This window comes from Pseudomonas sp. 10(2024), from assembly GCF_045164175.1.
GTDB classification, from domain to species: Bacteria; Pseudomonadota; Gammaproteobacteria; order Pseudomonadales; family Pseudomonadaceae; genus Aquipseudomonas; species Aquipseudomonas alloputida.
Window position 1 is genome coordinate 5,116,654 of sequence record NZ_CP174006.1, and the last position, 56,383, is coordinate 5,173,036.

General features: G+C 61.5%; 54 protein-coding genes (2 of these 54 running past the window's edge). 11 read left to right on the forward strand and 43 right to left on the reverse strand.

Translation table 11 applies throughout. From position 1 onward, the window contains the following. A protein-coding gene (locus ACI7M0_RS23170; protein WP_019438941.1) for a hypothetical protein crosses the window boundary here: on the reverse strand, window positions 1-324 show its 5' portion. It extends 288 nt beyond the left edge of the window; 324 of the gene's 612 nt are visible here — the first part of the coding sequence; its start codon is at window positions 322-324; its stop codon lies beyond the left edge, outside the window. A gap of 115 nt (window positions 325-439) precedes the next feature. Between ACI7M0_RS23170 and ACI7M0_RS23175 the strand changes: the two genes are divergently transcribed. Beyond that, the gene (locus ACI7M0_RS23175) at window positions 440-787 is read left to right on the forward strand and encodes a hypothetical protein (RefSeq protein WP_014592445.1); all 348 of its coding nucleotides are present in this window, start codon (window positions 440-442) and stop codon (window positions 785-787) included. Between the two features lie 18 nt (window positions 788-805). On the opposite strand, the gene ACI7M0_RS23180 is transcribed toward ACI7M0_RS23175, so the two are convergent. After that, the gene (locus tag ACI7M0_RS23180; RefSeq protein ID WP_014592446.1) at window positions 806-1,459 is read right to left on the reverse strand and encodes an OmpA family protein; all 654 of its coding nucleotides are present in this window, start codon (window positions 1,457-1,459) and stop codon (window positions 806-808) included. Then, window positions 1,456-1,947, reverse strand: coding sequence for a hypothetical protein (locus ACI7M0_RS23185; protein WP_129932627.1), 492 nt, complete (start codon window positions 1,945-1,947; stop codon window positions 1,456-1,458). Before ACI7M0_RS23185 ends, ACI7M0_RS23180 begins: the two co-directional genes overlap by 4 nt. A gap of 291 nt (window positions 1,948-2,238) precedes the next feature. Here ACI7M0_RS23185 and ACI7M0_RS23190 point away from each other — a divergent pair, with 291 nt between their 5' ends. After that, window positions 2,239-2,772: a hypothetical protein gene (locus ACI7M0_RS23190; protein ID WP_014592448.1), complete on the forward strand. Its 534-nt coding sequence runs from the start codon at window positions 2,239-2,241 to the stop codon at window positions 2,770-2,772. A gap of 38 nt (window positions 2,773-2,810) precedes the next feature. Further along, on the forward strand, window positions 2,811-4,064 hold the full coding sequence (locus tag ACI7M0_RS23195) for a DUF6685 family protein (protein WP_129932628.1): 1,254 nt from the start codon (window positions 2,811-2,813) through the stop codon (window positions 4,062-4,064). A gap of 108 nt (window positions 4,065-4,172) precedes the next feature. On the opposite strand, the gene ACI7M0_RS23200 is transcribed toward ACI7M0_RS23195, so the two are convergent. The 5 genes from ACI7M0_RS23200 to ACI7M0_RS23220 form a co-directional block, all read right to left on the reverse strand. Then, window positions 4,173-4,604 carry a hypothetical protein gene (locus tag ACI7M0_RS23200; RefSeq protein ID WP_129932629.1) on the reverse strand — a complete coding sequence of 144 codons (432 nt, stop codon included), beginning with the start codon at window positions 4,602-4,604 and terminating at the stop codon, window positions 4,173-4,175. A 125-nt stretch (window positions 4,605-4,729) separates the two neighbouring features. Next, entirely contained in the window at window positions 4,730-6,550 is a 1,821-nt protein-coding gene (locus tag ACI7M0_RS23205; RefSeq protein ID WP_256658217.1) for a phospholipase effector Tle1 domain-containing protein, read from the reverse strand. Window positions 6,551-6,579: 29 nt separating this feature from the next. Continuing rightward, a complete protein-coding gene (locus ACI7M0_RS23210; RefSeq protein WP_129932630.1) occupies window positions 6,580-7,032 on the reverse strand; it encodes a hypothetical protein in 453 nt (150 codons plus the stop codon). Between the two features lie 133 nt (window positions 7,033-7,165). After that, window positions 7,166-7,543, reverse strand: coding sequence for a hypothetical protein (locus ACI7M0_RS23215; protein ID WP_064490855.1), 378 nt, complete (start codon window positions 7,541-7,543; stop codon window positions 7,166-7,168). A 169-nt stretch (window positions 7,544-7,712) separates the two neighbouring features. Continuing rightward, window positions 7,713-10,697, reverse strand: a complete 2,985-nt coding sequence (locus ACI7M0_RS23220) for a DotA/TraY family protein (protein WP_119713266.1) — start codon at window positions 10,695-10,697, stop codon at window positions 7,713-7,715. Window positions 10,698-11,658: 961 nt separating this feature from the next. Between ACI7M0_RS23220 and ACI7M0_RS23225 the strand changes: the two genes are divergently transcribed. Further along, window positions 11,659-12,204 (forward strand): hypothetical protein, encoded by a 546-nt coding sequence (locus ACI7M0_RS23225; RefSeq protein ID WP_231114228.1) that lies wholly within the window; start codon window positions 11,659-11,661, stop codon window positions 12,202-12,204. 10 nt (window positions 12,205-12,214) lie between these two features. Beyond that, a complete protein-coding gene (locus tag ACI7M0_RS23230) occupies window positions 12,215-12,568 on the forward strand; it encodes a hypothetical protein (protein WP_014592456.1) in 354 nt (117 codons plus the stop codon). Window positions 12,569-12,665: 97 nt separating this feature from the next. Here the strand turns inward: ACI7M0_RS23230 and ACI7M0_RS23235 are convergent, their stop codons facing one another. The 25 genes from ACI7M0_RS23235 to ACI7M0_RS23355 form a co-directional block, all read right to left on the reverse strand. Beyond that, the gene (locus tag ACI7M0_RS23235; protein WP_129933039.1) at window positions 12,666-13,514 is read right to left on the reverse strand and encodes a hypothetical protein; all 849 of its coding nucleotides are present in this window, start codon (window positions 13,512-13,514) and stop codon (window positions 12,666-12,668) included. A 36-nt stretch (window positions 13,515-13,550) separates the two neighbouring features. Next, window positions 13,551-14,123, reverse strand: a complete 573-nt coding sequence (locus tag ACI7M0_RS23240; RefSeq protein ID WP_231114229.1) for a hypothetical protein — start codon at window positions 14,121-14,123, stop codon at window positions 13,551-13,553. 5 nt (window positions 14,124-14,128) lie between these two features. Beyond that, window positions 14,129-14,932, reverse strand: a complete 804-nt coding sequence (locus tag ACI7M0_RS23245; protein WP_019438933.1) for a hypothetical protein — start codon at window positions 14,930-14,932, stop codon at window positions 14,129-14,131. A 288-nt stretch (window positions 14,933-15,220) separates the two neighbouring features. Then, complete coding sequence (locus ACI7M0_RS23250) at window positions 15,221-16,015, reverse strand: hypothetical protein (protein ID WP_129933038.1); 795 nt, start codon at window positions 16,013-16,015, stop codon at window positions 15,221-15,223. Window positions 16,016-16,027: 12 nt separating this feature from the next. Then, a complete protein-coding gene (locus ACI7M0_RS23255; RefSeq protein ID WP_076402287.1) occupies window positions 16,028-16,996 on the reverse strand; it encodes a hypothetical protein in 969 nt (322 codons plus the stop codon). 133 nt (window positions 16,997-17,129) lie between these two features. Beyond that, a complete protein-coding gene (locus ACI7M0_RS23260) occupies window positions 17,130-18,440 on the reverse strand; it encodes a type IV secretion protein (protein ID WP_076402288.1) in 1,311 nt (436 codons plus the stop codon). A gap of 55 nt (window positions 18,441-18,495) precedes the next feature. Next, the gene (locus ACI7M0_RS23265) at window positions 18,496-18,714 is read right to left on the reverse strand and encodes a hypothetical protein (protein WP_019438931.1); all 219 of its coding nucleotides are present in this window, start codon (window positions 18,712-18,714) and stop codon (window positions 18,496-18,498) included. Window positions 18,715-18,817: 103 nt separating this feature from the next. Further along, window positions 18,818-20,017, reverse strand: coding sequence for an ATPase, T2SS/T4P/T4SS family (locus tag ACI7M0_RS23270; protein WP_014592463.1), 1,200 nt, complete (start codon window positions 20,015-20,017; stop codon window positions 18,818-18,820). Beyond that, window positions 20,014-20,907, reverse strand: a complete 894-nt coding sequence (locus tag ACI7M0_RS23275; protein ID WP_230855413.1) for a type IV secretory system conjugative DNA transfer family protein — start codon at window positions 20,905-20,907, stop codon at window positions 20,014-20,016. Before ACI7M0_RS23275 ends, ACI7M0_RS23270 begins: the two co-directional genes overlap by 4 nt. Window positions 20,908-20,921: 14 nt before the next feature. After that, complete coding sequence (locus tag ACI7M0_RS23280) at window positions 20,922-21,422, reverse strand: DotD/TraH family lipoprotein (RefSeq protein ID WP_223279199.1); 501 nt, start codon at window positions 21,420-21,422, stop codon at window positions 20,922-20,924. An 81-nt stretch (window positions 21,423-21,503) separates the two neighbouring features. Further along, window positions 21,504-22,028: a transglycosylase SLT domain-containing protein gene (locus ACI7M0_RS23285; RefSeq protein WP_064491229.1), complete on the reverse strand. Its 525-nt coding sequence runs from the start codon at window positions 22,026-22,028 to the stop codon at window positions 21,504-21,506. 2 nt (window positions 22,029-22,030) lie between these two features. After that, the gene (locus ACI7M0_RS23290) at window positions 22,031-22,648 is read right to left on the reverse strand and encodes a hypothetical protein (RefSeq protein WP_014592467.1); all 618 of its coding nucleotides are present in this window, start codon (window positions 22,646-22,648) and stop codon (window positions 22,031-22,033) included. 116 nt (window positions 22,649-22,764) lie between these two features. Beyond that, window positions 22,765-25,716: a type IV secretion protein DotL gene (locus tag ACI7M0_RS23295; protein ID WP_129933037.1), complete on the reverse strand. Its 2,952-nt coding sequence runs from the start codon at window positions 25,714-25,716 to the stop codon at window positions 22,765-22,767. Between the two features lie 11 nt (window positions 25,717-25,727). Beyond that, window positions 25,728-28,790 (reverse strand): type IV secretion system protein IcmB/DotO, encoded by a 3,063-nt coding sequence (locus ACI7M0_RS23300; RefSeq protein WP_019438927.1) that lies wholly within the window; start codon window positions 28,788-28,790, stop codon window positions 25,728-25,730. Window positions 28,791-28,853: 63 nt separating this feature from the next. Then, window positions 28,854-29,600: an HNH endonuclease gene (locus ACI7M0_RS23305; RefSeq protein WP_014592470.1), complete on the reverse strand. Its 747-nt coding sequence runs from the start codon at window positions 29,598-29,600 to the stop codon at window positions 28,854-28,856. A gap of 73 nt (window positions 29,601-29,673) precedes the next feature. Further along, on the reverse strand, window positions 29,674-30,054 hold the full coding sequence (locus ACI7M0_RS23310) for a hypothetical protein (protein ID WP_129933036.1): 381 nt from the start codon (window positions 30,052-30,054) through the stop codon (window positions 29,674-29,676). A 37-nt stretch (window positions 30,055-30,091) separates the two neighbouring features. Next, entirely contained in the window at window positions 30,092-30,676 is a 585-nt protein-coding gene (locus ACI7M0_RS23315; RefSeq protein ID WP_129933035.1) for a type IV secretion protein DotIE, read from the reverse strand. Between the two features lie 15 nt (window positions 30,677-30,691). After that, window positions 30,692-31,315, reverse strand: coding sequence for a hypothetical protein (locus tag ACI7M0_RS23320; RefSeq protein ID WP_019438924.1), 624 nt, complete (start codon window positions 31,313-31,315; stop codon window positions 30,692-30,694). Between the two features lie 10 nt (window positions 31,316-31,325). Then, entirely contained in the window at window positions 31,326-32,753 is a 1,428-nt protein-coding gene (locus ACI7M0_RS23325) for a DotG/IcmE/VirB10 family protein (RefSeq protein ID WP_019438923.1), read from the reverse strand. Next, window positions 32,750-33,763 carry a DotH/IcmK family type IV secretion protein gene (locus ACI7M0_RS23330; RefSeq protein ID WP_014592475.1) on the reverse strand — a complete coding sequence of 338 codons (1,014 nt, stop codon included), beginning with the start codon at window positions 33,761-33,763 and terminating at the stop codon, window positions 32,750-32,752. Before ACI7M0_RS23330 ends, ACI7M0_RS23325 begins: the two co-directional genes overlap by 4 nt. 2 nt (window positions 33,764-33,765) lie before the next feature. Then, window positions 33,766-34,530: a DotI/IcmL family type IV secretion protein gene (locus ACI7M0_RS23335; protein ID WP_014592476.1), complete on the reverse strand. Its 765-nt coding sequence runs from the start codon at window positions 34,528-34,530 to the stop codon at window positions 33,766-33,768. Continuing rightward, the gene (locus ACI7M0_RS23340) at window positions 34,520-34,786 is read right to left on the reverse strand and encodes a hypothetical protein (RefSeq protein WP_119713265.1); all 267 of its coding nucleotides are present in this window, start codon (window positions 34,784-34,786) and stop codon (window positions 34,520-34,522) included. The genes ACI7M0_RS23335 and ACI7M0_RS23340 overlap by 11 nt, the downstream gene beginning before the upstream one ends. A 919-nt stretch (window positions 34,787-35,705) precedes the next feature. Beyond that, window positions 35,706-37,097 (reverse strand): amino acid permease, encoded by a 1,392-nt coding sequence (locus tag ACI7M0_RS23345; RefSeq protein ID WP_003249863.1) that lies wholly within the window; start codon window positions 37,095-37,097, stop codon window positions 35,706-35,708. 414 nt (window positions 37,098-37,511) lie between these two features. Continuing rightward, window positions 37,512-38,858: a glucarate dehydratase gene (gene gudD, locus ACI7M0_RS23350; RefSeq protein ID WP_129933034.1), complete on the reverse strand. Its 1,347-nt coding sequence runs from the start codon at window positions 38,856-38,858 to the stop codon at window positions 37,512-37,514. Window positions 38,859-38,877: 19 nt separating this feature from the next. Then, a complete protein-coding gene (locus ACI7M0_RS23355) occupies window positions 38,878-40,230 on the reverse strand; it encodes an MFS transporter (protein ID WP_129933033.1) in 1,353 nt (450 codons plus the stop codon). A 259-nt stretch (window positions 40,231-40,489) separates the two neighbouring features. Between ACI7M0_RS23355 and ACI7M0_RS23360 the strand changes: the two genes are divergently transcribed. Continuing rightward, window positions 40,490-41,191 carry a FadR/GntR family transcriptional regulator gene (locus ACI7M0_RS23360; RefSeq protein ID WP_047603370.1) on the forward strand — a complete coding sequence of 234 codons (702 nt, stop codon included), beginning with the start codon at window positions 40,490-40,492 and terminating at the stop codon, window positions 41,189-41,191. Between the two features lie 71 nt (window positions 41,192-41,262). Here the strand turns inward: ACI7M0_RS23360 and ACI7M0_RS23365 are convergent, their stop codons facing one another. From ACI7M0_RS23365 to ACI7M0_RS23380, 4 genes are all read right to left on the reverse strand, one after another. Continuing rightward, on the reverse strand, window positions 41,263-42,273 hold the full coding sequence (locus ACI7M0_RS23365; RefSeq protein ID WP_129933032.1) for an NAD(P)-dependent alcohol dehydrogenase: 1,011 nt from the start codon (window positions 42,271-42,273) through the stop codon (window positions 41,263-41,265). A gap of 310 nt (window positions 42,274-42,583) precedes the next feature. Beyond that, complete coding sequence (locus tag ACI7M0_RS23370) at window positions 42,584-43,174, reverse strand: HAD family hydrolase (protein ID WP_129933031.1); 591 nt, start codon at window positions 43,172-43,174, stop codon at window positions 42,584-42,586. After that, a complete protein-coding gene (tesB, locus tag ACI7M0_RS23375) occupies window positions 43,171-44,040 on the reverse strand; it encodes an acyl-CoA thioesterase II (RefSeq protein WP_014859384.1) in 870 nt (289 codons plus the stop codon). The genes ACI7M0_RS23370 and tesB overlap by 4 nt, the downstream gene beginning before the upstream one ends. 149 nt (window positions 44,041-44,189) lie before the next feature. Continuing rightward, the gene (locus ACI7M0_RS23380; protein ID WP_003249850.1) at window positions 44,190-44,759 is read right to left on the reverse strand and encodes a GNAT family N-acetyltransferase; all 570 of its coding nucleotides are present in this window, start codon (window positions 44,757-44,759) and stop codon (window positions 44,190-44,192) included. A gap of 179 nt (window positions 44,760-44,938) precedes the next feature. Here ACI7M0_RS23380 and ACI7M0_RS23385 point away from each other — a divergent pair, with 179 nt between their 5' ends. The 3 genes from ACI7M0_RS23385 to ACI7M0_RS23395 all read left to right on the forward strand — a co-directional run bounded on the left by ACI7M0_RS23385 (window position 44,939) and on the right by ACI7M0_RS23395 (window position 48,020). Beyond that, window positions 44,939-45,625: a histidine phosphatase family protein gene (locus tag ACI7M0_RS23385; RefSeq protein WP_129933030.1), complete on the forward strand. Its 687-nt coding sequence runs from the start codon at window positions 44,939-44,941 to the stop codon at window positions 45,623-45,625. 93 nt (window positions 45,626-45,718) lie between these two features. Beyond that, window positions 45,719-46,633 (forward strand): histone deacetylase, encoded by a 915-nt coding sequence (locus ACI7M0_RS23390; RefSeq protein WP_129933029.1) that lies wholly within the window; start codon window positions 45,719-45,721, stop codon window positions 46,631-46,633. Window positions 46,634-46,781: 148 nt separating this feature from the next. Continuing rightward, window positions 46,782-48,020 (forward strand): TIGR03862 family flavoprotein, encoded by a 1,239-nt coding sequence (locus ACI7M0_RS23395; RefSeq protein WP_104962604.1) that lies wholly within the window; start codon window positions 46,782-46,784, stop codon window positions 48,018-48,020. 105 nt (window positions 48,021-48,125) lie between these two features. Here the strand turns inward: ACI7M0_RS23395 and ACI7M0_RS23400 are convergent, their stop codons facing one another. The 5 genes from ACI7M0_RS23400 to ACI7M0_RS23420 form a co-directional block, all read right to left on the reverse strand. Continuing rightward, complete coding sequence (locus ACI7M0_RS23400; protein ID WP_003249817.1) at window positions 48,126-49,457, reverse strand: DEAD/DEAH box helicase; 1,332 nt, start codon at window positions 49,455-49,457, stop codon at window positions 48,126-48,128. Window positions 49,458-49,512: 55 nt separating this feature from the next. Then, window positions 49,513-50,433 (reverse strand): drug/metabolite exporter YedA, encoded by a 921-nt coding sequence (gene yedA, locus ACI7M0_RS23405; protein ID WP_129933948.1) that lies wholly within the window; start codon window positions 50,431-50,433, stop codon window positions 49,513-49,515. Between the two features lie 139 nt (window positions 50,434-50,572). Next, window positions 50,573-51,184, reverse strand: a complete 612-nt coding sequence (locus ACI7M0_RS23410; RefSeq protein WP_020192908.1) for a PolC-type DNA polymerase III — start codon at window positions 51,182-51,184, stop codon at window positions 50,573-50,575. Window positions 51,185-51,193: 9 nt separating this feature from the next. After that, a complete protein-coding gene (locus ACI7M0_RS23415) occupies window positions 51,194-51,673 on the reverse strand; it encodes an NYN domain-containing protein (RefSeq protein WP_004576858.1) in 480 nt (159 codons plus the stop codon). A gap of 160 nt (window positions 51,674-51,833) precedes the next feature. Next, window positions 51,834-52,592 carry a DUF2076 domain-containing protein gene (locus ACI7M0_RS23420; protein ID WP_129933947.1) on the reverse strand — a complete coding sequence of 253 codons (759 nt, stop codon included), beginning with the start codon at window positions 52,590-52,592 and terminating at the stop codon, window positions 51,834-51,836. Between the two features lie 167 nt (window positions 52,593-52,759). On the opposite strand from ACI7M0_RS23420, the gene ACI7M0_RS23425 reads away from it, so the two are divergent. Together ACI7M0_RS23425 and ACI7M0_RS23430 are read left to right on the forward strand one after the other, a co-directional pair. After that, the gene (locus ACI7M0_RS23425) at window positions 52,760-53,416 is read left to right on the forward strand and encodes a YciC family protein (RefSeq protein WP_019438909.1); all 657 of its coding nucleotides are present in this window, start codon (window positions 52,760-52,762) and stop codon (window positions 53,414-53,416) included. Between the two features lie 85 nt (window positions 53,417-53,501). Beyond that, entirely contained in the window at window positions 53,502-54,020 is a 519-nt protein-coding gene (locus ACI7M0_RS23430) for a hypothetical protein (RefSeq protein WP_129933946.1), read from the forward strand. Between the two features lie 69 nt (window positions 54,021-54,089). On the opposite strand, the gene hrpB is transcribed toward ACI7M0_RS23430, so the two are convergent. Next, window positions 54,090-56,383: the 3' portion of an ATP-dependent helicase HrpB gene (hrpB, locus tag ACI7M0_RS23435; protein ID WP_129933945.1), read on the reverse strand. Its footprint extends 235 nt past the window's final position; only the last 2,294 of its 2,529 coding nucleotides appear in the window; its start codon lies beyond the right edge, outside the window — the gene reads right to left on this strand; the stop codon is at window positions 54,090-54,092.

Genomic DNA, 56,383 nt, shown 5'->3' on the forward strand with positions numbered 1-56,383 from the left:
GTCCGCCAGCCAGAAGGCCACTTCGCCAAGCTGGCCGGCCTGGATCGGCAACAGGGCAACGACCTTGTTCCCGTCATGATCAACGACAATACCCGGCTCAAGATCGAGCGTTTCCGCGTCAAAGCCGAGCGCTGCCTGGCGAATGGGCAGCGACTTGAGGAAATGCTCCAGCAGCGTGTACATCTCGAAAGCTGCCGGAATGTCCTTCTGGATGGCCGGCGCACTCTTGGCCATCACACTGACGAAGCCGCCACCCGCCTGGGCGAGAACATCGCCACTGATGGCCTGCGCCACGAAAGCCTCGAGTTCACACAACGAATACATGGTCCCACTCCCGCACAACGGCTCGACTAGACTGAACTTAAACCTGCTGACAGGTCCTAAAACCTCAGTCGTTCGTGTTTTGTATGTTTGCAGCCCAAACTTCAAGGATGTACCAATGACCCATCAGTTTCACTGTGCATTTCATCCCGCGCCGGGCAATGACGGTGGCGTGCTGAACATCGGCCCTGCCTCGGTCAGCATCGACCTGGAAAACCTCTGCCTGTTCGCCAATGTGGTCGGGCAGATCGAAAAGCGCCGGGCGGCCGGCGTAGCCAGGTCAGAGATTCTTGGTGAGTGGGTGGGCAGTGAAGATATCGACTGGGCGCATATCGGCTTTCACCCCTGCCGCGAAAGCTACAGCCTGCGTTACAACGGGGTAGCCTGGGAGGCGCCTGCCGACGCCACCATCGCCGCCGCCGCCGAGGCGCGCTTGTTCCTTGACAACATGCGCCTGCAGGCCTGACCTGACAGCCCTTGCTACCTAGCGAGCGAGGGCCGTGCTCGCGTGGTACTGACCGAAGAACTCGAATTCAACCCGGCGGTTGGCTGCACGGCCAGCGGGGGTGTCATTCGCAGCGATGTAGTCGCCCTCCTGGCCCTCGGCGCTGATTTTCGCCGCTGGTACGCCACGCCGAACCAGGTACATCTTCGCCGCCTGCGCCCTGAGCAAGGCAACCCGGCGATTTGCCTCCACCGTGCCCACACTGTCGGTAAAGCCCACGATCTTCACCTGCAGCGCGTCCTGCGCCGAGCGCACCAGCACGTCGCCATCCTCGGCGCTGGGGCTGAAGCGTGAGTGGCCGAACGCAAAATTGAGCGTCATGTGGTTGATCGAAGTCTGGATCTGGTCCTGTCGCGCCCTGATTGCCAAAAGCTCCTGACGACTGCCATTGGCGTCGGCTTCAGCCGCAGCCAACCGCACCCGCAAGCTCTGGATCTCGATGTTCAGGGCATTGATGGTCTGTTGCATTTGCGCGGTGTTCTGCCCTTGCGCCGAGGGTGCTACATAGGGCACCGGGGCGGCGGGGCTCTCCACCAGCTCGAACCCTGCGAAAGCCTTCGGGGCAAGTGCCACCGAGAGGGCGGCAAGTACCAGCGGCAGCAACCTGCGAGGGGTGGAAACGAAGGTGCTCATACATCTCTCCAATATCGCAGGATCACGAAAACGATGCTCGACCAGGCATACCCCAGCAGCATTACCAGGATGCCTGCCAGCAAGTAGGTACGCAGCGGGTCCAAGGCATCCTGGCCCAGCGGCTGAAGCCCAGGAACCAGCGTGGCCGGGAACCAGGCGAACAGCAGCGCCACCAGCGGTGCGAGCCATAGGCCAAGGCGCAACTGGCGATGGTCGCCCCCGCGCGTCCACCATGCGTACCAACCCAGGCTGAGCAGGTAGGCAGGCAGCAACATGACGCTCAGCAACAGGGCTGAAAAGGACAATGCCGCGGCGTAGAAGCGCGGCGACCCTTGGGCCATTTCACCCATCAGGGTCGCAACCACCGCGATGGTAAAAGCGACCAGCGCCACCAGCAGAGGCACCGACAGCAGCCACAGGGCTGCGCGACGATCGCCCACGGCCCTGAAGCCTGGCTTCACGGCAGGTGGAGGTAATGCGTAGGACATGCCTGGAAACTCCTTGTAAGGGTCAGCCGGGCGGCCAGATTCAGAAGAACTGCCGCTGCGTGCCAGCCAACGTTCGACATCCTGTCATCTATCAAAATGACCTGTTAGAAAAATGTAGAAATTGATGGCGAGTATGAATTTGGGGCCTTTTGCCGTCAAGGTTTGAATCTTCGTCACTGGCAGGCACTCACTTGACCAAGCGCAGGGCGTAGCGCACACTCCAGGCATATAAAAAACGTTTTTCTAACAACACGAATTAATAGCAATTTGTCATCCAGAAGGATCTGACGCATGAAAGCCCTGCACCTCGCCCTGCCGCTGCTGGTTTCGCTCGCCTGCACATCGGCATACGCCGCAAACATCGATCAGGCCGAAGCCAATGCCCGCATCACTCAGGCCCTGACCTGCAAGCGCAAGGTTTCCCCTGAACAATTCGAGGCGCTGGTCAAGGCCGCCAACGGCAAGGCCATCGTGCAGGCCTCGGACCTGTCCGACGGCGAGTACACCGTGCCTAACCCACTGGACGTTTACGGCCGCGCCGTGACCAAGCTTGCAATGCACCCAGGCTCCAATGGTGAAGGTGACTTCGATACCTACTCCGGCGTATTCACCGGCGAGAGCATCCAGGCAGTGGCCAAGCTCGCCGACATTCCCAAAGACGAATTCGGCCAGTACAAGAAAGAAGTCGGTAACCACGACCTGTGGCTGTATGAAGATGGCAACAGCACGTACATCAGCTGCTCGTACGACATGCGCACAGTGGTGAAGACCATCAAGAGCACAGCTCGCAAGGCAGCGGATGCGGTACAGCGCGCCACCCAGTAACGCCTTGCGAACCTGTATGCGCTGAAAGGAGTCACGCCATGAGCTTCAGGACACTGGCTGCGAAGTTTCTGGAAGCGGTCAAGGACGACCTGGGCATCCCTGCCCGTTTACGCCGGGTCATCGCCGACATTCCCAAGTTGCGCATGAGGGTGGATGACACCGCCGCCGTCATTGCCTCATCGAGCGTGGTGCGCTGGCATGAGTGGTCGCAGCGTATCGGTTTCGGCCAGGGCAGCGAACAGAACGGTCAGGTCAGGGGCTGGCGCGCCAGCGACGGCCATTACCACAGCGAGCATCGGCAGATCGCCGCACTGGCGCGGCTGGGCAAAACCGAAACCGTGCATGAGTTTGCCTGTGACATCGGTGAGATAACTGGCCTGTCCGCCTCCAAATCCGAGCTGTACAGGTTTTTCTCCCTGCAGCAGATGGCCGAGCAAGCCTGCCAGGCTTTCACTCGCGACATGAGCCAGGAGGGGCTTGCGCAGAACCTGGGCTGGCCGGAGATCGGCATCGTGCATGGCGGCAGCGACTTCATGGTGCGCTACGACTGGGATGTTGGCCTGTACCTGGCCAACAACGGCGGCTCGCACCACTTCGTCGCCGCCCGGCATATCGCCACGCAGTTGCAGCAACCGGTTACGCTGCAGGGTCGCCTGGTCCGCAACGGCCTCGATGCCGAGGCCGCCGCTCAGTTGAACGATGAATACGCCATCTATGCCGTGAACAAGGATGCGTTCTTCAATGATGCACTCGATGCCCTGCGCGACTTCAAGGCCACTCACTATTGGGGCGACCTGCCGCAGCCGTATAACAACGGCATGGCGATCTTCCTGCCCAGAGAAGAAGCGCGCTCACGCAAGGTTGCGCAAATCTTCGCCAGCGAAGGCTTCACCGATGTAGGTGAAATGCTGGTGGAACTGGCGTCGCCGAATGCGGCTGTGGAGCGCCGGGCGCGCCAGGAAAAACTGCGCGCGCGCATTGAAGCCCTGCCAGGCCTGGAAGCAAAAGCCGGCGTGGCACACCTCTTCGGCAAACACGCGGCAGCCGCCCTGCGCGATCAGTTGCCGACACAAGTGGACTGGCAAACCGTGGAGCAGGCCACCCTGGATGAAGCCTTCGGCATTCACCAGCTCGACGCCCAAAGTGTTTACGAAGCGCTCGCCCAATATAGCCCAGGCGCCGTTTCGAGGCATTCACTGCGAACACTGCGCGCCACAGTCGATGGCTACGCGGCGCTGCATGAGCGCCAATTGGCCAACCTGCCTGCACCCGAGGCACCAAGCCCCGACTGAACGCTTGCCCGGTGGCAGGTCAGCTGACAGTCGAGAGCAGGAAATGCGGCCCTGTTGAAACGCCGAAAATCAATTTTTCAACATGCAAAGTTGCCATAAAAAATCAGCTCAACCAGAGCAGTACTGCGCAGCCAGCTGATGAATGCGCGCAGCCGTTTGCTCCTGAGCGCGAGCCTGCTCGCAAGCCCATGACAGCGTCGCCGAATCAGGAAAATCCTCGGTGATCGCCTTTTTTGCGATAAACCACAGGGCGCGCATGACAAACAGCGGGTCTTCCGTCAGTCGCGTATCTCCCGATGACTGCAGGTGAGCAACCAGCGCCTGGGCCGCGCTGGCCAAGCCCTTGTCCTGACTGAACTGGACCAAGGTACCCAATGCTTGCGGCTTCATGGAAGGATGAATCGTCAGCGGCGTGCAGCGCTCGGAATCGAGCAAATCCCAAAACGTCACGCCGTCCTTGCAGACCATGCCCACACGGCGACCACCCGCCATGTCATCGACCTCGATGAAGCTGCCTGGCTGGTATTTGTGGATTTTCATCTTCTAACCCTTACCGATTGACTGGCCGACCATCGCCGGCAACAGGTGCATTCTAAGCAAGCAGGTTGCAAAAAGCGTCACTGCAGTGTTTGCCATCGCCCAGACGTGTAACAGCATTGGCTCACTCAGGGCTCTGGCGCCTCCCAGGCAACGGTTCGCTGCTGCTCGGGCACAACAGGGCAGTCAATCATGGCACGAACCAGTGCCCTGCCGTCCGCCCCGGCAATTTCGTATTCGTCCTTCACGCCGCCTTCCGGCCGGTCTACGATCCATTGCGCAACCTGAGTGAGCCCCTCGCGAATGACCCCCGCCTGCGCACCTGGCGCCACGTGCTGCATGTCTATCGCGATCAGGACACCGCGCTCACCCGTGAATGCCGGCGCCTCATGCACAGCCTCCAGGCGCCCCACCACATTGCCATTGGTATCGTGGAGCGCGATCGGTTCATCGATACTCAGCGATCCTCGATTGCGGGTCAAATCACCGGCCTCTGCAACAATGCGTGCGGCCTCGTAGCCAAAGCCCAGGTCAGCAAAGGCAGAAGAACCTTCGGGGTCGACCCGAAGCACTGCATACTTCGCCGATACGCTCGCGACAGGTAGAGGCACTTCCTTCAGGGCCAGACGCTGGATATGTTCGACCTCAGGCTTTGAGCCCGCAAGCAATGACGTGAGCTCTGCCACTTGCTTGCGCGACTGGACGGCAGCGGCATCGAACTCGTCACCAATCAGCCCCATGGTGCTAGCCATGCTTTCTGAAGGGTTATCCAGCTCGGACGAAGGGTCGCTGATCTTGCTGTTCCACCCCGCCAGCGTCTGCCCCACATGCCTGCCTATTTGCTGGATGAGCGGGGCAGCGAGCGAGCGATCATTTTCGAAAATGACTTTACGACCGCTCACCGGATGGTCGAATGGTTTTTGTTGCCATGCCAGAAAACCGGACGTGCTTTCCCACCCGATAAAATTCAATGTGCCGCTTTCAGCAGGAAACGGCCGGTTATTGATGCGGGTGTACGACCCATCCGCTTCCCGCTTGAACGCCTCATTACCCTTGAGCAACCGGGAGTCGATCAAAGCCTCTTGCAGCCGCGCGGGGTCTTTGATCAACGCATTATATTGCTCGATACGTTCAAGCTCCTTGGGCGGAAAATTCACCAGTTCCACGCCTGCCGACTTCAAGCGGTCATACATGAATGCCAGCGGGCCAGCTGCCAGCAAGTCATTACGATAGCCACCCCCAACCTGCGAATGGGCCCCGGCAAACTTGACCTCTTCGATGCGCGAGTTGTCGTCATTGCGCAGCGCGCTGGTCAAGGGGAATGTCGCACGGTACTCATGCATGGCCACCAGGTGCGTGGTGGACTTGACGTTGTTACTGATCTCCAGATTTTTACTGACGTGACTTTCAGTAGTGGGAATACCGTAAGAGGCAACCGTGTCGAAAATGGCAAGCTTGTTGATTTCAGCCTGACCAGGCGGGATCAGGTAATCGTCCGTGGCTTTCCACTGGCTGTCGAGTCGGGGCACGCCACGGTCAATCACCTCGTTGGTAAAAGCACGGGCCTGCGCCGCCCCGCGGCTGAAGCCGATTACATTCAATTCAATATTCAGATCTGGGTTCTTGTTGCAGAACGTGACGAAGGCATCGTAAGCCTGCTCGATGCGGTTCTGGCTGCCGCGCCCTGTGCCTCGCTCGATCAAGGCGATGGGCCCATTACCCTTCTGGCTCCCCACCCCATCAAGGTAAATTTTCTCCGACTGGCCGGCAAGACCGCCAGGGCCATACTTGCGGGGCGCAGCGCCGGAGTTCAGGGAAAGGTTGGTGCCGTGTGCGGTGTCGTATTCATAAAGCCTAGCCACATTGGTATGGGTACCGAGAGGCGTGTCCCTGTCCTTGTTGTTATCGGTGCCATCCATGTAGACACTAAAATAAACTGTTTTATTCACTTCATATCCCTATGAAAAAACTGCCGCCATCAGCCCTGATTCAATTGCAGAATATGCCTCTTTATGGCCTGCCCGGCGGCCTCGACAAGGCTCAGATAAAACGCCTTGCCCAGGCCGAGCAACGGTGATCCCTTCAATGACTCAGCCGTTGCCTTCAGCGTGATGACGCCGAATTGCTCGGCGATTGTCTCGATACTGCGCTGGCGCTTTCCAGGCTGGTCATAGGGTTTTTGATACCACGTGGCAATCTGGTACTGGGCGTCCTCTCTTTCGAAGGCCGCGTACAAGTGCTGGGCCAGCGCAGTAACCGTTTCACGAATCAGCCCAGGGTCGATATCGTGATCTTCCAGCAATGCTTCGAAAGGGGCATTGGCTACCGCCAGAAGATCTCCGATGGTGTAGCCCGCCATCGGCGGAAACACACCAGGCGGCAACTCGACGGCTGGGCCATTCCCTTCATTTGAACTGTCTTTGTCGTGCATAAAAACATCCTTGCGCTAAATGTGGAAAATCGCACGCTGCCTGTTGGTATTGACCACTACCTGGCCAAATACGGAAAAAAAGGATCGAATCCCTGTCCCCCACTCGGCCAGCCTTGCTTCACGTAACGGATACTTACTGCAATCGCAGCACAGCAGCATGGTAGAGCAGGGTCAGGTCCTGCCTGGCATCCATCACTTCACTGTGAAAAACCGCAGAAACAAAAGGCGCCACCCTGAAGAAATCCGGCAGCACCTGCGGAGCGCTGGCATGGATCGGAAAGACCGGATTGGCCGGCGCAGCCAGCTGAAACTGATAACCAAACCCGCCCAACCCCGCGCGTTCGGACAGCGCCTGGGCGATGCACAGCACCGCCACCAGCCCGATTTCCGCCACATCGTCAGCATACAGTTCACCACCATCGTAGATAAACTGCTCACCACGCACGATGGCCTGGTCCGCCAGGCCGGTCAGAAGCCGTCGAAGCTGGTCTTCCAGTTGATTGTCATCCATGCCAAGCCTCCGCCAAGCGATCCGAGTCAGGTATCAAGATACGCACACGATTGCGCGTCACCGTCCAAGACAACCTGGCGCGGGTAAAATTCCGCCCACACTGGCAAATTGCCAGACCATTGTTGCACCTGACAGCGCCAAGCCATGTGCGGCAGGACAGCGCCGTGGTTCAGCGGCTTTCATCATCGCCGTCTTTGTCACTTGCCGAGCCGCTTCCGGCTGGAAGCGCAGCGTCGTTGAACGCGTGATTCTGGCTCGCTGAATGTTCTGCACCCGCATCAGGCGAGGCAGGCGGCTCCTGGGCCTTGTCGCTGCCGGCAGGTGGCGCCCCACCGGTCAGCGAAGCCTTGTACGCGTCGATCCGGGCGTCTGCACCTTCATGGTAGGCCGCTTTGCCTTCAGACATCGCTGTCGAAAAGGCTTGCTTGTACTCGGCCCCAGCGGCACTTGCAGTAGCGGCTAAACCCGCACCTGCAGTCAGCGCGCCAGCCGATACTGCGTCACGCACCCGGCCACCCAGGGACGCAGAACCCGAGTTGCGCAAAGATTCCACGCCAGAACGCCCCGCAGACAATGCAGCACTGCCCGCGCCACGCATGGCCCTGCCTGTTGCAGCAGCCCCCCCGGCGACCGCCCGCCCGAGGGCGACGCCAGCCGCTTCGCTGCGCTTCTCGCCGAGCGTACGATTGTCAGTCGACGCAGTCTCACCCTTGTTATCGCTGCCTTGGCTTGCACCGCCCGCGCCTTGACCGTTCGCGCTGAGCAGTGGCGTCTTGCCCCCGCGACCACCGCGCGGCCCACCACCCCTCGGCCCACCACCCTCTGGGCCACCACCCTCAGGGCCACCATCAGGAGAACCGCCGCCCTGGGATGTCAGTCGCTTCTGTCCCCCACCCAGGCGCATACCCGAGCCACTCCCGTGCAGCCTCGAACCCACAGAGGCGACGCCGCCGCGCATTTCCGCTGTTGCGCTGGTTTCACCCATGCTGCCAAGGCCGCCGCCGATCCACCTCAGCACCTCGTCAGGCAAGGTCTGAGGCAGACCGAAGATCATGTACAGCACCGGCAGAAGTGTCAGGCCGAACACCATGAACCACCAGGCAAAGGTCAGGAACTCGGCAATGACCCCAACGCCCCCGCTCGAGGAAACGACCGCCCCCCGCATGGCGAAGAAGCCCTGCGCTATGTAGTCGATCACAGGGTCGGATACCAATATCGCGGCAAACAGCCCCAGAACGGCCAGTGCCGGGCGAGCGAACAGGGACAGCAGCAACAGGTAGCCCTGCGTCTGCGAACCCACGAACGTCCGATCGGGTGTCATGTGCATCACGGCCCAGAGCGGGGCAGCAATGATGGATTGCAACACGGCGAGCACCCAGCCGACGAACACGATCATGAACAGCGTGTAGGGCAAGCTGGGAAGGAATACGCCAAAGTAGAAGGCCAGAGGTTCAATATAGGTCGCCAGCAGCGCGAGCTGCTTGATCGGCACCTCCATGACCCAGTCCCACAGCGGGATGACAATCTTGTCGAGATCCAGCCCGTTACCCAGCGCCTTGACCGATGAAACAGTACCGGCCAGCACCCGTACTGCCGTCGCAGCACTTTTGATGGCAACATCGGCGAGCAGTATGCCGCCACGGGCAACGCTCAGGTAATCGCCCACGCACTTCATGCGGTTGAGCGAGCCCCCCATCTGCCCCGCCGTGCCACACAGTGGCGTCTGCCCGTTACTGCCCGCCCCCGTGGCAATCTCGACCACGTTCTGCATCATGCCGTTGACGAACGAGGACATCTTGCTGTCCATGTCCGCCCTCAATGACCCTACGTTGATATCGCTTTGCGGATCTTTGGGGATGAGGCTCGCCAGATCATCGGCCTTGGCGGGCTTTGCACCGTTGTACGCGTCTTTCTCTTCAGCCTTCTTGTCGATTGCCTCGGTCACAGTGGTGAGGCTGTTGCTCAGCAACGAGAAGCGCGCATCCGAGGGCAGCCCCGCAAGGGATGGCGCACCCACCGAGCCCACCGGTTCGGCAAGCACGTTGGCGATCTGCCCTCGCACCATGCCGACTCGCTGGAACCAGCCCCCAGCCGCAGCCCAGCCATCTTTCGTGAGCGTATCCAGAAAACCCTTCAAGCCACTATCGACGTCGCTCTGGCCGTCAGTGACCTCTTTGACGAGGTTCGTCGCAATCTGGTCTTCCTGCGTCCTGACAATCGTATTGAAGCGGTTTGAATCGACCTTGTCCCAACCGGGATCGTTGATGGTCGCTGGCCATGAGTTGACCCACTTGTCCAGCTCGCCCATCAACTTGCCAGCCGCTTTCACCTTCGCTAACTGAGTTTGTTCATGCACCTTCTCCAACGCCTGGGGAATGGGGTCGGTCTTGGTCTGTGCCGCGTAGGTAGACAGCTTCACGGTGCCGCAGAATGGCTCGCCACCGGCCAGGTTGGTTACCGCATTGCGATCCTTGAGGAAAAACGTGTATTCGGTACGCCCATCGACAAACGTCTGCTTGTCATAGACCTGCTCGACCTGTCCATTGCCCAGGCTCGTGCTCTTGGACTGGACAGCGGGCTGGCTACCAGACCCACTGTTGGCGTAGATGGCGTTTGCTGCCCTGGCACAGTAGGAAACAGCAACGTATTGCCGCGCAAAGTCACGCAAGCCGTAGAAGTTACCCGCCTGGTTGACACCCTGAACGATCCCGTCCGACGACAGCACGCCAATCGCCATGCCGGCCTTGTAGGTGCCATTGGCAAAGCCGATACCCCAGAGGGCGAACATCAGGACGATCAACTGGATGAACGAGTAGCCGCTGGTCGTCGGCAGCAATACGGCACCGCCTGCCACGATCCGCACCGGCGTCCACAAGGACGACCAACTCTTGCCCATTGCCTCCCCGTCGTTGGCCGTGTTTGTTACCCCCATCACTGCCACATACGAGACGATCAGCGACCCGATGATCAGGATGCCGCTATTGAAGAAGCTGAACATGGTGGCAAGGATGTTCGCGCCGGCTTCCACAGCGTTAGGGTCAGTACCTGCAACCAGGCTATCGATCACTGGCCCGAAAATTCTGCCAAGCATCTTGACCGATTGATCGGAGCAGTCGCTTGGGTCGCTGCACGGTGAAAACGGCATTTGAGCCATTGTGAATACCTACCTGAATCGAGTTGCGGACGGTTGATCTGAATCGTTCGCGACGAATTCCCTTGGAATGCTCCGTCGTCCTTGAATTGGGCTGTCATCCAACCCGGCAAGCCACAGGGCCCAGGCATGCGTCGAGCCCAAGCCATGGCGCTACCCGTGCAACGTTGACTGCCAGGATAGCGAAAGCGCGCTAATCTTAAACCAGAAATCACCTAATTATCAAAATATTGTTATGTAAGAAAACTAACAAGAACTGACATCAGGATGCTAGCTACCTGAAATTTTTGATAGCGACGCTAGACCGAAGCAAAATGTAAAGTCGTGTAAATATTGGCATTTAGCCATCAAACGATGGATAAATAACCGAATTAGCGTGATAACCTTCGCATTCCGCGGAAAACCCCTCGCGCGCAATGGATCATTCTTCAGATGGTGCTTTCACAGGTTTTGAAGTCGGTTTTCAGGCGCCAAAAGCACGACATCGCGCGCTTTCCCCTGAAGCAAGAATGAATGGCGCGCTTGCACAGCGCCTGCAGAAGAAGGGTGACGGCGTAGCCAGACCCTGACGAAAAGGCTGTTTTACGGGCAGTTGAGCTAATTCGGCAGCAGTGGCAATTTGGCATTAGCGATCTTGGCTTAGTACGCCCCGACTCGCTCGGCGGGGATACTTAAAGTAACCAAAAAAACGATGATTTCGGGGCAGGCCCAAGAAATGCGAAAGCAAAAATGCTAAGGTCAAGCGAATCGATGAACCCATAGGGTTCGCAAGGGTTTATCCAGCACGTCAGCGGAGATCAGTGGATATCCGCATCAGGCCTACGCGACGCGGCGAGCCGCGCAGGGAAGCAGACGATGCTGAATGCCGACTGGTTGGGCGCGTTCAAGCCCTGTGAATAAATGATGGACATAGATGCAGCTATCAATACGTGATGCCAGCCGATTCGTGATCGGTGCTGGGTTAATGCGCGAGAGAGCCATAGAGGCCTCAGGCAATCCGGCAATCAGCTTTGAGAACGTAGCGCAAGCGGCGCTGCGCGAGGGCCCTGACGGCCAGAAAGTCCGGCAGACCATCGACACCCTTGCCGAACATGAGTCGGCATGGCTGCGCAGCACGCCGCCGCACACCCTGCGCACCGACCGGATCATGCAAAGCAGGACAGCCGAAGCCAACGCTTTCACGGCCATTCATTGCGCCGTGATCAGTGCCATTGCCTTTGAGGTTGCCACCCCCACCGAAAAGCCCCATGCAGAATCCGGCCTGCGCCAGTCACTGACCCGTGCTATCGATGCGATCGACCATACCCCAGGTTCGCGAGCGGATCGTGAAGGGCTGCTGGGCAGCCTGCGAGACCAGGTGGTGTCCGCAGCCTCTGACGGCGACTTCATGAAACAAGCGCTGCGCCAGAGCGAACAGGCCTACCTGGCTGCCGAGCTGGACAAGACATTCGCCCGCTACACCAAGCCATCGCTGTCGCGCAGCGAGGACCTCAACGACAACAGCATGTAAGGACGAGACCATGCCGACTGCCCAGGACTTCCAGAGCTTCACAGCCTCCGTATTCCCATCACAAGCGGCGGAAATCGTTATTGCCAAGCAGCCGGTGCTGGCCGAGTACGGTCAGGAGTTGCGCGGTGCAGTCAATCAGCTTGCGCCGGAGGCGTCGCGAGCACTGCTCGCAGAATATGGCGCTGCCTCGCCCACGCTGCTCAGCAGCATCGAAGCGTCCATCCTGCAACGCGAGTTCGCCCATGAACATGCGGCTCAGCAGGCGAACCTTAATCAGAACTGGCTGAACGCGGCCGACGCGCATGCGGCCGGTATCGACGAGTCGGTGGCAGCGGCTGACGATATATGGAATGCGGCTCAGTGATACCCCCAGCCTGCATCGCCTCCCAGCCTGAAAGAAGGGCCGGGTGCCACGGCGACTCGGCGCTTATTCACCACGCCGGCGCAGGGCACCCCACTGCTTAGCGCGAAGCGCTCTTGTACCCGTGCAAGGCATCCTTGCACGAGAGCGACGATACAGTGAAGCGCACCACGTACTGCATATAGTCACCAGGCGCGATATTGGCCGGACGCGCGCCTCTGTCAGCCACCGAATTGTAGGCAAGTACGGCATCACACGTTGTCCAGTCGCCAACCTCGGTATTCTGCTTGGCCGACTGCGTGCGCATCTGCGCAGCAAACCCTGCATCTTCCATGACAACCGGGATACGCTGAGGCGTGGTCGTCAAAGCCACATGCTGCCCACTGCCCACCCCCATGAAGCCTACGCTGATAGTGATGTTACCGTTGCGATCGACACGCGGGAGACCACCAAAACGCGTGGCGAACTGCTGCGTGGCCGCCAACCGAGCAAGGGTCTGCCCTTTCAACCTGGCCCAGTATGCATCGGGCGGATTGTCTGCATCATAGGCAGGTGCCGCCCTGTCGTACGGCTTGCCCGCAAGTTTCAGCGCCAGTTGCCGCTGGAAGTAACGGTCACGGCACCCTTCGTTGACATCGCGATCCAGTTCTTTGCCAGATTTGGCGCTGTACAGCAACGCGGACGCGCAGGTGTAGTCATACTGGCCGTTGAAATACAGGTACTGCCCATTACCAACAGGGCTCTTGGTCGGTATCAGGTCGAGCCCGCCGCTACCTGCTCCACCAGCAACAACGGTCACAAGGCCATTGGGCATCATTGAAGTCAGCGAGCTGACCGTTTCGTCCGAGAAACGAATCTTGGTTGTCCCGTCCGGCATCTGCTCGGTCGTGACACAGCCCGCCATTGCCACGGCGGCCAGCACGGGCAGGATGAATTTACACTTGGTCATGCACGTATCCTTACTTGTAAAGTCTGCTTGAGCGCATCAGAAGAACCGCCCCATGTCTTGCTGCTGCACCTTCGCTTGACGGGTCTCGCGGAGCTGGCGCACCACGTCACCCAGGCGCATCTCGACAGGATCGCCACACGGCTCGCCCACCTCGACCACGTAGCCGTCACACACCGACACCTGGATGAGCTGGACGAAACGAGCAGCGGCCATTCGCGCACGCTTTTCACCCTCGTCGACGAATATGCCCAGCGCCAGCGGTGGCATGCGCGAATCCATGAAGTTCACGCCCTCGACAGACAGGTACAGCCGGTCAGAGACGTAGGCAGCCTCGAAAGGCATGCACGAAGCCCAGGCAGCCTCGAATGGCTGGACGCCCACATACAAGGTGTCGCCTTCCAGGGCAAAGCTGAAACGCCCACTTTGCATGGGCGAGAGCAGTATCACGCGGTCGTGTTCAGGATGGCGCAGCACTTCGTCCCGCTTGAAGTTCGCCGTCCAGCGCAGAAAGTTGGCATACGCCACCACCTGCCTGGCCGCCCGCGCTACACGGGCCCGCTCCTCTGCACTTATTGCCGGCCCGACGTCCTTATGGCCCTGGATCCCCATGTAAATCAGTCCTCGTGCTTTTTGCGTTTTTCCAGCATTGCGAAGAAGTCATCCAGAATCTTGTTCAACATCTTCTGCGGCGTGTGGCCAAAATTCTTGGCGTGCTCCGACACCCGCTCATGGTTGTCATTGCGCAAGGTGTAGGAGTTGGACGGGTCCTTTTTGCGGTTGCGGAACGAAATCAGCCCGGAACGCCGCGCCATCGACATCATGCGCTCGTAGTCCGTGTGCGAAATGTTGAATTTCTTGCGGATGTCGACCTTGGTCAGTCGCTCGTCCGCCTTCATCAGCCGCACAGACTCCACCATCAGGTTATGCAACTGGTTCAGCCGCACCAGGTGGTTGAACCCGCTGTCGATCTGCCCCCGCTCTACAGCCCCGCGATCGGTGTCCGGGCGCGCCAGGCCACTGGAGAGGTTCTTCAGTACGACCTCATCGGACAAGTCGAGCGGGTTTCGGTTCTTCTTGGTTTCCTTGAAATCGGGTGATTCGCCGCTCAGGTAGTACACCGAGCCTTGCTTGGCGATTTCCACTTCCAGGAACGAACAGGCAACCATGAAGATGTCTTCGGTACAGAGCTTGCGCGACACACCCTGCTGAATAGCCTCGCGACTAAGCGGCTCGTCGGCAGCGCGCATCGCGGCCTGGGTATGCTTGGCCCGCTGGATGTCCTGAACCATGTTGAAATACGACTTCAAAGGCAGCACCTTGTCGGACAGGTTGACCAACGGGTGCAACTCCTTGACGGTGTCGGCCAGTACATCTGGCGAGGGGACCAGCAGCGACCTCAGGCCCTGGGCAAGGGACAATAACTTGGCCCCGTCTTTAACTTCATTCGCTGGTCGCATATACGTACCTAAGATTTCCAATCCAAAATAGTCTTAAAGTGCCTGCGCAGGCTTACACACTCCGCTCAAGCAGAACAGCAGCACCAAGCTTCGTAGGCCGGGCCCGCTCTCATTCTCCAATCCTGGAAAAGATCCTCCTTCGGCACCACAAGGCAGCATTCGGGCGACGCGAGAGGGCTCCCCGCCATTCTAAGCGCCCGCAAACCAGCGAAAGGCATACCCCATCCATGGAGCAGGAAGCAATGGCAATCATTGCGGCGCCAGGCATCCAATGTCACCACCCTGACCTGGATCAAGCCCCATTGACTGCAGGGTCTGCTTGGTCAATTCCACCTGCGCCTTGATCGACTCCGGGTCGTTCGCCATCTGCTGCGCGACAGCATTTTCAATCGGCGACTGGGAGGAAGCAAGATGAGACATGGTCGCCATCACCGCAATTACCACCAAAGGCGGCACCAGCCAGGCCATTGCGGTCTTGCGCCGGCGCGACCTGGCCTGGCGCTCGGCATCGCTTGCGGCCTGCTCGCGCAGGGCCTTGCGCGAAGGCTGTGGTGCTGCGCCCTGGTACTGCGGGGCAGTCACAGGAGCCGGGCGCAGGGCCTCTGCAGGCACTGCCGTCCTTTGCGCTTCTTCGCGCTGGAAGTAGTCGTTCAGGGCCTCGTTCAGGCATTCCGAAAGGGCCTGGCGCACCTTGTAGGCAACCAGCGCAGGCTCGATATGGGTAAGCGCACCCTTGCGGTCTGCCTCGGCATGAAACACCAGTTGCAGGGCCGCCAGTTCGTGACTGACCAGCAGCCCGCCATCGCCCTCGATCGCCAGGCTGACGCTACCTTTGAGCACCCGCTGATGGCCATCATCTTCAGCCGCATCGAAGCCGGCCACTACCAGCGACAGCTGCTGGAACGCCCTAGCGATACGCACGGTACGGGTAGCCCGCTGTGCGTCATGGGGACTTTGGCTGTCGAACACCACCAGCAAGTGCTCGCCCGAACCGAAGATTCGGATACTGGGGTCGAACTCAAAGTTCGGCGCTTTGGCTTTCATGTACTTTGCTCCTTAAAGTTTTCCAAAGATGTCTTCAAGCACGACCGCCTGCGAAAGGCCGGTCATCATCCTTGGCTTCCCTGTACGGTGATCGATGAAGAATGCAGCCGGCACACCCGCCTGTTCCTTGCCGTTGTGTTCGAATGCGGCGAACAGAAACGCCAGGTTGGTGCTTAGCTGCTCGACGGTTTCCGGCGATGGCTCGGAGCGGACCTGTTCGTGGTTGCCCAGTACCCGCGCCAGCATCTTCTGGTCCTTGGTCTGCAGGATGGTGGCGGCCAACGGCACGCCATCCGCCGGGTTACCCAGTGCTGCAGACGGGATCCACTTGATCGAATGGCCCTTTGCTGCGTAGGCCCTTGTCAGGTTGTAGGCTTCGCGGCAGTACGGGCAACGCGGGTCGATGATGATGTAGACGGTATCGCCGATGCCGCCCTTGCCTTCCTTGATGCCTGCCAGGGAGTCGACGGTTTTCATCGACTCCGGGATCGCGCCTTTGAAGGTGCCGTCCATGGCTGCAGCTTCGCGCACATTCGGCGCCTCAACGGGTGACATCTGCGGCGCAGCTGGCGCGGCCGCGACCGGGGCAGCTGCAGGCGGCGCAACGACGGCCTGGGCGACGCCAGGCAGGAAGGCATCGGAGATATTGCTGCCCGTTTCGGCATTCCAAGCCACGCCGGTGAACAGCACCGCAGAGTCCGGCGTACTGAAAAGCACCACTTGATGGCCGTTCTTTTCAACGGTCCAGGCGGTCAACCCGCCGAGGCCGACCGGTCGGGCGCTGACGATACGCCCATAGCGCGACACCCGTTGCGCGGTCAGGTCATCAAGCTCCTGCTGGGCAGGGTTAACCTGTGCGGCACCTTGAGCGGTGATGAAGGCAGAGAGGTCCGCCGGTTGTGCCGGGGCGGCATGGGCGACGGAAATACCCGCCGCAAGCGCCGCCAGCACGGCGACAGGTCTTGCAATCACACCCTTCATGGCTCGATGTCCCTATTAAGAATCCAATACGACCATATTCTAACAAAAAAGCAAAAAAAGGCACCAAAAAAACAAAAAAAGGCCATCTACATAGATGGCCATTTGCTTTTATCCAAACCTTCAAGACTGCGCTTCAGGCAACCCCTTCATCGAGCGCTGCCCCTTGTGCCGCGGCATACCTCTCCTGCTGCAGGGCCTCATAGCGCTTCTTGTCGGCTTCGGAATACTTGTACGCCGACATCGCCAGCTCAAGACCGTTGACCGCCTTGTCCAGCTGGGGCTCCGCCAGTGACACCCCCGCTTTGCACTCATACAGGAAATGCGACAGGATCCCCGGCGCTTCCGGGAACCCGGCTTGGCGCCCGATCGTCTGCAGGGCATACCACATGTCACGGTCGAAGAAACGCATCCAGCGCATTTCTGCGGGTGGCAGCACACCCAGGCGGCGCGCCTGGAAGAACATGGCAAAGATGATGGTGCGCACGAATGCGTGCGCGTGCAGGATCGCACTGGCATTGGGGTGCTTGATGTACTTCTGGATGATCGCCCGAGGCTCTTCCAGCGGCACTTCGGGCTTTAGCCAGGCATAAGGGTCGCCCTGCTGCTCGGCCTTGCCGGCAGGTGCCTTGAACTGATCCCAGCACCAGGCAACCATGTAGTCGCTGTCGGCCATTGCCGCCTTGAAGGCATTGTCATCCAGCGCCGTATCGGTGGCGACCACCCGCGGCAACGCTATCGCCACCAGCAGTGTTTCTGCCGGCGTCAGATTGGCAACCCGGGTCCAGTGCTGGCCCAACTGGCGACGCATCACCTCGGTGGTTTTCTCGCGATCCAGGGTTGGTGCCCAGCTGCGATCCGATTGCTCCTGCCAACCACTGATCAGCAAGTGCCGGTAGGCAAACTGGCGGGAGGTCTGCGACATGCCGAACACTGGGTGGTCCAGCGGCTGGGCGATCAGGTCGAGCTCGGCGAACATGCGCAGGTGCGGGTACTGCGCCTTGTTCTCTTGCACAAAGCTCTTGATATTGTGCGTCTTGGTGAACCTGAGCTTGGGGTGGGTCTTGTTGATACGCAGGAACATGCGTACCGACAGGATCACCATCAACAGCAGGAAAAAACCATTCATGAGCAGCGACGACGAAGTGATTTCACCCCACGCCACGCTGGAAAAATCTCGCTGACAGGCACCGATGATGCCTTCCGGCGCACACATGCGCCCGACCCACTGGTTGATCGAGGCAATACCTGGCAGCGCGGCAAAGTCACCCAGCACACTTGGCAACCACAGCTCGACGTAGCGAATGTAGGTGTACACCTTGGCAATCTTGTCGTGAGCGAAGTACCAGGCACCCCACCCCCCGAGGTAAAGCACCGCCATGATCCCGAGCAAAATGGCGGGGTCATCCCAGGTAAAGCTCTTCTGCCCACCTCCCTGTTGCTTCATTCAACGCCTCCTCTGGCCGCCACAAAGACTCTGCCGGTCATGTCTGTCTTGCCAACTACCTGGCCAGTTCCTTGAGCAAATTGTGCGTGGTACGCACTCGCCCCACCATGAACACTGCGGCTCGGCGGCAAACCGCCCGCACAGTCATTTTCTTCACCACCTCGATGTAGACCAGGGCAATCGTCATGCACAGCGCCAGTGGCAGCAGAAACTTCCACAGCGCCGGCACCAGCAGCAACATCAACCACGGTAAGGCGGCACTTGCGTTGATCACGAAAAAACGTGCGGGGGGAGCGCATCTGCTCCAGTGATACCGTCCTGTTGCCATAACTTCTCCGTAAACTCGTTGCAGTCAGCATTAATGGGCAGCCCGCACCTCAGCCGTGGCGCAGGTCGCGGGCAGTCGCCTCGCTGATCAGGCCTGCGGCCAGCAGGCGATCCGCCTCGGCAGCAAAGGTATGCCCTTCTTCACGCACGAACTCGGCAACCCGCTGGGTTACCCGGCCCATGTCGGTCAGGTCCATCAAGGTGTCGCGCACCTGCTCGGTAAATCTCAGCCACGATCGCGCAGCGGTGCGTTTGCCATCCACCGTCGGCACAAGCTTCTGCGCCATCATGAAGCGGCTGGTATCGACGAGGTCGTAGATGGCGGTGGCACGCTCCTGCTCCGGAAAGCGGGAAATCATCCGGCGCATGATCGCCGCCACATCCTTGGCGTGCACCGTGCCAAACACCGGGTGCCCCGTCAGCGACAGCTCCACCGCCGCGCGAATGGTCTCCTGGTCGCGCAACTCGCCGATCACGCACAGGCCAGGCGCACGTCGCATGGCCTCGCGGTTTGCCCGGTAAAAGTCTTTGAAGTGCGTGGGGATCTGCGACTGCACGAAGATCGAATGCTTGCTCTGGACCTTGTCGTAGGTGAATTCGATCGGTTCTTCATGGCTGATCAGGTTGCCCTTGATCGGCGTGTCGTTTTCCAGGATGAAGCGGTTGATGGCGGCAAAGGTGGTGGTCTTGCCATGGCCGGTGGCACCGGCCACATAGACGATGCCATCACGCGGCGTGGCCATTCTGACGATTTCCTCGCTCAGGCCCACGTCCTGGATGCGTGGCGGGTCATCGGGGATGGCCCGGATGACAATCTGGCACGAGGTGTCGCCATGGCAGGCGATGGGCGAGGCGTTTACCCGGTAGGCATAACGCAGGCGCGCACCGCGGGCATCCTTGCGCTCCGGGTCGAACAACTCGTAACGCTCGTTGACCGCCGTGCCGGAGACGATATCGGTGGTGGCGGTGTCCCGATTGGCCGCCATCTTCAGCAGTTCGTTGACTTCCCCGACATCCAGCGCACGCCGGGTGACCGCATACATCCGCCCATATTTCTTCACCACCACCGGCAATGCGGGCTGGATGAAAATGTCGCTGACGCCATGGGTCAGGGTTTCCAGCATCATGGCCTTGAACTGGTCGGCGCGATCGAAACGAAACGGGTCTTCGTAACTGGTCAGGCGCTCCAGGCGCTCGATCATCGCACCCGGTTCCAGCATCATCACGTCGTCGTGGAAGTCCTGCTTCATTGCCGCCCGCCTTCAACACCCGCGGGCTGTCGGGCTGCAGCAGGCGATGACGCCGGGCTGCCAGCGCCGGTTACCGGCGCACGGCGTGGAGGGTTGGCAATGGTCGAAGTAGCGATCGAACTGCGCCACACGTTCATGTTTTCGTTGAACTCGGGCAAGGCGGTGATGCGCAGCAGGGTTTCATCCACCGCCATCGACCGCCCTTCCCGGGTAACCGGGATCTCCGCACCGGAGATGATCGGCATGGTGACCTGGCCATGACGGGCAAACTCATTGAAACGGCGCATACCATCGATATCGCGGTTCATCCGGTCGAAGCCGTAGGTCAGCATCAGGTTGGCCTGCTCGACACCTTGTTGCCAGCCCTCGCGCACGGCCAGTTTCCACACCCGCTCTTCCTCGTCGGAACGCGGCACCAGTGCCGAAACCAACGAGGTGCGGTCGAAGGTGGGCGGCGGGAAGTTCAGGTATTCGCGCCAGCTGGGCGGCACGGAGGAAAAGCGTGCCTGCGACTCGATCTTGTAGGCCGCCCCCGACAGGCGCAGCGTGTAGTCGCCGTCCTGGTTGTACAGGTGGCGCGCTTCGGTGATGACCGGCGGCACGACGCGATCCTGGATCATCAGGCTACTGAAGTCATAGACGGTGTCGAACTCACGCTCGCGCAGCTTCAGGGCTTTGTTGATGTTGGTCAGCTGCCACGCCAGGCCAGCCTTCACCCCCACCTGCAATGCCGCATCGAGAATGGCTTCGCCGCGCGCGGCCGATGCCTGGTTCTTCTCGTCACGCATGGCCTCGATAGCCGACCTGGCATCGCCGGCGTCACTCTGCTGCTGCACGTAGGCGGGTTTGTCATAGAGGCGCTCGGCGTCCTCGAGGGTCATCGGAGGCATGTCCATCGCCATGTTCAGCCCCTCCCCAGCGCCAGCGGTACCGGCTTGTAGATCAAGCGCAGCGTGTTGGTGCTCTTGTCCAGCACCACATCGGCACCGGTATCGATCTGTGCACCCACATCCTTCAGCACATTGATCGGCGTTGCCTTGCGCACCCACACGTTGATGGGCTTGAGATCGACGCGCTTGCCGCTCTCGACATAGGCGTAGCCATAACGGCTGGCGAAGGTCTGCAGAAGCTCCTGAGGCTTGCCAATGAAGTCGATGTCGACCTGGTCGGTGTCTACTGCAGCCTGCCGCGAAGCAGCTTGCACACGGTCGGCGTTCAGCCGCGAAACGTAGGTGTGCTGAGAATTGACCGCTACCGACACCTTGTCGGCGATGATCCGGCTGGCAAACGCCTCGGTGTCTTCGGTAGTAGGCTTGGCAGAGCTGGCACAACCACCCAGCGCAACCAGTGCCACCAGCACACCGCCAGCCTTGCAGGCGCGTGCACCCATGCGTATTCCTTTCATGTAAAAACTCCTGAAGTTGTCTTGTTCATCGACCCGGGGTAACCCTTGCCCAGAAGCCTTGGCATTCTGCGGCGACCTGCGTTACTGGTAGCTGACCACCAGCCTGGCGTGGCGCTGCCGCTCGAGGTACTTGCCCCATTTCACCGCCAGCGGGATCAGGTCTTTCTTGTAGATGTCGTTGAATTTGCGGGTACGCGAGTGGTAATTGGCGGCGCGGGTCCAGAAGTCCTGGCCGTTGTTCTCGTCCAGCTTCTGGCGCAGCAGCCATGCCGCCAACTCCGCGTTGTAACAACCGCGCCAGGCAACATCGGACTTGGTGATCGCCGGGTATGCGGCAAACACGCCTTTCGGGCCCCAGTGGGTGGTATTGATCTGGAAGTGGCCAAGGTCGAAGGTGCCATTGCGGTTCGACACGCTTTGGCCGTTCTTGCCGCTTTCCTTGCTGGAGATGGCCAACAGCACGTTGGCCGGCACACCCTGGCGCTGGGCGGCCTGCACGACGCAGTCGATATCCGCAGGCCGCACGGCATAGAAGTCATCGGCCAGTGCCTGCATGGCGCAGCACATCAGGGCGATGAACAGCCACTGGGGCCGTTTGCGCATCATGGTCAGATGATCCATTTCTGGTGCTGGAACCAGAACCAGAACGCGCCCTCGACGAACAGCTGCCCGGTCGAGACCTGCCAGCTACGATAGGACTTCTTCATGCCGAATACCCACAGCGCGAAGCCGATCGACAGCCAGTTGAGGGCGATCAGAATGCCCGCGCCGGTCGCGAGCATGTAGATGAACCCGGCAATCGCAGCAGCGCTGGCAATGAAGAACGCCCTGGAGTGCAAGCGGTGGCTACGGGCAATCCGGTCGATCTCGTCACGTTCGATGGTGGTCAACTGCGCCTTGACTCGCTCGTTGCGGTAGCGCGCGGCATGCTCCTTGACCTTCTTGACGTCATCCTCTTCAAGCAAGGCGAAGCCGCAGTTGTTGCAACCCCAGCTGTGCAGCACACGCATCTTGCCTTTCGGCCCCTGCTCGAACTCCTGATGGTCACCTTCCGTCTTTAGCAGCACACCCCGCTCGCACTCGGGGCACGCTGGGCTGAAGTTGGAACGCCAGAGTGCCTTGATGTGCTGGTTGCCCATGCGCAGCTGATTCACGCCAAGCACCGCCATCGGCATGGTGATGAACGCGAACTTCGCAGCTTTCTTCCCTGAACTGAACAACCCCATCGCCTCACCTTAGCATGCAAAAATTCTTGTTTCTGATTATCTGTCAGATATCTATCGTCGTCAATTTATGACAAAAAATAGAATCACACGCCGATCTAGGGCTCTGACGCCCGGTCTTACTTGGGCGGCTGCTCTTTCATCATCAGGCGGCACTTGGCCTGCAGGTCATTCAGCCGCTCGCGCATGCCGGCCACACCCTGAGCAGCGGGCTCAGGGGTAACGCTGTAGTCCGTTTGCCGGGCAATTTCTGCGCAGGTTTGCTCGATCCGCTCTTGTGCGGCCCACTTGTCCGACAGCGATGCAAAGCCTTCGCCGCTGGCCATCAGCTGCATGTCGAGCATCTGCTGAGGCACGACCATGGCCAGCTCACGCGCCCATTCATCGTCCAGTTCCTGCTCGTCAACCGGTGCAATGGCAGGCGTCACTGGCGTCACGGCCAAAAGGTCGGCAACGGCGAGGATGCTTGCCTGAATCCCCTCCGGGCTCATGGGGTCAATTTGTGGTGCGGGCACTGGAGCTGCTGTAACCATGACCGCATCCGGCACATCGGCGGGGGCCTGCGGCGCCGGTTTTTCTGCCAGTGGTGCTGCTGGAGCCGGCTTCTTCAGGTCGCCGGACAAATACGCCCCAAGCACGCCGAGCGAGGTGTCCAACCGGCCCAGCAAAGGCCGGTCAGGGTCGGCATAGTTATGCTCGAACACACTGTGCATGCGGGCAAGAGTTGGGTCACCCTTCACTACCGCGCGTACCCGTTTGGCGAAAGAGCCATCCTTCAGGCTGTCGACGAATGCCTGGCGCGACTGCCGGTTCTGCGGCAGGTCCGAAGGCTCAGGTGGCTCGACCGGAATGAAATCGTTGATGCGCATTTCCTTCGGCGCCGGGCCGGCCGTGTAGAAGCCCAGGCCGCGAATAAGCGCCACGCCACCGGTCTTGCCATTTTGCGATTTCTTGCCGATCAGGAAGGTGAACTCGCCGTTCTCCTGCATGGCGACGTCGTCGTAGTTCAACCGGCTGCGCTGCTCGATGGCAATGTTGTCCGACTGCCGCAATTTTTCGTTGCCCGCAACACGTTCGAAGTTGCCCAGCATGGCTTGCGAAGACTCGGCCGCCGCACCCTGCACGCGCCGCCAGGTTTCCGATTCGGTGCCCGAGGTCAGGCGGCCAACGGCGCGAATGTTGGTGTTTTCCCAGGTGGCATCCGCTTCTTCGGCGCTGGATTTCTTCAGCGAGGAAAAGTCCTGCGCAGCGAAGGTGACACTGAAGCCCAGGCTACGCGCTTGGGCCGGGGCCACGGCAAAGCCGACCACGGCGTAATAGCCATATTCGTCGAGAATGGTATAGAACGGGAACTTCGAGCCGGTCGGCCGGCTGTCGATGATTTCGCGCACTACCCCTTCGACCCGGTTGCCCAGGCAGCCGGCCATCATCTGCTTGATGCTGCCTACAATCATCTTGCCAAGCATGCGCATGCTGTCCGGTGCACGCTCCAGCGCCGGCAGCAGCACCACCAGCAAGCGGCGGTTGATCACCACATCATAGAAGTCCACGTCACCGACGCGGGTCTTGAAGATATGGCCGTAGTTGAAGGTCAGGTCGTTGAAGATCCGTCCCAGCTGCATGACGATGTAGCCGTGCTGCTCCAGGGTCTTGGTTTCCTGCTTCTTGAACTTCGCCTTCTGGTAGCCTGGCAGCGTTAGCAGGTACGAGCGCAGCGGGGCGACGATCACGTCGAACATCTCACCGTACTTGCCGCCGTGCTCCCACACCAGATCTTCGATGACGTTCAGCTCGAAATATTCCAGGTACTTCTCGGGCGACAGGTTGATGTGCCCCTTGTCCCGCAGGTAGGTCAGCGGCCGCGTCAGGGCTGCCACGAACATGATCGCCCGCCCCTTCCACATGTCACCGCCGCCGCCGGAATCATCCATTAGCGACACAATCAGCTCGATCAACATGCCCGACGAGGTGTTGCCCATCATGTTCATGTTGTTGGTCACCTTGTCGACTTGCTTCTCGACGAAGTCGCGGCCAGAGGTGATGAAGTTGATGATCAGCAGGTCATCTTCGCGGCCCAGGTAGCGCGACAGGCGGAAGATTTCCTTCTGCAGCTTGGGGTCACCCTTGCCGTCGACGTAGATGAAACCAGTGTTCTGCACCAAGGCGTTGAAGACGATGCCGAGCAACAGCTCGGTGTTATGGGTGACCAGGCTGTCGTCAGTGATGTAGAGGTGATGCGGGTGATCGATCTCGATGCACTGGCAAGGTGCCTGGCCGGCAGCCGTCACTTTCCACACCTCGGCCCAGCCATTGAACTTGGCCGAGCCGCGCTTCTTGCGCACCTTGGGCAGCATCACCACGATGCCGCGCCCCATCAACTCGCGAATGGCGTCGGTGGTCACGGTATGGGCTTCTTCGCTGCCATCCTGCCCGCGGGTAAGCACCCGCCACAGGTGGTCACCCGTGGCTTGCGCCCGGCGCCCGTCACGCGTGGCCACGGTCCAGATCGGCTGGATGCCCTGCTCAATCACCCGCAGCACCGCAGCCTGCTTGCCATCGGGCGTGCACACGCTGTCGCCGACCCGGATGCGGCCCATTTCCACCCAGCCGCCCGGAGTCAGCACCTTGGCATGCTTGGGCTGCGGCTTACCGGAGCCAGTGGTGCCCAGCACCAACTGGTGGGTGCGTAGGTCACTGTCGCCGGCGTAGATCTGCTCTTTGCTCTCCAGGTCATTGCCGAAGAGAGTCACGCCCTCACCTTTCTTCTTGCCCTTGTACGAGCCGTCATTGACGTCCGCCAGCTTAGGCACCCGATAAGGGAAATCGAACGTGCGATTGTCGACGTCGACGAACTTGCGCTTGAACGCCCAGGCCAGCAGCAACAGCAGCTCACCGGAAAAGGGCACCTTGATCGAAATCAGCGCCAGGACCGGTAGCGCGAAGGTTCCGAAAACCGCGCCGTCGGCCGACTGGAAGAAATCACTGAAGCGCTGCCCGGCCAGGCGGGTATCCTTGCGCCTGCGGCTGTTGCTGATTTCATGCTGACGGGATGCGCCCTTGTACTGAGCCATCTGTCACTCCCTCACACTACGTCTTCGAATGCACTGGCGCTGATGTAGTCAGCCACCAGGTCTTTGGCGATCCGCGCGATCACCGACTGCTCCATGTCGTCATCGACGAACTCGACGTCCTTGAACGTCTCTCGCTTCAAGCGTTCGACCATGTCTTTGCACCCCCCTGACGGGAAGCGCCGGGCCAGCAGGGCCAGCGCATCGGGGCGCGGCATGTGCTCGTAGAGCATGGTGCGCAGCTTGCGGTCCTCGGCGGTCGTGGTCAGTGCCCACAGGCGCATCGGCCCGGCAGACATGGTGAACAGCTGGCTGTAGGTGGCATTCTTGGTCTCGAAGCGGGCCAGGAAGGTACAGCCATGCTTGTTCGCACCGTGCACGAAGTTGACCAGCGCATGCTCTTCGGTGTCAGACAGGCCGATGTTCTTCCGCAACCAGTCGCGGGTTTCCTTGGTGCCCGAGTCGAGGATGAAGGTGGCCGTGGCGATCTTGGTCAGCTGGCCGAAGTCTTCCATCAACTGCGAAGCCAGAATGATCTCCATGTTCCACTTACGGGCCTCGCGGCCATCGGTCTGCATCTGCTCCTGCAAGCCCACGTGGCCACCGGTCTTGTGGAATTCGTCCATGCACATGACCTTGTATTCATCCACCAGGTCGGCCACCAGGCGCTCGTAGAACGGCAGGTACTTCTCGGTGAAGAACGGGAAGTCCTCCTTCGAGAATGCCACCTTCTTCATGAAACACTGGCGGGCGATCATGTACATCAAGGCAGTCTGCTTCTTCGCCGAAGCAGAGCCCTGCAGCGCCACGTCCTGCAGGTCGAGGGCAACGATGCGGGCACTGCCGACGTCGAAACGGGTGTGGTCGGCGAACACCGGGAAGTCGCCGACCGCCTCGCGGATGCCGAGAATGAACGCATCGACCAGGCTGCGCCCTACCTCACCGGAGCCTTCGTACTCGGCACGCACCTCTTCGGTGGATGCCACCGCCACCAGGTCGTTGAGGGTAGGCACCGCATAGCGCTGGGTGACTTCCGCTTCGTACACCATGCCGGCATCGAACATTGCATCGACCAGTTCCCAGTAGGTGGTGGCCGGCAGAATGCGGAAGCCCAGCGCCGCCACGGCGCCGTCGACCACGTCGTTGTGCCCGGGCTTGTAGGTTTCCGGGCTGGCCCTCTCGATCTTGTCGTCCTTGCGCCGGTAGGCCAGGTCAACCATGCGGCCGACGAAGTTGCTCATCCCTTCATAGGGCTTTTCGCGTTCGGGCGGCGTCACCAGGATAGTGAGAAAGTTCTTGTTGAACTCGCGGTCCTTCGGCAGCGGGTAACGCTGGCCAAGCGGAGTGTCCAGTGGGTTGATGCAGTCCTTGCGAGCGTTCTGCAAACGTTTGTACACCACCAGGTGATGCAGTCGTGGTGGCAGGTTGTCGCGCACCAGGTCGCAGAAACCGGACGAAGAAATACCGATGTCGGTGATGCCGATGTAGGGCAACCCGGTCAGGCCCGGCATCAGGCACGATTCGAAGTGGTTGTTGTTCATCAACACCGACTTGCCCGAGCCTGGCTTGCCTGCAATCAGGGTGATCCAGGTGGTCTGCTGCGAGGAAAAACGCTGGTACTTGAGGATCTTGCCATCCAGGCTGCGGTAGATGGTCGACCCTTCCTGGAACGGCGAAGCTGGCCGGGTCAGCGGCAGCATGGCCACGGCATCGCCCAGCGGCGCAGCGGCCGGGTCGCCCAGGTGCTTGGTGGTCAGGGCCAGACAGTTGGACTGAAACGCCTGCATCGGGTTACCGGTACGTTCGATGAACACGGGCTGGCCCCACGCTTCCAGGGTGCGCCAAAGCTTCGACTTGCGAAGCGCCAGTTCCTTCACGCCCTTTTCGTCCGGGCTGGCCCAGGTCATCGCGGCCACTTGCAGCTTGACCATGCATTCACCGTCACGCACGCGCTCGCGCAGTTCCTTGGTGGCGAGGTTGATGTTGCGGTTCTGCTCGGAGGTGACCGACAGCAGCTGGGCGAACAGGCTCTTCCAGGCCAGCACACTCATGCCGTCGGAGGACAGCATGATCGACACCGAATACGGCAAAGCGCGCGACACACCGTTCTCTTGCGTTTCCGCGCGGTTGAGGCTGTTGAACAGGGTGTTGAAGTATTGCGGCTCTGCCGGTGGAATCGACATCAACAACGGCGCATACACGCGCGAGCCAACCCGCACACTGGTAGGATCCGGCAGCAGACTGGTGCGCTCGCCACTGCCGATTTCAGCCGAAGTGACCATGATTTGGCTGGGCAGCGTGGGGTACATGAACTCCGACATGTCGCCATTGCGCTTGCTGGTCTTCCAGCGCATGGGAATGGCGCTACCCGGAATATAGGGCTTCCAGGTACGCGGCGTGATGTCGGGGTTTACCTTCGCACGGATGGCGCGGATCGCTTCACTGACGTCGAGCACATCCGCCGAGCAACCGAACTCAGGGGACGTCAGGTCTTCGGAAATCTTGGTGACAAAGGAAAGGTGGCGGTCCTTGAGGTAGGAAATAGGCCGCAGCAGGTTCTGCGCTTCGGCGGTGGCCGGCCACTCCGATTCCTTCCTGAACTCGTTCAGCGCCTCGCGCGCCATCGACCTTTCGGTCTGGTCGAGCAGCGCGGGCCGCGACCAGAACACCAGGTAGCATTCTTCGTCATACACATACTGAGCGTACTTGCTGACACCTTCGTTGATCAGGTGCCGCACGTTGAGGTTCAGCCGCTCGGCGGTTGCTGCCTGCTGCAAAGCGTTCTGCTCCAGCGGCGCGGTCGCATCCAGGTCGCGGCTGAAGACAATCTGCAGGTGGTGGCCGCGTACCTTGAAGTACACCGAGAGCGACGCTTCCAGCAGGCTGACCAGGCGTTCGAACTGTTCGCGCCCAAGCACGCTCTTGGTGCCGTTGAAGCGCACGATGGAAGCCAGCGAACCGTCGTTTGCGACGATGGCCTGCCCGCCATCGACCGTTTCCAGGTCGCAATAGTCCTGCACGTCTGCCTTGAGCTGGCTCAGCACCGTCAGGATCACCGCCTCGAGTTTGTTAAACATTTCCTTGTTCTCCTTTGCCAACGCTCTCAACGGCGAGACTGAGCAGCAGTACGAGCGGCTGCATCAAGCAAAATTCTTCAGTAACTGGCCGGTCAATGCCGACCAGTTAGCTGGCAAAAACACCGCACGGTTATTGGCCGCGTAGTATTCGAGTTGTCCATCTTTGAACGCGCTTTTGGTTGGGAACAGCCGTAACGGCGCCAACCATTCAGCGCGCTTGCTGAATTCTTCATCACTGACAAGTTGCTTGCTCGCGAGGGTTTCCGCCACGCCAAGCACGGTGATGACTTCGCCACCGAATATTTCTTTCAGCGTGTCATTACCACGAAACTTGAAAGCCGCCAGCAGGCTGGCCAGCTTTTCATTGGCCGCCACGTCATCGAGCAACTCATTAACGTAGATACAGCGGGCAATGTTATTGATCTCGGTTTGCGTCAGTTCCTGCACGGCGACGAAAAAGCCGGTGTCATTCATGGCGCAGGCGCCAAGATGATGAACCTGACGACACAGGTTACAGGCGGTGATCAGGTTTTCCTTGGTGCAGTTGTCGGCATTGCCGTCCAGTGCATGAAGTTCCTGAAACTTTGCAGACTTGAACCCGCAAAAGCGGCAGGTGTAATTGTCGCGCTGCCACACCGAAGTGCGAAGTTTGCTGTTTTCATCGCTGAACAGTTTGCGCTGGTCATCGTCCGAGCGCCACAGCGGCCGACGCACGCCAAATACCGGCTGATTGGCAGTTCGACTGAGATAGCCACTCGACAACGTGGGCACAGTGTTTGCCCCGCGTTCAGAAGCGTTTGTTTCGCTCACGTCCGAATATTCCCGAAACTGTTCTTGAGGTGCGGGGCATGACGCCCCGCAATAGGTTCAGCGGCGTGCAGCGTTAGTTGACCAAAGTGTTGCGCATGATCCACATCACGGTACCGACACCCGCCATCAGGCCGCCGATGAACAGGCCGACAATCGCCGACATCGGCTTCTCACGCTCATCCTTGGAGGCTTTCCACAGGGTGTACAGGGAGATGGCAACAACTACGAAACCACCAACCGACACCAACGAGATCAGCAGCGTGGCGCCGCCCTGAGCAGTGTCGTCGATGTTGCTCATGACATCACTGGCCGTCTTGCCACCCGACTTGTCCTGGGTCAGGTCGGTTTTTTCGATGGCAAAAGCCGACGGTGCCGCCAGGGCCCCGATAATAGCGGTAGTTGCACGAACCTTGGCCGAATCGTATGCAGCTTTCAGAGTTTTGAGTGCTTTCATAAGTGACGCTCCTTATATTTCATGTTTCGAAAAGCCGTTACGACCACGGCGTGAAGAGGCCAACCAGATTGAATCCGATTGTGTTATTGAGTACATCGCTGAACCATTTGAAGTTCCATGCCAGGACGCCGCCGATGATCCAGCCGCTGGCGGTGCCGAGGCCGGCTTGAGTTTGATTGTTGTAATAACCGTTTACCGTCAACCAACCTTTCACCATGGCGATAAAGCCGACAATCTGCATGATGCCCAGCAGGGCCAGGGTTGCCAGTTGTGCCTGCTCTTGCAAAGTCGTCCCGGTCGAGGAATAGGACAACATGCGCGAATTGGCATAATCCCCGGTCAGGGTTCGCGACATGATGCCCATCCACTCCAGCGTACCGATCGCCAGCAAGATAGAGCCGATCACCAATTGGACACAGGCAGAGCCGACAGAAAAACGCTGTCTTCCGGCCACATATTTCAATGCGTTGTCATGGGTCACGCCCCACAACTCGATCAACGCCGCACCGGTCAGATAGAGGCCGATAAGCACGGCAATACCCTGGCACATCATGATCGCTGTCGGGATGACCTTCCCGATATTGACCATTACATCTACTAGATCGGCAAATCCGGCCGCCATGACAACGTCCCTGTTTTAAAGAGCGGGTGAAGTAACCACGATGCCGCTGTCGCGATCGACGGCAAGCACTTTCAATTCGCGCTGCACCGGTGGCAACGGATCGCCGGCCTTGACGCTGTCTTCGCTATCGCCATTTTTCACCCAGGCCCGGTGCCCGACCACCGCCTGCACCTTGTAGCCCGAGGACTGCGGGATCGGGTGAGCGCGCCTGGTGTATCCTTGCGAGACAACGGGCGCCGGCTCCCGACGCGGTGGCTTGATCACCTCCACGCGCTGACGGCTGTCTTCGTAGAACTGCATGCGCTGCTGCAGGCCGGACAGGTTGTTATCCAGGGCCTTTATCTGGCTCAACAGCAGTTGAGTATTGCGCTGCGATTCCTCGCGCACGATCTTCAGCTGTTTTTCGCTGTTTTCCTGGGCCTGCAGCGCCGCCTGCGCCTGCTCCCGGGACTTGGCCAGCTCGATGCTCAGCACATCCATGCGTGGCTGTTGCGCCAATTGTGCCTGGGACTGCGGGATGCGCCTGGCCTTGGCCGCTGGCGACGAGGTCGCCTTGATCACGACCACGGCGAGCACAATGAGCGCCAGGAAGCTGCCGGCAAAAACGCCAATGAGTTTTCCGAACGACCAGTTCTTCATGTCGAACTCCTTATCGAGATTGATCGTGAACGTCTTGCAGGAAGAACAGGCCAAAGCCTTTGTTCGCAGGCGTTGCGTAGGTGGCCGGGCGGTTGAAGCCGCGGCGCACTTCGCCGGCGATGGCGGTGCCCATTTCACCGACCGACGAGCCGATCACCTGCTTGGTCGAGGGCTCGGTAGTGGTCTGTGCCACAACGCCACTCGGGCTGATGACAGTGGTACCCGCTGTCTGCTGGTAAGCCCGACCGTAGCCGGACAACAGCGAGGCGGCACCCAGGGCGAAATAGCGCTCCATGGTGTGGTGGTCCTTGGTCTCGGCAATGCCCTGCTTGGCATCATCCTCGCGCAATGCCACAGCGCTGATGCGCATGGTCGGACGAGGGTCGTTGACCGGTGGCGCAAGAATGGTGAACTTCACGCGAATGTTGTCGGGCGCCTGCTCGATCTTGCCGATCAGCTTGGAACCGTTCCACTTGCCGCCTCGAATGGTCGCCAGCACGTCACCACCATCATCGGTGTTGACCTCGGCATCGAGCGTGGCGTACATGATGGTACCGGTCTTGATCAGCATCGCCCGGTCGGTGTCACCCACGGCCTCGATGGCATTGGGGTCCTTGTCCTTGGCAGCCCGTACTGCGGGGCCTGTGACACTGCCGCCAGCGCGCTCGGTCGGGTAGTAGCTGACGGTGCTGAAACTGCTTCTCTCAGCGAAGCCCTTGGCACTTTCAGACTCGCCCATCAGTTGCTTGATCGACTTCAGCGTTTCGCTTTTCAGCTCGCTGACGTACTGGTCGCGCTGCTCCTCGGCCTTTTTCAGCTCCTCCTCCAGACGCCGGCGCTCCTGCTCCTGGGACTGGGCGCTGGCCACACCAGGCCGCTGTGAAACCTGGGCTGAGTCACGAGGCGGCATACCCGCCCCGATGTAAATCTCGGGCGAACGCTGATTGCCGTCATTGTAAGGCTGCCCAGGCACGTTGAACTGCGCGCCCTGGCCACGAGCCAGATCCCGCCCGGTGGACTGCACGATGTTCGGATCGAAGCCAGGCTGATAGGACATCCCGCGCTCGGCAGCCTGTTCGGCCTCCAACATGCTGCGCTGCGCACGGCGCTCTGCTTCGGCCTTGGTAATAGGGTCGATCGACACTTCAGGTTGCGGCGCATTCGGCACGTCCACCGTGGACGCCTTGCCCGCAGGCGCATCCTTCGAAGACATGCCGTTGTAGGCCAGGGCGCCCAGCGCCAGCACGACCAACCCGGCAGCAATCAGCGAGACCTTGCCGACACCGGAACCGAACACCGCCTGCAAGTTGCGCTGCATCTCATCGGACTTGCGCGCCTTCTTCACCTGCGGGCCAGCCGGCCCGTCGCGGTCGGCTACCAGGTGCTCGTCCTCTTCATCGAAGCCCGAGTCGTTCGGCGGCATGTTGTTATCACTCATTGCAGATTCCCTTGCTCGATGAAGACGGTTACGGCTTGCCCGCCAGTCGTGAACGTGACGCTGTTCTGCAGGCCCGCATAGCGATACACAGCCACACCGGTGGTGCTTCGCGCTGCGTTGGTGTAGGCCGGATATTGCGCATCAGCCTTGGCTTTCACGTACATGTTCGGGCCATAGCTCCAGGCCTCGACGCCCTCCAGCCCGGTCACCTTCAGGCGGTTGGCATCTTTCGGCGGCACACCATCCAGGAAGTAGGTCAGCGCATCGTCGATCGACGGCATCCGCAACATCGCCACACTCGCTGTCGCATCCGGGTTGCGCCCCGGCACCTTGGCATCAACACGCATGTCCACTTCTTCCTGGCCGGCGGCCAGGATCAGGATGATCGGCGTGGCCAGGCCGCGCAGGGTGACGGTGACGTTGCCGTAGGCCGCCGCTGTGGCGGGGTCCAGGGTGAGGATGTTGGTCGGTGCGGCAGTACCGTTCTGACCGTTCTGCCCACCTCGCTCGCGACCGTCGCTGAACAGCTCGCGGTTGATCGACACGTTCTGGATCATCCACGGCTGCCCGGCATAGTCGGAGAACACGATCGATGACTGCTGGCCCTTACTCAGGCGAACGATGGGGGGCGATACCCCCGGGTCGAGGTTGAGTGCCAACGTGCGGGTCACCGGCTTGGCCGGGCTGACATAGGCGGTGGCCTTCTGCTTTTCCCGCTCCAGCCACAGCTGCTTGATCAACTCGACTTGCGACGATGTCAGCTGCGAGTCCTGCACGTCGTTGACCGTGTCACTGATGACATCCTCCGGGCGCGGATAGACCACTTGAGCAGCGCTGGATACCTGCCGGCCCAGGCCATTCATCGGCGGCTGGGGCGGAGCCTCGCTTCCTTGCGCCGCGTCAACCTGCCCTGCGCCACCCTCGGCAGCGGGCGCAGTTGGCGCCTCGTTGGCAAATGCAGGCAAAGCGATAGCGCTCGCAAGCAACGATGCGATCAGATGCTTCTTCATGGTCACTTCCTTGAGGTGTACGGCGACAGCTGAACAGAATCGACGGCAATGCCTTTGATGTTGGTGGCCGAGGCGGGGATCTGGACGATGGTCACGGCGGCGAGGAAGTCCTGGCGCGAGCGCGCCTGCTGGTCACCGCCGACATAGAATTCGATGGCAATCGGTACCTGCACCAGCCAGTAGTTCTGCCCGCTGGCCAGCACACCAGCCTCTTCGACCTGGGCAACCTGGGTGGCCATGGCGCGCAGGATCATCCGCCCCTTGAGCACGCGCTCCAGGTTGCCGGAATCGTCCAGGGTCTTCAGGAAAGCCTTGCGCCCCTCGTCGGTGTACCAGCGGGCGCCCGCAGAATTGAGGTTGGAGCGGTAGTTCACGTAGTCGTAGGAGTACGAATTGACCACGGCATCCTTGGCGTACTCGGCAAGGGTGGCCGGGGTTACGCGCGGATTGCTCTCGGTCGAGACTTCACAGATCGCGTGATTGTCAGTGGTCGGGATCCAGCGGTACTTCGGGTACCAGAACACCACCGCAGCGATGGTGACGCCAAATACGCAAGTCAGCGCCAACAGTTGGCCCCATACGCGCTTGTTGCGGCGCTTGAGATCGAGGCATTCCAGCTGCAGGCGTTTGACTTCACGCACGGTGGCCGCTGCTTCACCCGGCGTTTCATCCAGCGCCAGCTCCAGCAGTTTCTCTTCGTCCGTGCCCCGCCGAGTCTCCTGCGCTTCGCCACCAGGGGTTCCGTGTTGGGTTTCCTTACTCGACATTGCGGATTTCCCCTGTCGTTCCGTCGTAGATGCAAATCGAGTCGGTTCCGTCATAGAACACGACATTTTCAAAGTTGGTTTGAGTCACCAGCCAGATGGCAGCAACCGCAACAAACGGCAGCAGGCCTATGCACGCCCACTCGCCAACATTCAGCAACACGCCAAGCAAGCGGTTGTAGCGTCGCAGTGCGCGAACATCCACGTCCTGCGCTGCACCGCTGCCCCATGACGTAGTGATAGACCCCAGCTCATCCATATCTCGCTCCATGCGGCGGCATTTTCATCCAAAACTTAGAAAGCTGCAACAGCGAAATTTTGACAGATTGAGATAATACCTGCAATCCGCGACGCATTTTGACACGCCAGCACCCGAGCCTTTGACGCTAAATTGGCCAGATCACGCGAGCGCGCAGCCAAACAAAACCCTGCCGGAAACAGGGCTTTTATCCAATAAATGCTAATAAAATCAGAATTTTGAGATTGAGCGCCCAGCCACCAGATTCGACTGAGCACTTGAGTACTGCAGGTTTTAAAAAATGAATGCCTTCAGATTATTATGATGCTATAAACCTGACCATTCAGTCATGTGCAGAGGCCAAACGAGCCTGCTTTGAAAAGCCTTTGAGAAACTGCGTAGCCCACGAATTTCGTGGCTTACAGGGGGTTTAGAGGGCCATACTTCCAGGTTGGTGGCGGAGGGGTTGCAACACTTCCGCCATAACACTCCTAGAACTTGCTCCAGCCTTCCTCCCTGACCTTCACCGAGGGCCTACACCCACACACCTCGGATTAAAAACCCTTTTAAATCAAGGGAAACGGCACATCAAAAGTGCGTTCTGCCGCTTGGCATGTTGCGCAGCGCAACCGCAGAACCGGCGGATAAAATCCGACCGAGGCGCACAAGCCCAACGCCAGGGTAACGACCCAGCATGGCTAAAACGTGATTTTCCAACAAATACACAATATTCCGCGATAACGGCTTTTTGATATCAAACTGCCAGCATGCTTCATATGTTTGGGTGCCCTGCAAATCGAACGCCGCCGGGGCGGCGCTCGATCTCATGGACGATAAAAAACTTGCGACAAACACCCTTCAGCGCCGCCGCCATTTCACGCCCGAAAAAAAAGGGCACCCATCCTCGGGTGCCCTTTGCCTTACAGCCAGGTGAACTGAATCACCCCATCGATCGCGCTGCCACCGGTTGCGCATGGCCCCTCGACGTCACGATCCCCAGGAAGGAAATCACGATCGCCAGGCCCAATGTCGAGCTCACTTCCGCCCGATGCTCAGGCGTGTACATCATCACCGCCAGCGCCCCGGCAATGAAAATGATCACCGCCCAGGTCAGGTAAGGGAACAGCCACATGCGGAACTTCAGTTCGGTGTTCTCGCGCTCCAGACGGCGGCGCATGCGCAGCTGCGAGATGGCGATAACCATGTACACCAACAGGGCGATGGCGCCGGAGCTGGCCAGCAGGAACTCGAACACGCCCTTCGGTGCGAAGTAGTTGAGGACTGCGATGGCCGCACCGATCAGGGTGCTGCCGAACACTGCAGCACGCGGTACACCGACCTTGGAGGTCTTGTTGAGGAAGGCCGGGGCGTCACCGCGCTTGGCCAGCGAGAACATCATCCGCGAAGCGATGTAGATCGACGAGTTCATGCAGCTGGTAACGGCTACCAGAACCACCAGGTCGACCATGAACGCGGCGTTGGGGATGTTCATGATTTCCAGCGCACGCTGGTACGAACCCACCACTGCCAGTTGCGGGTCGTTCCACGGCACCACCGAAATGATCACGAAGATCGACAGGATGTAGAAGGTGCTGATACGCCAGATCACCGAGCGGGTGGCCTTGGCGATGTTGCGCGACGGGTCGCTGGACTCGGATGCGGCAATGGTCACTGCCTCGGTGCCGATGAAGCTGAACATCACGGTGATGAACGCACCCACCACTGCCGACCAGCCTTTCGGTGCAAAGCCGCCGTACTCGGCCATCAGCCCGCTCAGCCCACTGACCTCGCGGTTGGGCAGCCAGCCCATCAGCGCGGCGAAGCCCAGGCCGATGAAGCCCAGGATGGCGGTGACCTTGAGGATGGCGAACCAGAACTCGAACTCGCCGTACTTGGCCACGCTGAACAGGTTGGTACCGGCCAGCAGCAACACCGAAGCCAGGGCGAAGATCCAGCTGTCCACCTGCGGGAACCAGGCGTTCAGCACATGCCCGGCGGCCAATGCCTCGATAGGAATGACCAGTACCCAGAACCACCAGTACAACCAGCCGATGGTATAGCCGGCCCAGCGGCCAATGGCCTGGTCGGCATAGGTGGAAAACGATCCGGTGTCGGGGTGTGCCACGGCCATTTCGCCGAGCATGCGCATGACCAGTACCACCAGGGTCCCGGCCACGAAATAGGAAATTATGGTTGCTGGCCCGGCTGCCGCGATGGCATGGCCAGAACCTACGAAAAGTCCGGCGCCGATGATGCCGGCGATGGACAGCATCGTTACGTGACGTGGCTTGAAACCTTGTGCAAGGTTGCCATCAGATCCCACGGTGTTCATTGATGTTGTTCTCTTTTTGCTGACACAAGGAAGGACGGGCAGGCGTAGGCGAAAAATATCTCCTTTGAAATCAATAAGTCGACACGTTGTTCGCGCGCTGTTGTTGATATTTGGCACGCGTCACAGAGCAAGGTGTCAGTGCGGTTCGGGGTTCATTTAATCCCCGCATGGCTGTGGGGAATTACACGAGAACGCCACGGAACTGTTCGATCACGACAGGGCATTTCCATCAACGCCAGATGTCGCGAATGGCATATCCGATCGCGCCACAGGCCCAAATGGAGCTTTTGTTTTTCATTTGAATGTGTGTTGCCTGTGCCGGCCCTTTCGCGGGTGAACCCGCTCCTACAAGGGTGCGTAGCGACACCACCGGTTGATGTAGAAGCGGGCTTACCCGCGAAAAGGCCAGCAGCCTCAACGCACCAGGCAGGGCCGTTTGTTATCGAAGCTCCAACCCGGGATCAGGAACTGCATCGCCACGCTGTCATCGCGGGCACCCAGCCCCATGTTGCGGTAGCACTCATGGGCCTTGGCCAACTGGTCTTCATCCAGTTCCACGCCCAGGCCCGGTCGCGCCGGCACTCGCACATGCCCGTCGACAATGCGCAGCGGCTCACGGGTCAGGCGCTGGCCATCCTGCCAGATCCAGTGGGTGTCGATCGCCGTGATTTCACCCGGAGCCGCAGCCGCCACCTGGGTGAACATCGCCAGCGAAATGTCGAAGTGGTTATTGGAATGAGAACCCCAGGTCAGCCCCCAGTCGTTGCACATCTGCGCCACCCGTACCGAACCCTGCAAGGTCCAGAAGTGCGGGTCGGCCAGCGGAATGTCCACCGACTGCAACTGAATGGCATGGCCCATCTGTCGCCAGTCGGTAGCGATCATGTTGGTCGCGGTGGGTAGGCCGGTGGCGCGGCGGAACTCGGCCATCACCTCGCGGCCCGAGTAACCGTTTTCGGCGCCGCACGGGTCTTCGGCGTAGGCCAGCACATCGTGCTTGTCACGGCACAGGGCGATGGCCTCCTTCAGCGACCACGCGCCATTGGGGTCGAGCGTGATGCGCGCTTCGGGGAAGCGTTCGGCCAGCGCTGTCACAGCCTCCATCTCTTCTTCACCACGCAGCACGCCGCCCTTGAGCTTGAAGTCGCTGAAGCCATAACGCGCCTTGGCGGCCTCGGCCAGCCGCACCACTGCTTCCGGGGTCAGGGCCTTTTCGTGGCGCAAGCGAAACCAGTCGTCATCGCTGTCGGCTTCGTTGCGGTAGGCCAGGTCGGTCTGTTGGCGGTCGCCGATGTAGAACAGATAGCCGAGCATCTTCACCGCATCGCGTTGCTGGCCCTCGCCCAGCAGCGCCGCCATCGGCACGCTCAGGTGCTGGCCGAGCAGGTCGAGCAACGCCGACTCGATGGCCGTTACCGCATGCACGGTAATGCGCAGGTCGAAGGTCTGCAGGCCGCGGCCCGCCGAGTCGCGGTTGGCGAAGGTCTGGCGCATGGCGTTGAGCACACGCTGGTAATGGCCGATCGGCTGGCCGACCACCAGGCTGCGGGCGTCCTCCAGGGTCTGGCGAATCTTCTCGCCGCCGGGCACTTCGCCCAGGCCGGTGTTGCCGGCGCTATCGCGCAGCACCACCACGTTGCGGGTGAAGTACGGGCCATGGGCGCCACTGAGGTTGAGCAGCATGCTGTCATGGCCGGCCACGGGGACCACGCGCAGGTCGGTGACCACCGGGGTACTGGTGTGAAGGGTCTGCATATTCATGAGGGTTGTCTCGCAGTCATCAGTGGGTCTGGCCCAGGGCCGAAGGGGCCTTGAGGTCATCGGAAGGGACGCCCTTGGGGCGAATGCGTACGAAGAAGATGGCAATCGCCGCCAGCACCGACGTCACCGCCAGGCCGTACAGCCCGCCCTGGATCGAGCCAGTCTGCTGCTCCAGCAAGCCGAAGGTGGTGGGGGCAACGAAGCCGCCGAGGTTGCCGACCGAGTTGATCAGGGCAATCACCGCCGCAGCGATGCGGGCGTCCAGATAGCCCTGGGGGATTGGCCAGAACAGTGACGACGCTGACTTGAAACCGATCGCGGCGAAGCACACGGCGACGAAGGCGAACACCGGCCCACCCGTAGTGGACATGAACATGCCCGTGGCAGCGACCAGCAGGGCGCCCGCCACCCAGGCCTGCTGGAACTTCCAGCGAGCGGAACCGGCGGCGAAGGCGTACATGGCCAGGATCGAGATCAACCAAGGGATCGAGTTGAAGAAGCCGACCTGCATGTCACTGAGGTCGCCCATCCGCTTGATGATGCTAGGCAGCCAGAAGGTCGCAGCGTAGATGGTCAGCTGGATACAGAAGTAGATCAGGCAGAACAGCACGATCTGGCGGTCCTTGAGCAGGCTCCAGGCCGACGGCCTGACCGCGCCGATGGCCTCACGCGCTTGCTGCTCGCGGTCGATGGTGGCGACCAGCGCGTCCTGCTCGGCCTTGCTCAGCCACTTGGCGTCCTGCGGCTTCGAGTCGAGCCAGAAGAACACAAAGAAGCACAGCGCCACCGAGGCCATGCCTTCAATGAACAGCATCCACTGCCAACCATGCAGGCCCAGGCCATGGATCTGCATCAACGCCCCGGCCAGCGGCCCGGAAATCAGCGAAGCCAGCGCCGAGCCACTGAGGAAGATGGCAATGGCCTTGCCGCGCTCTGCCGCCGGCAGCCAGCGGGTGAAGTAGTAGATCACGCCAGGAAAGAAGCCTGCTTCGGCCACCCCGAGCAGAAAACGCAACACGTAGAACTGGGTTTCGTTCTGCACGAAGGCCATGGCCGTGGCCACCAGCCCCCAGGTGAACATGATACGGGTCAGCCACAGCCGGGCACCTACCTTTTGCAGCAGCATGTTCGAAGGGACTTCGAACAGCGCGTAACCGATGAAGAACAGCCCGGCACCAAAGCCAAAGGCCGCAGCGCTGATGCCCAGGTCGCTTTCCAGGTGCGGGCGGACGAAGCCAATGTTGACGCGGTCGAGGTAGTTGACGATGAACATGATGACGAACAGCGGCAGGACGTGGCGCTTGACCTTGGCCACGGCACTGGCCAACGCGTCGCCTTCATGCCGGGCAGACGGAGCGAGGGTGTCGTTCACTTGCGGATCTCCCACTAATTGTTTTTGTGCGGGTCGGGTTGTCTGACATGGCAGTGGGGAGGAGCTTATTCGCAGCGAGGTTGTACGACAAGATCATTAACGTCGGCAAAATAGCAAAATACAAGCTGTCATAATGCCAATTTGATCCTAACGTGTAAAAACAGCTCAACTACATGCTGAATTGGATGCGCGAAAAATCGGCAAAAAATATTTCTATCGATTAACTTGTCGTACAAGTAAATCAAGAAGCGGATCACACATGGAACCCGAACACGCGCGCAAACGCGGCCATAGCCGCGCCCATGACCTGGTTTCCAGCCTGACCCAGCAGATTCTGCTGGGCACCTTCAAACCAGGCGACAAACTGCCTTCGGAAAACACCTTGGTGCGCGAGCACGGGGTCAGCCGCACGGTGGTTCGCGAAGCCTTGTCGAAGCTGCAGGCCTCTGGGCTGGTGGAGCCGCGCCACGGGATCGGTACGTTCGTGATGGAGCGCCAGGCCCAGGCCGGCCTGCGCGTTGCGGCGGAGAGCGCGGCGAATGTGCGCGATCTGCTGGAACTGCGTATTGGCCTTGAGGGCCAGGCTGCCGCGCTGGCCGCACTGCGTCGTGACGAGGGGCATCTGGCGCGCATGCGCCAGGCGCTGGATGACTATCAGGACCTGGCCGCTGCCGGCGACAGCTGCATCGAAGCCGACCGGCGCTTTCACCTGCTGATTGCCGAGGCCACCGGCAATCTGTATTTCACCGAGATGCTGCTGCAACTGGGTAACGGCCTGATACCGCGCAACCGCATGGCCCTGGCCGAGCGCGCGGGGGCCAAGCTGGCGCGGCAAGCGTACCTGGCCAACCTGGAGCATGAGGCAATCCTCAATGCCATCCGCCGACAAGACCCGGATGCGGCACGGGCGGCGGTATGCCTGCACCTGTCCAACAGCCGCGACCGGCTACTGCCGGACTGACTGTCAGGCAGTGCAAGACGAGTATATTGGCGTGCAGGGTGGCCGTTACATCCAGCTACCCTGCCCTCACTTCACCAGGTCAGGCAGATCTTGCCGAAATGCCGGTTGCTCTCCTGGTAACGGAACGCCTCGACGATCTGTTCCAGCTCGAAATGCTTGTCCACCACCGGCCGCAGGCCGTTGGCATCGATCGCCCGCACCATCGCCTGCTGCTGCGCTCGGCTGCCAACCAGCACCCCTTGCAGCCGAATCTGCCGCACCAGCGCCTGCACCAACGGCAACTGCCCCGCCACCCCGGTAAGGATGCCGATCAGCGAAACATGCCCGCCAATGCGCGCAGCAATCATCGACTGCTCCAGCGTCGCCGGGCCGCCCACTTCAATCACATGATCGACACCACGGTTGCCAGTCAGCTCGCGCACCTTCTCACCCCAGGCCGGGGTGTTCTTGTAGTTGATCAGGTGGTCGGCACCCAGGGCCTTCAGGCGCTCCAGCTTGGCATCGCTGGACGAGGTGGCGATCACGGTCGCGCCCGCCAGCTTGGCGAACTGCAGGGCGAAAATCGATACACCGCCGGTACCCTGCACCAGCACCGTGTCGCCGGGCTTGAGGTGATCATCGCTCATCAGCGCGCGCCAGGCGGTAAGGCCGGCGGTGGTCAGGGTGGCAGCCTCGGCATGGCTGAAACCCTGGGGTGCCAGGGTGAAGGCGGTGGCGCGGGCTGTCACCTGCTCGCGGGCGTAGCCATCGATGCCGTCGCCGGGCACCCGGGCAAAGCCCTCGACATTGGCCTGGCCATCGAGCCAGTCGGGGAAGAAGGTGCTGACCACATTGTCGCCGACCTGAAACTCAGTGACGCCAGCCCCCACCGCAACCACCTCGCCGGCGCCATCGGCCATGGGGATGCGTCGCTCGCTTGGGCCCCACATGCCGCTGACCACGGCGAAATCGTGGTAGTTGAGGGAACTGGCGTGCAGGCGCACGGTAATCTCGCCGGCCTGGGGGGCCTGGGCCTCGCAGGTGCCGACCTCGACCTTGTCGTAGCCGCCGCCGGGTTGTACGTAGATGGCCTTGCTGCTCATGGGTGGGTCTCCGTATCAGAGCAAAGATGGGGTTCAGCATAGACAGATCCGGCCCTTTCGCGGGCACGCCCGCTCCCACAGGGGCACCAAAGGACCCGAGACTTGCGCAATACCTGTGGGAGCGGGCATGCCCGCGAAAAGGCCCGCATTGCCAACACAAGCGTCAGCCCAGCATCACCTTCAACGCCCGGCAATCCGCTGCATGCCAATCCACCAGCTCTCCCACAGGGGCACCAAAGGACCCGAGACTTGCGCCATACCTGTGGGAGCGGGCATGCCCGCGAAGAGGCCCGCATTGCCAACACAAGCGTCAGCCCAGCATCACCTTCAACGCTCGGCAATCCGCTGCATGCCAATCCACCAGTTCCGGCCAGGGATTGTCCGGCAGGTTCACCAGCACCGTGCGCGCCCCCGCCGCCCGCCCACAGTCCAGGTCAAAGCGGTAATCCCCCACCATCACCAGTTCGCTCGGCGTCACGCCCCAGGCGCTGGCAATCTTCAGCAGCCCATCCGGGCTCGGCTTGGGTGCAGCCTCGTCACGCCCGAGAATGTGTTCCACCGGGAAGCAGTCCGCCAGGCCGATGGCCTCCAGCGTTACATGCGCCAGCTCACGCGCATTGCGGGTCAGAATACCCAGCCGGCACCCGCGCCCGGCCAACTCGCGCACCAGTTCCACCGCCCCGGTGGCTGCCGTGGAGGCCGTTGCCAGGTCCCTTTCGTGCTCCAGCAACCGGGCATGCTTGGCCGCCGCTTCCTCTGCCGGCAAGGCCGCCAGGTGGGTGAGGATGTCGTGTTCGGCCGGGATGTCCAGCGCCACCCGAATGGCGGCGAAGTCGTGCACGGCCACGGTCAGGGTGCCGTCCATGTCGAACACCCAGTTGCGCACCTCGCCCAGGCTCATGCCCAGTCCTTGCGATGGCGAATCAGGCCTTCCTGGCTCGACGATGCCACCAGTTGCCCGGCCTGGTTGAAAATGCTGCCGCGGCAGAAGCCACGGGAATTGCCGGCCCAGGGGCTATCGGTGGCGTACAGTAGCCACTGGTCGGCGCGCAGGTTGCCGTGAAACCACAGCGAATGGTCGAGGCTGGCGATCTGCATGTCGCGCTGCCACACCGATTTGCCATGGGGCAGCAACGCCGTGGTCAGCAGGCCGAAGTCCGAGGCGTAGGCCAGCATGTACTTGTGCAAGGCAGGCACGTCCGGCAGGTTGCCGTCGGCGCGGAACCAGGCGTATTTCACCGGGTCGCCCGGCTTGGGGTTGAACGGGTCGCGCTCGGTGACCGGGCGGATCTCGATCGGCTTGGCGCACAGCACCTTGTCGCGAATGCGCTCGGGCAACTGGTCGGCCATGGCACGGGCCAGTTCGACTTCGGTAGGCAGGTTTTCCGGGCCGACCACGTCAGGCATCTGCGCCTGGTGCTCGAAGCCTTCCTCGTCGTACTGGAACGATGCACTGCAGGTGAAGATGGTCTGGCCCTTCTGGATCGCCGTCACCCGCCGTGTACTGAAGCTGCCGCCATCGCGCACGCGGTCTACCGAGTACACCACTGGAAGGCTGGCATCGCCCGGGCGCAGGAAGTAGCCGTGCAACGAATGCACATGGCGCGCGTCCTCGACTGTCTGACTGGCAGCCGACAACGACTGGCCCAGCACTTGGCCACCGTAAAGCTGGCGGAAGCCCAGGTCCTGGCTACGTCCACGGAACAGGTTCTCCTCGATGGATTCGAGGCTCAACAGGTCGACCAGGTCGTCCAACACATGACTCATCGGCGGTTCTCCGTAGGAGCGAGCCTAGCTCGCGATGCGCCGCCCGAGCGGCGCTCGATTTCACAGGCGCTGAACGTGTTACGGGCAAGCGCCTTCCAAGTAGGCAAATGATACAGCGTTTGTCATTCGCACCGGGCATGGCTGTGCATTCAGGCGCGCAGGGTGCGCTCCCAGTGCGCGCGGTCGATCCGGTACAGCACATGCGGGCGCAGTGGGTGGCCAATGGGCAGGCGGGGGTGCTCGAAGCTGCCGTGCAGGTCCTGCTGCATGCCGATGGCTTGCATCACCTTCTGCGACGGCAGGTTGCATTCGCTGGTGAACGACACGACCTCTTCCAGGCGCAACTGGGCAAAGGCACAACGCAGGCAGGTCCACGCCGCTTCGCTGGCAAAGCCCAGGCCCCAGTGACGGCGTGCCAGACGCCAGCCGATCTCCACCGCCGGGGCAAAAGGCGCGTCGAAGTTGACATTGAGCAACCCGGTCATGCCGATGAACGCGCCACTGTCCTTGCGTTCCAGGGCCCACAAACCAAAACCGTACTCATTGAAATGCCCGCGCACGCGGCCGATCAACGCAGCCGCCTCAACGCGTGTCAGCGGCGCCGGAAAGTAGCGCATTACCTGTGGGTCGGCGCACAGCGCGGCGAACTCGCGCAAGTCATCGTCATGCCATTGGCGCAGCACCAGCCGTGCGCTTTCCAGTTCGAGGATGGGGGTCATGGGGCCTGCTCCGGTTTACCGCCTTGCAGTTTACAGCGTAGGCGCGGGCGCGGGTTTCACCCAGCCGGCAGCCGCCAAATGCAATTTTCACACGCCCTTCACCGGCCCCCGACAGGCCGCTTGGCAGGATGCCGCCATCCACCACCGCGCCAGCCGCGGTACTGCCAACGGAGCAACGCATGCTATCGAGCAACACCCTGGGGCACCCTGCCATTCATGCCCGGCGCAAGCGACGCCTGACTCGCAAAGCCGTCGGAGCCGCCCTGGGCCTGTGCATGGTCGTGGCGGCGTTGACCACCTGGCTGGCGACGAGGACGCATATCGTGGACCTTGGCAACGAGCAACAACTGAGTGACAGCGGCCTGCTGCAGGACTGGGCCGAAGGTGCGGTGATCGTGATGATCCGCCACGCTGAACGCTGCGACAGCGCCCCCGGCCCTTGCCTGGACGACCCCACGGGTATCACCCTCAGCGGTAGCCAGGCCGCTGCCCGCGTTGGCCAGGGGCTGCACCGGCTGGGCCTGAACAACGCCGACTTGCTCACCAGCCCGAAACTGCGCACCCGGCAAACCGCGCACTTCATCCTCGGCCAGGCGGTGGCCAGCGAAGACTGGCTGGAAAGCTGCGACAGCCAGTTCGCCAACGAAGCGCTTGCACACAAACGCGCGGGCCACAACCTGGTGCTGGTGACTCACAACGGCTGCATCGACCACTTTGCCCGCCAGCAGCACGTTGCCGGCGGCGAACGTCAAAGCAACTATGCCAGCGCCCTTTTCGTATCGGTGGATAGCAATGGCAAGGCCCGCATCCTGGGGCGCCTGAACGAACCGGACTGGGAACGGGTACTGGCCAGCGCCGCAAAGTGATGCGGGCCACAGCAATCCCGTGCAGGCGATTGAGCAGCAAAGCTGGCCCGGCCATGGCAAGATCAGGACCTGGCCCTGATTACGACCTCAACCATGCCGTTGCCGCTGATCTACCACGAAGATTACAGCCCGGAGTTCCCCGCTGAACACCGCTTCCCGATGGACAAGTTCCGACTGCTGCACGACCACCTGGTCGGCAGCGGGCTGACCACCGACCAGGCCATGCTGCGCCCGGACATCTGCCCCAACGACATCCTCGCCCTGGCCCATGACCGCAGCTACATCGAGCGCTACATGAACGGCGAGCTGTCGCGCGAGGACCAGCGCCGCCTCGGCCTGCCCTGGAGCGAGGCCCTGGCCCGGCGTACCGTGCGCGCCGTCGGCGGCTCACTGCTGACTGCCGAGATGGCGTTGCAGCATGGCATCGCCTGTCACCTCGCCGGTGGCACCCATCACGCCCATTACGACCACCCCGCCGGCTTCTGCATTTTCAACGACCTGGCGGTCATCAGCCGCTACCTGCTGGAAGCAGGCAGGGTACACCGGGTGCTGATCTTCGACTGCGACGTGCACCAGGGTGACGGCACCGCGCGCATCCTGCATGACACGCCCGAGGCCATCACCGTGTCGCTGCACTGCGAACAGAACTTCCCCGCCCGCAAGGCACAAAGCGACTGGGACATCCCTCTGCCCCGAGGCATGGGCGACGCGGCCTACCTGAAAGTGGTGGACGACGCCCTCAACTACCTGCTGCCGCTTTATCAACCCGACCTGGTGTTGTATGACGCCGGTGTCGATGTGCACAAGGACGACGCCCTGGGCTACCTGCAGCTGACCGACGCAGGCGTTGCCGCCCGTGACGAAGCCGTGCTGCGCCATTGCCTGGGCCGCGATATCCCGGTGGTGGGCGTGATCGGCGGTGGCTACAGCAAGGACCGCACAGCCCTGGCCAAACGCCACGGCATCCTTCACCACAGCGCCGCACGTGTCATGGGTTGTTCACAATGACTGTGGAACCGCTTGTGGATAACCTGCGCGAAAGGCGCTGCAGCCCTTTACTGGCAAGGCCTGCGTGACGCTGGCTATTTTTTGACCAGTGCTTCCAAGGGCAGCGCTGCGGTAGAATGCGCCTCTTTTCCACAGCCTGCTGCCCACCATGCCCGATCTGACCCCCGCATCCCCTCCCCCCGCTGTCGTCATCGGTGGCGGCCCCGCCGGCCTGATGGCCGCCGAAGCACTGGCCAAGGCAGGCCTGGCGGTCGAGGTGTTCGATGCCATGCCTTCAGTGGGCCGCAAGTTCCTGTTGGCGGGTGTCGGGGGCATGAACATCACCCATTCCGAGCCCTACCCGGCGTTCGTGGCACGCTATGCCGAACGCCAGGGCGAAATCGGGGCACTGCTACGCGACTTCGATGCTGACGCGTTGCGCCAGTGGATTCATGGTTTGGGCATCGAAACCTTCGTCGGCACCTCAGGCCGGGTGTTCCCCACCGACATGAAAGCCGCACCGTTGCTGCGTGCCTGGCTCAAGCGCCTGCGCGACAACGGGGTAGTTATCCACACCCGCCATCGCTGGTTGGGCTGGAACACCGATGGCAGCTTGCGAATTGCTTATCCACAGGGCGAACGGCAGGTGAAAGCCTCGGTCGTGGTGCTGGCGCTGGGTGGCGCCAGCTGGGCGCGCTTGGGTTCTGACGGCAGCTGGCAACCGCTGCTGGCAGAACGGGCTGTGGATATCTCGCCTTTGCAGCCGAGCAACTGCGGTTTTGAAGTAGAGGGCTGGAGCGCGCTGCTCAAGGACAAGTTCGCGGGCGCACCGCTGAAGAACATCGCCCTCAGCGTCCCGGGCAGCGCACCGCGCAAGGGCGAGTTCATCCTCACCGCCCAAGGTGTGGAAGGCAGCCTGGTGTATGCCTGGTCGGCACCGGTACGCGAGGCCATCCACCGTGAAGGCCGCGGGGTACTGTTGCTCGACCTGCTGCCGGACAAGCCTGTGGACAAGATTGCCCAGGCATTGGCCAAACCGCGCGGTTCACGCTCCATGGCCAAGCACCTGCACAGCCAGCTGGGGATTGATGGGGTCAAGGCCGCACTGCTGCGCGAACTGACCGATCAGGCGACCTTTGCCGACGTTGATGCTTTGGCTCGGGCCATCAAGGCATTGCCCATCACCCTGGTACGCACGCGGCCGCTGGATGAAGCGATCAGCAGCGCCGGCGGAGTACGCTTCGAGGGCCTGGATGAGGGGTTGATGGTCAAGGGCATGCCGGGGGTGTTCTGTGCCGGCGAGATGCTGGACTGGGAGGCGCCGACCGGGGGGTATCTGCTCACGGCGTGCTTTGCCAGCGGCTTGCGCGCCGGGCGGGCAGCGGCAGATTGGGTGCGGGCTTCCTGACAGCTTGCCGGGGCGGCTTCCACAAGTACTGCGTCAATCCAGATTGTGCAGCCCATGTGGGAGCGGCCTTGCGTCGCGAAAGGGCCGCAAAGCGGCCCCAAAACCTCAAGGCTTGCGCTTGCGCGGCCCACCATTGAAGCTCGGCACCTTGCGCACAGCCTTCACCGCTGGCTCCGCACTGCCAGCTTCACTGCTGTCCATCCAGCGCCCCAGCCCGCGCTTGGCGCTGTTTTCTTTCGGCTTCTTGGGCTTCTTCGGTTTCTTGATAACCTGCCCACTGGCATCGGTCATCGGCACCCGGTGCTCGGGGATGAAATCCGGCTCTTCATGACGCGGCAGGGTCTGCCGGGTCAGCACCTCGATAGCCGCCAGCAGTTGCACTTCATCCGCACACACCAGCGAAATCGCCTCGCCCTTGTTGCCCGCCCGCCCGGTACGCCCGATGCGGTGCACGTAGTCTTCGGCAACGATCGGCAGGTCGAGGTTGACGACCAGCGGCAAGTCATCGATATCCAGGCCACGGGCCGCCACATCGGTCGCCACCAGCACTTGCACCTCACGGGCCTTGAAGCTGTCCAGCGCACGCTGGCGGGTCGCCTGTGGGCGATCACCGTGGATGCCGTCGGCATTCACGCCTTCAGCCAGCAAGCGCTCCACCAACTGATCGACGCCATTGCGGGTCTTGGCGAACACCAGCACCTGCTTCCAGCGCTGCTTGCGCAGCAGGTGGCAGAACAGGTCGGCCTTGCGCTTCTTGTCCACAGGCACCAGCCACTGCTTGACGCTGGTGGCCGTGGCGTTGCGCGGGCTCACTTCGATACTGAGTGGGTCATTCAGCGCCAGCCCCGCCAGCATGCGAATCTGATCGGAAAAGGTGGCGGAAAACAGCAGCGTCTGGCGCTTGCGCGGCAGTGCCGCATACACCGACTGCAGCTCTTCGGCAAAGCCCAGGTCAAGCATGCGGTCGGCTTCATCCAGCACCAGGGTCTGCACCTGGTTGAACTTCACGGCGTTCTGCCGGAACAGGTCGAGCAAGCGGCCAGGGGTAGCCACCAGCAGGTCGACACCCCGGCGCAGGCGCATCATCTGTGGGTTGATACTGACCCCGCCATACACCGCGTAAGTACTCAGCGGCAGGTTCTCGGCGTATTCGCGCACGTTGTTGTGCACCTGCTCGGCCAGCTCGCGAGTGGGTACCAGCACCAAGGCGCGGATCGAGTTGCTAGCCACCTTCTCGCCCTCCAGCGCCAGGCGCTGCAGCACAGGCAGGGCAAAGCCTGCGGTCTTGCCGGTACCGGTCTGGGCTGCGGCCATCAGGTCGCGGCCGGCCAGCACGGCGGGGATGGCTTTGGCCTGCACCGGGGTCGGGGTGGTGTAGTCCAGTTGCTGCAGCGTACGCAGCAGCGGTTCGATCAGGCCGAGTTTGGCGAAATTCATGGCAATACCGTCAGGGGGTTCAGCGAAGGCGGCAAGTTTACCGCATCGCCCCTGCCTACTTGCAGATTTCACCTTTCAACGGTGGCATTGGTTCAGGTGCCTTGCGCCACTGCGGCAAGCCGATCAGCACCACCGCGCCGATGATCACTGCCATCGCCACACACTCTTCAGCGCCAATCTGCTCACCGGCAAAGACGATACCCAGTAGCACCGCCACTGCCGGATTGACATAGGCGTAGCTAGTGGCCGCTGCCGGGCGCACGTGCTTGAGCAGGTACATGTAGGCACTGAACGCCAGGATCGAACCGAAGAACACCAGGTAGGCCAGCGCCCCCCAGCCAGCGGCGGTCGGCAGCTGTGTCATGCGTTCGCCCGATAGCACACTGCCCAGCAACAGCACCGCACCCCCGACCAGCATTTCCGCTGCGCTGGCCATCGGCCCCTGGGGTAGCGGCAAGGTCTTGCTCCACACCGAGCCGAACGCCCAGGACGCCGCCGCGAAGATGATCAGCGCCGCACCTATCGGGCTTGCCTGCAGGTTGGAGCCCAGGTTCAGCAGGCCGATGCCCACCAGCCCAAGGGCTATCCCCGCCCACTCCAGCTTCGAGTTGCGGTGCCCGAACAACAGCCCGAACAGCAAAGTGAACAGCGGCACCGTCGCCACCGCCAAAGCCGCCACACCCGAAGCCACGCCGGCATGCTCGGCCACGGTCACCCCGCCGTTGCCACAGCTGAGCAACAAGAAACCGATCGCTCCTGCCGCCCGCCATTGCGGCCAGGTAGGTGCCGGCACGCCGCGCCAACGCAGGAAGCCGTACAGCAGGCCACCGGCGATCAGGAAGCGCACACCGGCCATGAGCATCGGAGGCCAGCTCTCGACGCCGATGCGAATGAACAGGTAAGTGGAACCCCAGACCAGATACAGGGCCAGGAAGGCGCCAATCAGCAGCAGCGGGAAACGACGGGAGGCAGGCATGGGGAAAACTCGAAATCCGTTTACGGGTGCCTCAGTTTAACGGCCTGCCTGGGTGAAGGGACGTTACAGAACGGGTTCAATTGAGCGGCACAATTCTGGTGCGTTCGACGTAGGCGACACTCCCCCAGACGTTCACTGGCTAATCCCTGCAGTACTTGGCCAGCGCTTCGCGCAGTTTCGCAGCCGGGGTCTTCTGCAGCCGGCAAAGCAGCTCGTGCGACAGTTGCTGAACCCCGTGGTCCTGGCGCAACACACCCGCCAGATGCTGCAGCAGGTTGGCGGCCATTTCGGCATCGGCCATGGCCCGGTGCGCAGTCCCCGTGTCCGGCAACCCAGCCCAGCGTGTCAAAGTGCCCAGCTTGTGGTTCGGCGCGGCGGGCAGCAGACGCCGTGACAGCAACAGGGAACACGCGAAGGGCTGGCTGCGGCTGCGGCCAATACGGCCCAGCTCGTAGTCCCAGAACTTCTGGTCGAAAGCAGCGTTGTGCGCCAACAATGGGGTGCCACCGACGAACTCGGCCACCTCGTTCATCACTTTCTCCACCGGCGGCGCACTGCGCAGCATGGCGGTGGTGATGCCGGTCAGCCCTGCGACGAAGGCCGGCACCGGCACGCCGGCATTCATCAGGCTCTGGTAGCGCTCGACAATGCGCCCACCCTCGAGCATTACCACCGCCACCTCGGTGGCACGGCAGCCGGTACCGGGGGAAATACCGGTGGTTTCAAAGTCGATGACAGCGATACGTTCCATGAAAAGACCTTAGTGTTTGAGCAACAGCGCGCCTTCGATGGGCACGTAGCGGGTGGCAGCACGGATCAGTGACAACGCCGTCAGCCCCGGCACGCCATACACCACCGCTTCGGTGCCATGGCGCTGGATTACCCGCTCCAGCAGCAGGTCGAAATCACCGTCGCCGGAGGCCAGCACCACCTGGTCGACCCGGCTGGCCGCGTCGATCACATCCAGGGTAATGCCCACATCCCAGTCACCTTTGGCCGAGCCATCGCTGCGCTGGATGAAGGGTTTGAGGCGCACATCGAAACCGAGGTTGCGCAAGATCTGCTGGAACTGCTGTTGTTTGCTGTCGCCACGGTCGATGGCATAGGCCACGGCCTCGACGATCTGGCCTTCGCGGCTGACATCGGCCCACAGGGCGGTGTAGTTGAAATGGCAGCCGTGGGCCTGGCGCACGGTGTAATAGAGGTTCTGCACATCGGCGAACAGCGCGATCTTTTTCACCTGGGAACCTCATTTTTGGCCTGGAGTGCCGGGGGGCTGCTGCGCAGCCCTTCGCGGGCACGCCCGCTCCCACAGGTATCGCGCGTACACCTGTGGGAGCGGGCGTGCCCGCGAAGGGGCGCAAAGCGCCCCCGGAAATGCCAGCAGTATGCCAGACCTGTCAGACGTAAGAATCGTCGTCCGAGAAGAACCCGCCGTCATCGCTGCCAAAACCACCGTCGGCGTATCCACCCTGGTCACTGCCCCAGCCACCGTTGTCAGCCACTTGCTGCTGCCCGCCCTGGTCGTTCCAGCCGCCACTGTCGCTGGCTGGCACCGGCTCTTCCTTGATGACCTCGACCACTTCCTCCGGTTGCGAGTTGTGGTTGAACAGGCTGCTGATACCCTGCGCCAGCAGCACACCACCGGCCACACCGGCGGCGGTCTGCATGGCACCACCAAGGAAGCTGCTGGCCCCACTGCGCGCAGGCGCGGCGCCATAGGCAGGCTGCGGCGCCTGAGGTTGGGCGAAACTAGGTGCCGACGGCTCGCGCCAGCCACCACCGGACGCTACAGGGGGCGCCGAAGGACGCTGTGGCTGCACCGCCGGTGCTGCGTTGCGCCCACCCGAACCAAAGATGCTGGACAAGAAGCCACCCCCGCCATTGCTCGGCGCACTGCTGGCGGCTTGTGCCGCCTGAGCCTGGGCACGGGCCTGCTGCAGCTCGGCTTGCAGCTGCTTGTTCTGTTCGTCGAGGCGCTTGATTGCGGCCTCCTGCACCAAAATCGCCTGGGCCATGTAGTAAGGCGCCGCCGGTTGCTGACGCACGTGCTGCTCGATGCACGCCTGGGCTTGCGCGTCACGCGGCTGACTCGGGTCTTCGGCTTGCTTGAGGCGGCCGAACAGGCCGTCGATCAGGGTTTGTTCTTCAGTGTTCATGGGGCGACCTCGTGGGGTAGCGGGACATCGGACAGCGTCAAAGATGGGGCGTACAGGCGCGGGATTCAATCACTGCTGCGGTGAAACTTTTTTCAGCAAGTGACAGCTCCAGGCCTGCTTTGGGCTAAAGTTAGGCCCCTGTTTTTACTGCCATGCGATGTTGACTGATGAATCCGCTGAGCGTTTTGCGCGACTCCTTGTACTTCTTCCGCCGTCACCTGCCAAACATCCTCCAGCTGTGCCTGCCGCTGGTGGTGGTGGAAGCCCTGCTCACCCAATTGCTGGACCGGCAGCTGGGCGACCAGGCATCACCGGCCTACGGCATGCTGGTCAGCCTGCTGTTCTACCCGCTGTACAGCGCAGCCCTGATCCTGTACCTGGACACACGCAGCAACGGCCAGGAAATCGCCAAGCGCGACCTGTTCGCCCGCGCCCTTCAACTGTGGCCGCAACTGGCCCTGCTGATCCTGATCAGCTCGCTACTGATCATGGCCGGCCTGGCGCTGTTCATCTTCCCGGGGGTGTGGATCATGATCAACCTGGTGTTCGCCGAGTACCTGCTGGTGCTGCGCGGCCGGCCGGTGGTGCAGGCGATGCGCGAAAGCGCAAGCATGACCACCGGGCATTTCATGCGCATCATGATCTGCGTCTTAGGCGTGCTGGCACCGATCTGGCTCATCGACGGGCTGCTGTTGATGGCCTTCCCCGAGCCATCACCTGGGATGGAACTGGCCATGGACAGCCTCAGCGGCTTCCTGCAGCTGTTCAGCACCGTGGTGCTGTACCGCCTGTTCATGTTGCTGGAAGGTGAAGCCCGCACCTGAGGCCACCGGGGAATGTTTTCGGCCTGCCGGCTGCCCAGCCCTGGCGCCAGAGTGCACATCCTCAATGCTATTCAAGGAGTGCACCATGAACGAAACCATTCAGGCCGGGTACGCCAGGTCTTTTCGCGGCAAGCTGTACATGCGCGCCGTCGACCGGGACATCCCGCTACGCCTCAGCCGCAGTACAGACAAGTTCGGCTGGGGTATTACCCCTGAGGATGACTGGTTGCAGGCGGGGGGAAGGCAGGACTCGCCGGTGATGGACTTTCATTACCACTCGCGGACCAACGATCGCCTGCACTACCGCATCAGCATGCCAGGGCGCCCGGAGACCAAGAAACTAGGGGTCAGCCGCAATGGCTATCTGGGCTTCTACTGGCATGCAGACGTTAGCGAATACTGGAAAATCGAGCCGCTGGCGCTGACAGATGAAGGCCTTGTCTGCCATCTGCGCGACCAGCGGGGCTACAGGGTCGGTGCCCTCACGGATACGCCGCACAGGAGTGGGGAGTGGGTAGCCTGGCTCAACGTCGAGGAAGGCGAAGTGATCACGTTCCTATTGAGGCAGGCAGATCGAGCTGCACTGGCGGGTGCAATACGATGAATGGCACGACCACTGACACGTCGTGGCCAGCGCATGATTTTTTCGGCCTGCCGCACTCGGTGGTGTGCATCAGCTCCCTCTCGGCTTGGCCCTGGCGGTAGCCTCGGCCACCAGAGGGTCGTCCGGCCAGTAGTGCTTCGGATATCGCCCTTTCAGGTCTTTCTTCACCTCGGCATAGGTCGTGCGCCAGAAACTGGCCAGGTCCTGGGTCACCTGCACCGGCCGACGCGCCGGTGACAGCAGGTGCAGCTTGACCTGCTGCCGGCCATTGGCGATGCGCGGGGTGTCGGCAAGGCCGAACAGTTCTTGCAGACGCACGGCGAGAATCGGCGGGGTTTCGCTGTAATCCAGGCGGATGTTCGAGCCGGACGGCACGGCCAAATGCGCCGGGGCCTGTTCTTCCAGGCGTTGCGGCAGCGGCCAGGGCAGCAGGTTGCGCAGCATCGACGGCAAGTCCAGCGCGGCAAAGTGGCTGAGGCGCGATACTTTGCTCAGGTAAGGCTGTAACCAGTCTTCCAGGCTGGCCAGCAGGGCCTCGTCCCCCAGGTCAGGCCATTCGCTGTGGCCATCCTTCTGCAGGTCGAGCTGACGCAGCAGCGCCACACGTGCCTGCCATTGCCGCAGTTCCGGCGTCCAGGTCAGCAGGTTCAAACCTTTGCGCCGGACCAGGCCAAGCAGCGCCCGGGCCCTGGCTTCGTCATCCAGCCTGGGCAGCGGCTCACGGCTGAGGACCAGTTCGCCAACCTTCACCTGGCGCTCGGCGCGCAACACCTGCTCGCGCTCGTCCCAATCGAGGATATCGACCCGCTCGACCTGCTCGGCCAGTACACCCTCGAGCAACGCCGGATCGAATTCGGCTGCCAGATAGATCCGCTCCTCACGCTGCCCCTGGCGGCTACCCAGGTCGGCGATCACCAGCCATGGGCACTTCATCAATGCATCGACTTCGCCAAACAGGGCCGCACGGCCGTTGGCGAGCCGATACTCCGCCCCACCCGCCCGGCGCTGCTGGGCGACCCGGTCAGGGTAGGCCAGCGCCAGCAGGGCGCCCAGCCAGCGTGGGTGGTCCGGGTCGGCGACCGGCGCACCGACCTTGCCACGCAACAGGCCACGATATTGCCGGGCCAGCTGACGAGCACGCTGCACCCCCCCCTGGCCGCCACGCGCAGCCTTGCTCTCACCGCTGACCAGCGCAAGCCGGCTGTGCAAGTCGGCATCACCGCCACGCTGAATGTCCCGCTCCCCCAGCAGTGCAGCCACATCGCATGCCATCTGTGCCAGGCCCAGGTCCTGGCCGCGCAGCAACAAGTGCGCGATGCGTGGGTGAGCCGGCAGTTCGGCCATGGCCTGGCCATGTTCGCTGAGGGTGTCGCGGCTGCCCGGCTTGAAGGCGCTGAGTCGCGCCAACAGGTCCTGTGCCTGGGCGAACGCTGCAGCCGGTGGCTGGTCGAGCCAGCGCAACTGCTCGGGCGTTACACCCCAGCGCGCCAGCTGCAGGGCCAGCCCGGCCAGGTCGGCCTGGAGAATCTCGGCACTGCCATGGGCGGCCAGCTGGTCATGCTGGGCCTCGGACCAAAGGCGGTAGCACACGCCGGGCTCCAGGCGGCCGGCACGCCCCGCGCGCTGGGTGGCGCTGGCGCGGGAAATGCGCTGGGTGTCCAGGCGGGTCATGCCGCTGCCAGGGTCGAAGCGCGGCACCCGGGCCAGGCCTGCGTCGATCACCACGCGCACGCCATCGATGGTCAGGCTGGTTTCGGCGATGTTGGTGGCCAGCACCACCTTGCGCAGGCCCTTGGCCGGCGGGTCGATAGCGGCGCGCTGGGCATTGAGGTCGAGCTCGCCATGCAGCGGGCACAGCAGAATCTCGGGGCGCGTCCCCAGCGCCTCCTGAAGGCTTTGGTGAACCCGGCGGATCTCGGCTTGCCCAGGCAGGAACACCAGCACGCTGCCGGCCTGGTCAGCCAGCGCATGCAGCACGCAGTCCACCACCCGTGGCTCGATGAACTCGCCTGGCTGAAACGGCCGCCCCCAGCGGATATCCACCGGATGCATGCGGCCTTCGCTGCTGACCACCGGGGCATCGTCCAGCAACCGCGACAGGCGCTCGCCTTCCAGGGTCGCGGACATCAGCAGAATCTTCAGTGGCGGGTCGTCACGCAGCAACTCGCGGCCGTTAAGGCTCAGCGCAAGTGCGAGATCGGCATCCAGACTGCGCTCGTGAAATTCGTCGAAGATCAGCAGGCCCACACCTTCCAGCGCCGGGTCGGCTTGCAGGCGGCGTGTGAGGATGCCTTCGGTCACCACTTCGATACGGGTTTTCGGCCCGACCTTGCTGTCCAGGCGGATGCGGTAACCCACGGTTT

Excerpts from the sequence above, each read along its gene's own strand:
- ACI7M0_RS23215 (WP_064490855.1), bottom strand. The coding sequence starts at position 7,543 with ATGGATGACAATCAACTGGAAGACCAGCTTCGACGGCTTCTGACCGGC.
- ACI7M0_RS23190 (WP_014592448.1), top strand. The coding sequence starts at position 2,239 with ATGAAAGCCCTGCACCTCGCCCTGCCGCTGCTGGTTTCGCTCGCCTGC.
- ACI7M0_RS23220 (WP_119713266.1), bottom strand. The coding sequence starts at position 10,697 with ATGGCTCAAATGCCGTTTTCACCGTGCAGCGACCCAAGCGACTGCTCC.
- ACI7M0_RS23315 (WP_129933035.1), bottom strand. The coding sequence starts at position 30,676 with ATGGCGGCCGGATTTGCCGATCTAGTAGATGTAATGGTCAATATCGGG.
- yedA (WP_129933948.1), bottom strand. The coding sequence starts at position 50,433 with ATGCCTGCCTCCCGTCGTTTCCCGCTGCTGCTGATTGGCGCCTTCCTG.
- ACI7M0_RS23385 (WP_129933030.1), top strand. The coding sequence starts at position 44,939 with ATGCTATCGAGCAACACCCTGGGGCACCCTGCCATTCATGCCCGGCGC.
- ACI7M0_RS23255 (WP_076402287.1), bottom strand. The coding sequence starts at position 16,996 with ATGAAGGGTGTGATTGCAAGACCTGTCGCCGTGCTGGCGGCGCTTGCG.
- ACI7M0_RS23260 (WP_076402288.1), bottom strand. The coding sequence starts at position 18,440 with ATGAAGCAACAGGGAGGTGGGCAGAAGAGCTTTACCTGGGATGACCCC.
- ACI7M0_RS23180 (WP_014592446.1), bottom strand. The coding sequence starts at position 1,459 with ATGAGCACCTTCGTTTCCACCCCTCGCAGGTTGCTGCCGCTGGTACTT.
- tesB (WP_014859384.1), bottom strand. The coding sequence starts at position 44,040 with ATGAGTCATGTGTTGGACGACCTGGTCGACCTGTTGAGCCTCGAATCC.
- ACI7M0_RS23300 (WP_019438927.1), bottom strand. The coding sequence starts at position 28,790 with ATGTTTAACAAACTCGAGGCGGTGATCCTGACGGTGCTGAGCCAGCTC.
- ACI7M0_RS23225 (WP_231114228.1), top strand. The coding sequence starts at position 11,659 with ATGCGCGAGAGAGCCATAGAGGCCTCAGGCAATCCGGCAATCAGCTTT.
- ACI7M0_RS23335 (WP_014592476.1), bottom strand. The coding sequence starts at position 34,530 with ATGTCGAGTAAGGAAACCCAACACGGAACCCCTGGTGGCGAAGCGCAG.
- ACI7M0_RS23430 (WP_129933946.1), top strand. The coding sequence starts at position 53,502 with ATGAACGAAACCATTCAGGCCGGGTACGCCAGGTCTTTTCGCGGCAAG.
- ACI7M0_RS23270 (WP_014592463.1), bottom strand. The coding sequence starts at position 20,017 with ATGAAGCAGGACTTCCACGACGACGTGATGATGCTGGAACCGGGTGCG.
- ACI7M0_RS23290 (WP_014592467.1), bottom strand. The coding sequence starts at position 22,648 with ATGGGGTTGTTCAGTTCAGGGAAGAAAGCTGCGAAGTTCGCGTTCATC.
- ACI7M0_RS23295 (WP_129933037.1), bottom strand. The coding sequence starts at position 25,716 with ATGGCTCAGTACAAGGGCGCATCCCGTCAGCATGAAATCAGCAACAGC.
- ACI7M0_RS23210 (WP_129932630.1), bottom strand. The coding sequence starts at position 7,032 with ATGCACGACAAAGACAGTTCAAATGAAGGGAATGGCCCAGCCGTCGAG.
- ACI7M0_RS23285 (WP_064491229.1), bottom strand. The coding sequence starts at position 22,028 with ATGATGCGCAAACGGCCCCAGTGGCTGTTCATCGCCCTGATGTGCTGC.
- ACI7M0_RS23345 (WP_003249863.1), bottom strand. The coding sequence starts at position 37,097 with ATGAACACCGTGGGATCTGATGGCAACCTTGCACAAGGTTTCAAGCCA.
- ACI7M0_RS23330 (WP_014592475.1), bottom strand. The coding sequence starts at position 33,763 with ATGAAGAAGCATCTGATCGCATCGTTGCTTGCGAGCGCTATCGCTTTG.
- ACI7M0_RS23275 (WP_230855413.1), bottom strand. The coding sequence starts at position 20,907 with ATGCCTCCGATGACCCTCGAGGACGCCGAGCGCCTCTATGACAAACCC.
- ACI7M0_RS23365 (WP_129933032.1), bottom strand. The coding sequence starts at position 42,273 with ATGAGCAGCAAGGCCATCTACGTACAACCCGGCGGCGGCTACGACAAG.
- ACI7M0_RS23200 (WP_129932629.1), bottom strand. The coding sequence starts at position 4,604 with ATGAAAATCCACAAATACCAGCCAGGCAGCTTCATCGAGGTCGATGAC.
- ACI7M0_RS23400 (WP_003249817.1), bottom strand. The coding sequence starts at position 49,457 with ATGAATTTCGCCAAACTCGGCCTGATCGAACCGCTGCTGCGTACGCTG.
- ACI7M0_RS23195 (WP_129932628.1), top strand. The coding sequence starts at position 2,811 with ATGAGCTTCAGGACACTGGCTGCGAAGTTTCTGGAAGCGGTCAAGGAC.
- ACI7M0_RS23425 (WP_019438909.1), top strand. The coding sequence starts at position 52,760 with ATGAATCCGCTGAGCGTTTTGCGCGACTCCTTGTACTTCTTCCGCCGT.
- ACI7M0_RS23380 (WP_003249850.1), bottom strand. The coding sequence starts at position 44,759 with ATGACCCCCATCCTCGAACTGGAAAGCGCACGGCTGGTGCTGCGCCAA.
- ACI7M0_RS23390 (WP_129933029.1), top strand. The coding sequence starts at position 45,719 with ATGCCGTTGCCGCTGATCTACCACGAAGATTACAGCCCGGAGTTCCCC.
- ACI7M0_RS23410 (WP_020192908.1), bottom strand. The coding sequence starts at position 51,184 with ATGGAACGTATCGCTGTCATCGACTTTGAAACCACCGGTATTTCCCCC.
- gudD (WP_129933034.1), bottom strand. The coding sequence starts at position 38,858 with ATGAATATGCAGACCCTTCACACCAGTACCCCGGTGGTCACCGACCTG.
- ACI7M0_RS23235 (WP_129933039.1), bottom strand. The coding sequence starts at position 13,514 with ATGACCAAGTGTAAATTCATCCTGCCCGTGCTGGCCGCCGTGGCAATG.
- ACI7M0_RS23320 (WP_019438924.1), bottom strand. The coding sequence starts at position 31,315 with ATGAAGAACTGGTCGTTCGGAAAACTCATTGGCGTTTTTGCCGGCAGC.
- ACI7M0_RS23360 (WP_047603370.1), top strand. The coding sequence starts at position 40,490 with ATGGAACCCGAACACGCGCGCAAACGCGGCCATAGCCGCGCCCATGAC.
- ACI7M0_RS23325 (WP_019438923.1), bottom strand. The coding sequence starts at position 32,753 with ATGAGTGATAACAACATGCCGCCGAACGACTCGGGCTTCGATGAAGAG.
- ACI7M0_RS23280 (WP_223279199.1), bottom strand. The coding sequence starts at position 21,422 with ATGAAAGGAATACGCATGGGTGCACGCGCCTGCAAGGCTGGCGGTGTG.
- ACI7M0_RS23240 (WP_231114229.1), bottom strand. The coding sequence starts at position 14,123 with ATGGGGATCCAGGGCCATAAGGACGTCGGGCCGGCAATAAGTGCAGAG.
- ACI7M0_RS23395 (WP_104962604.1), top strand. The coding sequence starts at position 46,782 with ATGCCCGATCTGACCCCCGCATCCCCTCCCCCCGCTGTCGTCATCGGT.
- ACI7M0_RS23420 (WP_129933947.1), bottom strand. The coding sequence starts at position 52,592 with ATGAACACTGAAGAACAAACCCTGATCGACGGCCTGTTCGGCCGCCTC.
- ACI7M0_RS23250 (WP_129933038.1), bottom strand. The coding sequence starts at position 16,015 with ATGAAAGCCAAAGCGCCGAACTTTGAGTTCGACCCCAGTATCCGAATC.
- ACI7M0_RS23185 (WP_129932627.1), bottom strand. The coding sequence starts at position 1,947 with ATGTCCTACGCATTACCTCCACCTGCCGTGAAGCCAGGCTTCAGGGCC.
- ACI7M0_RS23340 (WP_119713265.1), bottom strand. The coding sequence starts at position 34,786 with ATGGATGAGCTGGGGTCTATCACTACGTCATGGGGCAGCGGTGCAGCG.
- ACI7M0_RS23310 (WP_129933036.1), bottom strand. The coding sequence starts at position 30,054 with ATGAAAGCACTCAAAACTCTGAAAGCTGCATACGATTCGGCCAAGGTT.
- ACI7M0_RS23175 (WP_014592445.1), top strand. The coding sequence starts at position 440 with ATGACCCATCAGTTTCACTGTGCATTTCATCCCGCGCCGGGCAATGAC.
- ACI7M0_RS23230 (WP_014592456.1), top strand. The coding sequence starts at position 12,215 with ATGCCGACTGCCCAGGACTTCCAGAGCTTCACAGCCTCCGTATTCCCA.
- ACI7M0_RS23370 (WP_129933031.1), bottom strand. The coding sequence starts at position 43,174 with ATGAGCCTGGGCGAGGTGCGCAACTGGGTGTTCGACATGGACGGCACC.